Below are 57,671 nucleotides of genomic sequence, written 5' to 3'. Positions count from 1 at the left end.
CGGACTACGCCACGGCCCGGATGTATCTGACGAAGAACGCGAAACGGACGTGGAAGCCGTCCGAGGTGACGACGGTGCTGTCCGAGCCGCCGAAGGTGGACGTGTCGCGCACGGGCGAGCGGAAGCAGGACTTCGCGGTCGCCCTGAACGGCAAGCAGGTCGCCACGGTCGACGACAAGCACGCGTACAAGCCGGACGAGCAGGACTACGGCAAGCAGATCCGGGTCGCCCTGGAGGACGGCGAGTGGCGGATCGACGCGCTGCCGCCCGGACTGGTGCTCGGGCTCGCCGACTTCCAGCGCATCTACCGCTCGGTCAACAAGTACTACTTCGCCGAGCTGGGGGTGAGCGGGGTGGGAGAGGGCCGCAATGTGCTCGTCGCCGACCCCGTCTATCTGCGCAAGCGCATAGATCCGGTGACGTCCTCGGTGAACGCGCTGCTGGACGGGCCGACGACCTGGCTCGACCCGGTCGCGACCACGGCCTTTCGCGAGGGCACGCGCGTGGTCGACCAGCGGCTGTCGCTGGACGACTCCAACGCCTTGAAGGTGCGGTTCAACGGCCGGGCGAACGGCACCAGCGAGGAGCAGTGCCTGCGGATGGCCGCGCAGGTCCTCTACACCGTGCAGGACCAGTCGGCCAAGGTCAGTCAGGTCACGCTGCAGCGCGAGAACGGCTCCCAGATGTGCGTGTTGCCGCGGGGTCAGGCGCGGCAGTACGCGCCGGACCAGACGGCGGGTCATCCGGACCGGCAGTACTTCGTCGACGCGCAGCACCGGATGGTGAGCATCGCCGACGGTGAGGACGATCCGCAGCGGGTCGCGGGTCCGTTCGGCGCGGAGGGACCGGTCCAGCTGCGTTCGGTCGCGGTCGCCCGGAACGAGAAGCGGGCGGCGGGGGTGACGGCCAACGGGCAGTCGCTGTACGTCGCCGGGCTGGAGGGCGGACCGGCCCTGGGTGACCCCCGGCTGACGGTGCGGGGCGGGACCAAGGCGGGGCTGACGGCGCCGAGTTGGGACGGGCTGGGCGACCTGTGGGTCGCGGACCAGGACCCGGACCGGCCGCGTCTGCTGCGTCTGCCCGGCGGCATGGGTGCGCCGGAGGAGGTCCAGGTGCCCCGGCTCGACGGCGGGCGGATCACCGGGCTGCGGGTGGCTGCGGACGGGGTGCGCATCGCGCTGCTGGTGACGAAGGGCGACCGGACGACGCTGAAGCTGGGCCGCGTGGAGCGGCACGGTGGCGTGGGCCGGATGACGCTGTCGGTGCAGGAACTGCGTTCCGTGGCGCCGAGGTTGGAGCAGGTCGACGCGGTGTCGTGGGCGGGCGGAAGCCGGTTGCTGGTCGCGGGCAGCGAGCAGAACGGCCTTCAGCAGCTGCTGTACATCGAGACCGACGGCTCGCTGTCGAACGCCTCGGCGCTGCCGGGCATTACCGGGGTGCGCGGGATCGCCGCCGCGGAGAACGCGGCCAAGGCGCCGACGCTGGTCGCGGAGCGCGACGGCGGGATCGTGCGGCTGCTCCAGGACACCAACTGGAAGCTGGTGACCAAGGAAGGGTCGGCTCCGGTCTATCCGGGGTAGCGGGCCTTCCCCGTACGGGCACGGGGGCGCTCGGCCTTCTCGCGCGCGCTCCTCCGCGCGCTCCTCGGGCGTGCTGTTGGCGGGGTGCTCCGCGGGTGTTTCCGGAGTGCGCCACCCTCTGATGTCGTTGTGACCCGTGTGGTCAGTGGTTTCCCTGAGGCTGTGACCAGGAGTTATCCACAGGGGTGGCAGGGGTTGCCGCGCAGCGGGACAGTAGGTCCATGCGCAGGTGGTGGCAGGAGATCACCGGTCTGGTGCTGCCGGTCGACTGCGCGGGGTGCGGCCGGTGGCGGACCGTGTTGTGCGAGGAGTGCCGCGTGGCGCTCAGCGGGCGCCCACCGCACCGGGTATGGCCGGACCCGGTGCCTGTGGGGCTGCCGCCCGTGTACGCCGCGGCGCGGTACGGCGACAGGGTGCGATCGGTGCTGCTCGCGCACAAGGAACGGGGTGCGCTGACACTGGCGGGACCCCTGGGCGCCGCGCTGGCGGGGGCGGTGCGGTCGGTGGTGGATGGGGCGGGGAGGGGCGAGGGGGAGGTGGGGAGGGGCGGGGGAGGCCCCCTGTTGCTCGTTCCCGTGCCCTCGGCGCGGCATGCCGTCGCGGCGCGGGGGCACGATCCGGGGCGGCGGATCGCGATGGCCGCCGCGGGAGTGCTGCGGCGGGCCGGTCTGTCCGTCCGGACGGCGGCGGTGCTGCGGCAGCGCAGGGTCGTCGCGGATCAGGCAGGTCTGGATGCGCGGCAGCGGTTGACGAATGTGTCCGAGGCCTTGGGGGTAGTCAAGGGGGCAGAGGGGCTGTTGTGCCGGAAGGGTCCGGTGGTGCTGGTGGATGACCTGATGACGACGGGAGCGTCGCTGACCGAGGCGGCGCGGGCCGTCTCCCTGGCAGGCGGGCGGTTGCTCGGCGCCGCCGTGGTCGCCACTGTCGAGCGTACGTCCGCCGGGCGCGCCCCGCAGATAAACGGAACCGACGGAGAACGCCACTCGTTGGTGAGGGAAACGGCAGGAAAACACCTGAATGGGGGTACGCCCCGGTAGGGGCTACCGACAGGCGTCCGGGCGAGATATGTTCGGTTGTGAGGAATGGCAAGAGCTATGCCTCATATCTCCGAATGGCGCGTTTCGTGCGCTTTCGCAGAAGCTTGAAGTCGATGGGGTGTAGATCTTGTCGATGGGGGAGGAGGAGGTGAAACCGCCAAGTCGGTGGCTCCGGGGCATCCCCGGGGCTTGTTGCAAGAGGGATGCGCTCCGCACCTTCGGCGGGGCGATCCGGGAACGGAGTTCTGCGTGGACATCGTCGTCAAAGGCCGCAAGACCGAAGTGCCCGAGCGCTTTCGCAAGCACGTGGCCGAGAAGCTGAAGCTGGACAAGATCCAGAAGCTCGACGGCAAGGTGATCAGCCTCGACGTCGAGGTGTCCAAGGAGCCCAACCCCAGGCAGGCCGACCGCTCCGACCGGGTGGAGATCACAGTGCGTTCGCGTGGACCGGTGATCCGGGCGGAGGCGGCAGCAGCCGATCCGTACGCCGCGCTGGACCTGGCCACCAGCAAGCTCGAAGCGCGGCTGCGCAAGCAGAACGACAAGCGTCACACCCGTAGGGGCAACGGACGCATTCCCGCGAGCGATGTCGCGTCGACCGTCATCGGCGCCGCGGAGCTCAACGACAGCGGTGAACTCACTGCGGAGCAGGCGATGGACGGAGTCCCGGTCACCCGGATGGGATCGCTGGAAGTCAGGGGCGAAGGCCCCCTGGTGGTCCGCGAGAAGACCCACACAGCGGCTCCGATGACGCTCGACCAGGCGCTCTACGAAATGGAGTTGGTCGGCCACGACTTCTATCTGTTCGTCGACTCCGAGACCAAGCTGCCCAGTGTCGTCTACCGGCGGCACGCCTACGACTACGGCGTCATCCGTCTCAACGCCGATCCGCTGTTCGAAGCGGAACCCGGCGGGGCGGGCGGAGCGCTCGGCGGCTGAGCCGGGAGGCCCGGCAGGCGGCGGAAGCCTCTCGCGGCCCGCGTCGTAGACACCCATCCGACGGTGCCCTCGGAGCGCTCAGGCGCTCCCTGGGCACCCTGTGCGACGGCGGGAGCACCGCCCGGTTGCCCGGCATGAAATCATGACGGTCGGCCAACCACCGGCCCGCCGAAACAGGTTGGGGCGGCGCAGCACTGTGCAACCGCGAGGGACTCTGGGCCTTCAGGGGTCTTCAGGGGGAGGAACGATGGCGGACAGGTTCGGGCCGGTGCTCGTGCCCGGCGAGGACGACGACGAGAGTGCCTGCGCGGACCGGGGCGGTGCACGCGAGGAGCCCATCAGGGTCCTGGTGGTGGACGACCACGCGCTCTTCCGCCGGGGGCTGGAGATCGTCCTCGCCCAGGAGGAGGACATCCAGGTCGTCGGGGAGGCCGGGGACGGCGCGGAGGCCGTGGACAAGGCGGCCGACCTGCTGCCGGACATCGTGCTGATGGATGTGCGGATGCCGAAGCGCGGGGGCATCGAGGCCTGCACCTCCATCAAGGAGGTGGCCCCCAGCGCCAAGATCATCATGCTGACGATCAGCGATGAGGAAGCCGATCTCTACGACGCCATCAAGGCGGGGGCAACCGGCTATCTCCTCAAGGAGATCTCCACCGACGAGGTGGCCACCGCGATCCGGGCGGTCGCCGACGGGCAGTCGCAGATCAGCCCGTCGATGGCCTCCAAGCTGCTCACCGAGTTCAAGTCGATGATCCAGCGCACGGACGAGCGCCGGCTGGTGCCCGCGCCCCGGCTCACCGACCGTGAGCTGGAGGTGCTGAAGCTCGTCGCCACGGGGATGAACAACCGCGACATCGCGAAGGAGTTGTTCATCAGCGAGAACACGGTGAAGAACCACGTCCGCAACATCCTGGAGAAGCTGCAGTTGCACTCCAGGATGGAGGCGGTGGTGTACGCGATGCGGGAGAAGATCCTGGAGATCCGCTGAGGGCGGGCCGGCAGCGGCTGCTTCCGGCCGGGGGCCCGGGGTTGTCCCCCGGGAATGCGCAGTCCGGAGATCCGCTAGGCCAGGGCGCTGACCAGGGCCGCGCCCAGCTTCGTGTCGTCGCAGCGCTCCACGCGTACGGAGTCGCAGCCCACCCACTCGGCCGCCTCCCGCAGGGCCTGCGCCATGGGGGCCACCGCCTTGGGGCCGTCGAGGGAGACCTGGCGGGCCACCAGTGTGCTGCCCTCGCGGGCCGGGTCCACCCGGCCCGCGAGCCGTCCGCCGGTCAGCAGGGGCATCGCGAAATAGCCGTGCACCCGCTTCTGCCGGGGCACATACGCCTCCAGCCGGTGGGTGAAGCCGAAGATCCGCTCCGTGCGCGGCCGGTCCCAGATCAGCGAGTCGAACGGCGAGAGCAGCGTCGTGCGGTGCCGGCCCCGCGCCTCGTCGGCCAGCGCCCGGGGGTCCGCCCACGCGGGCTTGGACCACCCGGCGACCTCGACCGGCACCAGGCCCGTGGCCCCGATGACGGCGTCGACCTGACCGCCCTTGAGGCGGTGGTAGTCCGCGAGGTCGGCCCGGGTCGCGACGCCCATCGCCGCCCCCGCCTGCGCGACCAGGCGGCGCATGCACTCCTGGTCGTCGAGGTCGTCGTGGAAGAGCGCCTGGGGCACGGCGCGCTCCGCCAGGTCGTACACCCGCTTCCAGCCGCGCCGTTCCGTGCAGACGACCTCGCCCGTGTCGAGCAGCCACTCCACGGCGATCTTCGTCTCGGACCAGTCCCACCAGGGGCCGCCGTTCTTGGCGCCGCCCAACTCCGTGGCCGTCAGCGGGCCGTCCGCCTTGAGCCGGTCGCGGACCGCGGCGCAGGAGCGCTCCGGCTCCTTCATCACGTGCCAGCGGTACCCGCGCGCCTGGATGGCCCGCCGCCGGAACGCGAACAGCGGCCACTCCTCGATGGGCAGGATGCACGCGGCGTGCGACCAGTACTCGAAGCTGTGCGGGGGCTCCGGGGCCCGGTCCGCCGGACGCGGCGTCCAGTAGGCCGACTCGACCGTGGCCCGGCCGACCCCGCCCAGCCGTGCGTACGGCACCAGTTCGTGGGAGCGGGCCAGCACCGAGATCGTGTCCAGCTGCACCGCGCCCAGCCGCCGCAGCACCCCGCGCACCCCGGCCCGCCGGTCCGGGGCGCCCAGCAGCCCCTGCGCACGGAGCGCCATGCGGCGCGCCTCGTCCGCGGACAGGTGGTGTTCGGGCCGTGGGCCCTTGGCAGCGGCGGCAGTTGTCATGCTGGAGACCATGACGTCAGCGTAGATCCCGGCACTGACAATGCCCCTCGATCCATCAAGCCCGTTCGGGAAACGGCAGGTAGGGGGCCTCGGACGGCAGCCCCAGGTCCGACGGGAGCAGCGAGCCGATCCAGGCGTCGCGGCGCGTGCCGGAGTACGGGATCTTCGCGCGCAGGGTGCCCTCCATCCGGAAGCCCACCTTCAGGGCGACCGCGCGGGAGCCGGTGTTCCCGGCCTCCGCGTACCACTCAAGCCGCTCCACGGCCAGCTCCTCGAACCCCCAGCGGGCCACCTCGCGGGCGGCCTCCGCGGTGTATCCCCGGCCGCGCCGCTCCTTGGCGGTCCAGTAGCCGAGCTCGGCCTGCCGCTCGGGGGAGCGCAGCTGCGCGAGCCGCACCAGGCACATCGATCCCACCAGGTGGCCGTCGTCGCGGGTGAACACGCCCCAGGTGTACATGGAGTCCTCGCGCCAGCCGGCCGGGCAGGTGTCCTCGACGAACGTCCGGGCGTCCTCGCGGGTGTAGGGGGAGGGGACGCTGGTGTAGCGCGGGATGTCCGGGTCCTGGCAGGCCGCGTGCACGGCGTCCGCATCGGACGGGGCGAAGGGGCGCAGCGCCAGGCGCCCGGTGGCGAGGGAGACGGGTTCCATGCGGGGAGTCTGGCCGTCGGCCGCCGTCCCGGGCGAGTGATTTTCCCCGTTGACGTCCATCGCGGAGAAATGTCACAGCCCCGGCACCTTCGGGCGGCGCCGTTCGTTCACCGTGCGGGTGACACCTGGCTCAGGCCCCGACGGACCTCCCGGCGCGGTGGGGTCCTCGCTTACGATGGCCGTTGCGGCGGGGACTGTCCCGTCGTGCCCGCGCACCCTCCCCCTGCCTGCGGCGGGGGCAGCCCCAGTGCCAGGCCCGACCGGCAAGGAGTCAGCCTACGTGTCCGTCTTCGGCAAGATCATGCGTGCAGGAGAAGGCAAGATCCTGCGCAAGCTGCACCGCATCGCGGACCAGGTCAATTCCATCGAAGAGGACTTCCTCACCCTCTCCGACGCCGAGCTGCGCGCGCTGACCGACGAGTACAAGCAGCGGTTCACCGACGGGGAGTCCCTCGACGACCTGCTCCCCGAGGCGTTCGCGACCGTCCGCGAGGCCGCCAAGCGCGTGCTCGGCCAGCGGCACTACGACGTCCAGCTGATGGGCGGCGCCGCCCTGCACCTGGGCTATGTCGCCGAGATGAAGACCGGTGAGGGCAAGACCCTCGTCGGCACCCTCCCGGCGTATCTGAACGCCCTGTCGGGCAAGGGTGTCCACCTGATCACGGTCAACGACTATCTGGCGGAGCGCGACTCCGAGATGATGGGCCGGGTGCACAAGTTCCTCGGCCTGTCGGTCGGCTGCATCCTCGCCAACATGACGCCCGCGCAGCGTCGCGAGATGTACAACTGCGACATCACGTACGGCACGAACAACGAGTTCGGCTTCGACTACCTGCGCGACAACATGGCCTGGTCGCAGGACGAGCTGGTGCAGCGCGGGCACAACTTCGCGGTGGTCGACGAGGTCGACTCCATCCTCGTCGACGAGGCCCGTACGCCGCTGATCATCTCCGGCCCGGCCGACCAGGCCACCAAGTGGTACGGCGACTTCGCCAAGCTGGTCACCCGGCTGAAGAAGGGCGAGCCGGCCAACCCCCAGAAGGGCATCGAGGAGACCGGCGACTACGAGGTCGACGAGAAGAAGCGCACCGTCGCCATCCACGAGTCCGGCGTCGGCCGCGTCGAGGACTGGCTGGGCATCGACAATCTCTACGAGTCGGTCAACACCCCGCTCGTCGGCTATCTGAACAACGCCATCAAGGCGAAGGAACTGTTCAAGAAGGACAAGGACTACGTCGTCATGGACGGCGAAGTCATGATCGTCGACGAGCACACCGGCCGTATCCTCGCCGGCCGCCGCTACAACGAGGGCATGCACCAGGCGATCGAGGCGAAGGAAGGGGTGGACATCAAGGACGAGAACCAGACCCTCGCCACGATCACCCTGCAGAACTTCTTCCGCCTCTACGGCAAGCTCTCCGGCATGACCGGTACGGCGATGACCGAGGCCGCCGAGTTCCACCAGATCTACAAGCTCGGCGTGGTGCCGATCCCGACCAACCGGCCGATGGTCCGCAAGGACCAGTCCGACCTCATCTACCGCACCGAGGTCGCCAAGTTCGACGCCGTTGTCGAGGACATCGCGGAGAAGCACGAGAAGGGCCAGCCGATCCTGGTCGGCACCACCTCCGTCGAGAAGTCGGAGTACCTCTCGCAGCAGCTCGCCAAGCGCGGCATCCAGCACGAGGTCCTCAACGCCAAGCAGCACGACCGTGAGGCGACGATCGTCGCCCAGGCCGGCCGCAGGGGCGCGGTCACCGTCGCGACGAACATGGCCGGCCGCGGCACCGACATCAAGCTCGGCGGCAACCCCGACGACCTCGCCGAGGCGGAGCTGCGCCAGCGCGGCATGGACCCGGTGGAGCACGTCGAGGAGTGGGCGGCCGCGCTGCCGGACGCGCTGGAGCGCGCCGAGGCAGCGGTGAAGGCGGAGTTCGAGGAGGTCAAGTCGCTCGGCGGCCTGTATGTCCTCGGCACCGAGCGCCACGAGTCCCGCCGCATCGACAACCAGCTGCGCGGCCGTTCCGGCCGTCAGGGCGACCCGGGTGAGTCCCGCTTCTACCTGTCGCTGGGCGACGACCTGATGCGCCTGTTCAAGGCCCAGATGGTCGAGCGCGTGATGGCCATGGCCAACGTCCCCGACGACGTGCCGATCGAGAACAAGATGGTCACCCGTGCCATCGCCTCCGCGCAGTCGCAGGTCGAGCAGCAGAACTTCGAGACGCGTAAGAACGTCCTGAAGTACGACGAGGTGCTCAACCGCCAGCGCGAGGTCATCTACGGCGAGCGCCGCCGCGTCCTGGAGGGCGAGGACCTGCAGGACCAGGTCACGCACTTCATGGACGACACCATCGACGACTACATCCGCCAGGAGACCGTCGAGGGCTTCGCCGAGGAGTGGGACCTGGAGCGGCTGTGGAGCGCCTTCAAGCAGCTCTACCCGGTGAAGGTCACCATCGAGGAGCTGGAGGACGCCGCGGGCGACCGCGCGGGCATCACGGCCGAGTTCATCGCGGAGTCCATCAAGGACGACATCCACGAGCAGTACGCCGCCCGCGAGGAGCAGCTGGGCTCCGACATCATGCGTGAGCTGGAGCGGCGCGTGGTGCTGTCCGTGCTGGACCGCAAGTGGCGTGAGCACCTCTACGAGATGGACTACCTCCAGGAGGGCATCGGCCTGCGCGCCATGGCCCAGAAGGACCCCCTGGTGGAGTACCAGCGCGAGGGCTTCGACATGTTCCAGGCCATGATGGAGGGCATCAAGGAGGAGTCCGTCGGCTATCTGTTCAACCTGGAGGTCCAGGTCGACCAGCAGCTGGAGGAGGTCCCGGTCCAGGACCGCGGCGAGCGCCCGTCCCTGGAGAAGGAGCCCCAGGAGGCCGTGCCCGCCGGTGCCCGCCCGGAGATCCGCGCCAAGGGCCTCGACGCCCCGCAGCGCCCGGACCGGCTGCACTTCTCGGCCCCCACGGTCGACGGTGAGGGCGGTGTCGTCGAGGGCGACTTCGTCGGCGACGAGGGCCCGACCCGCTCCCCGGCGGACGGCATGACCCGCGCCGAGCGGCGCAAGGCCCAGAAGAACAGCGGCGGCCGCCGCCGCAAGAAGTAACGCCGCACAGCGGCGGATCGCGAGGCGGGGGCGGGGCACACGGGTGCCCCGCCCCCGCCTCGCGCGTACTCCCGCACGGACCGCCCCCGTCACATGCGCGCCCCGCCGAGCTCGACGGCCGAGCACCGCCACCGCCGGTCCGCGCCGTGCTCCAGGCGGAAGGCGAGTGCCTGGAGCCGGTCGCCGGAGACGATCCGGGCGAACGCCTCGATCACCCCGGGCCCGGGCCGGAACTCGTCGCAGCGCCGCACGAACGGGGTCCGGCCCGGCGGCGGGGGCCGCAGCGGCGCCTGCGGGGCCAGCGCGGCGAGCTGGTCGTACGCCGTCCCCACGGTGTGCCCGAGCATCCAGTGCACCGGGCGCTGGCCGCTGAGCGTGAGCAGCAGCCGGTTGGCGAACCAGTAGCGCGGCAGGCCCTCGCGCTCCCGGCGCCGGGCCGCCGGGTCGGGGTGCGGGCGTCTGCTGTCGGCGCGCCGCGGCGGGCCGGTCCTGGCCGCGCGGGCGGTCCTGGCCGGTCCGGTGGAGCCGGTGGTGGTGCGCTGCATGTCGATCGCCCCCGTGTTGCCGGGCCCGGTGCCGAATACACCGGGCGGTGGCCCCTCGTCGGTGATCTTCTACCGGCGGGCCGCGGAGGGCGGCAAGGACGGGTGGCCGCGGGCCGGGCGGCCGGCCGGTTTCCCCTATCAGGGGCGCGGAGCGTGCGACGAGGGGGTACGGGGGCCGTTCCCGTGCCTGGTGGGGGTCCTGACGCAGCCGGGGAGGCGGGCGGGGGAGAAGCGCCTCCACGGGGCCTCCCGGCACTCCGAAGGGGGACTCCCGCCGTATGCTGGCAGCGCGTTCGTTCAGGCTTCAGGATCTTTCAGGAAAGCAGCGGTCATGCGCGTCTACGTCCCCCTGACCCTCCCCGGTCTCGCCGAGGCGCACCGGAGCGGCCAGCTGGGGCCCGCCCCGATGCTCGCCTACGCCGTCACCCCCGCGCTGCGCGAGTGGTACCTCTCCGACGACGTCGAGGAGCTGGAGTACGCGGCGCTCGGCCGGGCCGCCGAGGCCTCGCTGCGGATGCTCGCCGGTGCCCCTGACGCCGCCCGCCGGCGCGTCGTCGTCGCGCTCGACGTGGCCGACGGCGCCGCGACCACCGACCCCGACCAGGGCCTGGAGCAGTCCACGCTGGGCCAGGTGCGGCTCGCCGCGGCCGTGCCGCTGGCGAAGGCGGCGGCCGTGCACCTCGACTCCGGCGACGCCGAGGCGGACGTCGCGGCCGCCGCGGCCGCGCTGGGGGCCGCGGACCAGGGCGACGACGACGCGCAGTTCGTCGTGGACGGCGCGGAGGACCACGACCTGATGTGGTTCGGCGTCCAGGAGATCCCCGGCCTCATCTGAGAAACGCCCTGGTCACCACGGGTGCCAGGGGCCTCGGGGCGGCGTTGTCGGTGCTGATCGGTACCGTCGTGTCATGGGGAAGCACGGGGCACACATCGTCTGGGACTGGAACGGCACGCTGTTCCACGACACCGAAGCGGTGATGGCGGCGACGAACGCCGCCTTCGCCGAGATCGGCCTGGAGCCGATCACGCTGGAGCGGTACCGCGAGCTGTACTGCGTCCCGATCCCGCGGTTCTACGAGCGGCTGATGGGCCGCCTCCCCACCCCGGCCGAGTGGGATCACATGGACCTGGTCTTCCAGCGGCACTACCGCGACCACGCCCCGCGCTGCGGCCTCGCCGACGGCGCCGAGGGCCTGCTGGAGGGCTGGCAGGGCGCGGGCGGCACCCAGTCGATCCTGTCGATGTACGGGCACGACGAGCTCGTGCCCCTCGTCCGCGGCTTCGGCATCGAGCCCAGATTCGTCCGCGTCGACGGGCGTACGGGCCCCTCGGGCGGCAGCAAGGCCGAGCACATGGCCCGCCACGTCGCCGGGCTGGAGGGCATACCGGCGCTGCGTACCGTCGTCATCGGCGACGCCGTCGACGACGCGGTCGCGGCGGCCCACGTGGGCGCCCACGCCGTGCTCTACACCGGCGGTTCGCACAGCCGGAGCAGTCTCGCGGAAGCGGGCGTGACGGTGGTCGACAGCCTGGCGGAGGCCGTAGCCGAGGCCGGGCGGCTCGTCGGCGCCGGGCGCTGAAGCAGCAGGTGGGCAGGGCGGGAGCGGGCCCTGCCGGGGGACAGAAGGGGACAGAGCGCCGGTGGAGCGGGGAGAGCGGTCACGTCGCTGTCCAGACCGTCAAAGTTCGGGCCCGGGTTTTGTACACAAACGGCTCATGACGGTTTCCGGGGGAAGAGCGATAGCCTTACCAGGTGATCAGCGCGATATCCAGCAGGGGCGATGACGCCCCTGTCCTGCGCCCGGAGTGCCACGGCACCCGGGCAGCCGCTGATTCCCGCACCTGGGCACCTCTGACGAATCTCGTCAAGAAACGCCCGGTCACCTCTCATTCCGGCATAACGTCGAAGACGACCGGATACTCCGCGTCGCGGCGTGATGCCTTCACCGTCTATGTCACGCAACGGCGCGCGACAGGAGCCAGAGGACATGCAGACCAAGCTGGACGAAGCCAAGGCCGAGCTGCTCGAACGGGCGGCCCGAGTCGCCGAGACCAGCCCGGCCGGGGGGCAACAACCGACTGGGCCGAAGGGTGAGGGCAGTCTCGACCCGGAGACGTTGACCGCCTTTCTCCAGCGCTACTACCTGCACACCGCGCCCGAGGACCTCAGCGGACGGGACCCCGTCGACGTCTTCGGCGCCGCGCTCTCGCACTACCGGCTCGCCGAGAACCGGCCGCAGGGCACCGCGAACGTCCGCGTGCACACCCCGACGGTCGAGGAGAACGGCTGGACGTGCAGCCACTCCGTCGTCGAGGTCGTCACCGACGACATGCCCTTCCTGGTCGACTCCGTCACCAACGAGCTCTCCCGCCAGGGCCGCGGCATCCACGTCGTGATCCACCCCCAGGTCGTCGTGCGCCGTGACCTCACCGGCCGCCTCCTGGAGGTCCTCGGCTCCAACTGCGACGCCCACGGCGACGGCAAGGACGCCGTCCTGCCGCACGACGCACTCACCGAGTCGTGGATCCACGTCGAGATCGACCGCGAGACCGACCGCGGCGACCTCAAGCAGATCACCTCCGACCTGCTGCGGGTCCTCTCCGACGTCCGCGAGGCCGTCGAGGACTGGGAGAAGATGCGCGACGCCGCGCTGCGCATCGCGGAGGGCCTGCCCGCCGAGCCCACCGCCGCCGACGTGCCCGAGTCCGAGGTCGGCGAGGCCCGCGAGCTGCTGCGCTGGCTGGCCTCCGACCACTTCACCTTCCTCGGCTACCGCGAGTACGAGCTGGCGAAGGTCGCCACGGACGGCGGCGAGGAGGACGTGCTCAGCGCCGTCCCCGGCACCGGCCTCGGCATCCTGCGCTCGGACCCCACGCACCACGACGAGGGCCACCACGCGGGCCCCCTCGGGGCGTCCCCGTCCTTCAACCGGCTGCCCGCCGACGCCCGCGCCAAGGCCCGCGAGCACAAGCTGCTCGTCCTGACCAAGGCCAACAGCCGCGCCACCGTGCACCGCCCCTCCTACCTCGACTACGTCGGGGTGAAGAAGTTCGACGCCGACGGCAACGTCATCGGCGAGCGCCGCTTCCTCGGCCTGTTCTCCTCCGCCGCGTACACCGAGTCGGTGCGCCGCGTCCCCGTCGTCCGCCGCAAGGTCTCCCAGGTGCTGGCCGACGCCGGGTTCACGCCCGACAGCCACGACGGCCGCGACCTGCTCCAGATCCTGGAGACCTACCCGCGCGACGAGCTCTTCCAGACGCCGGCCGACCAGCTGCGCACCGTCGCCACCAGCGTGCTCTACCTCCAGGAGCGCCGCCGCCTGCGGCTCTACCTCCGCCAGGAGACCTACGGGCGCTACTACTCCGCCCTGGTCTACCTGCCGCGCGACCGCTACACCACGGGCGTCCGGCTGCGGCTGATCGACATCCTCAAGGAGGAGCTCGGCGGCACCAGCGTCGACTTCACCGCGTGGAACACCGAATCGGTCCTCTCCCGGCTGCACTTCGTCGTCCGCGTCGAGCCGGGCGCCACCCTGCCCGACCTTACCGACGCCGACGTCGAGCGCATCGAGGCCCGCCTGGTCGAGGCCGCCCGCTCCTGGGCGGACGGCTTCGCCGAGACGCTCACGTCCGAGGTGGGCGAGGAGCGCGCCGCCGAGCTGCTGCGCCGCTACGGCCAGGCCTTCCCCGAGGGCTACAAGGCCGACCACAGCCCGCGCGGCGCCGTCTCCGACCTCGGTCACCTGGAGAAGCTGACCACGGCCGGCGGCGACCGCGACTTCGAGCTCAGCCTCTACGAGCCGGTCGGCGCGGGCCCCGGCGAGCGCCGCTTCAAGATCTACCGCACCGGTGAGCCGGTCTCCCTCTCCGCCGTCCTGCCGGTCCTCCACCGGCTCGGCGTCGAGGTCGTCGACGAGCGCCCGTACGAGCTGCGCTGCTCGGACCGGACGACCGCCTGGATCTACGACTTCGGGCTGCGCATGCCCGAGCGGATCGAGGGCGACGACGCGCGCACCCGCTTCCAGGAGGCCTTCGCGGCCGTGTGGACGGGCGCCGCGGAGAACGACAACTTCAACAAGCTGGTGCTGGAGGCCGGTGTCGACTGGCGCCAGGCGATGGTGCTGCGGGCGTACGCGAAGTACCTGCGGCAGGCCGGTTCGCCGTTCAGCCAGTCGTACATGGAAGACACCCTCAGCAACAACGTCCACACCACGCGCCTCCTGGTCAACCTCTTCGAGGCCCGGATGTCGCCGGCGCTCCAGCGCGCCGGCCGCGAGCTGATCGACGGGCTGCTGGAGGAGCTGGACGGCGCCCTCGACCAGGTCGCGAGCCTGGACGAGGACCGCATCCTGCGGGCCTTCCTCACGGTCATCAAGGCCACGCTGCGTACCAACCACTTCCAGCGCACGAGCGCGGGTCTGCCGCACGCGTACCTGTCCATCAAGCTCGACCCGCAGGCCATCCCCGACCTGCCCGCGCCCCGCCCGGCGTACGAGATCTGGGTCTACAGCCCGCGCGTCGAGGGTGTGCACCTGCGCTTCGGCAAGGTCGCGCGAGGCGGTCTGCGCTGGTCCGACCGGCGTGAGGACTTCCGCACCGAGGTGCTCGGCCTGGTCAAGGCGCAGATGGTGAAGAACACCGTCATCGTGCCGGTGGGCGCCAAGGGCGGCTTCGTCGGCAAGCGGCTGCCGGACCCGTCCCTGGACCGCGACGCGTGGCTGGCCGAGGGCATCGCCTCGTACAAGACCTTCATCTCGGGTCTGCTCGACATCACCGACAACATGGTCGGCGGCGAGGTCGTGCCCCCGAAGGACGTCGTGCGGCACGACGGCGACGACACCTATCTGGTCGTCGCCGCCGACAAGGGCACCGCGACCTTCTCCGACATCGCCAACGAGGTCGCCGAGTCCTACGGCTTCTGGCTCGGTGACGCGTTCGCGTCCGGCGGCTCCGCGGGCTACGACCACAAGGGCATGGGCATCACCGCCCGCGGCGCCTGGGAGTCCGTCAAGCGGCACTTCCGGGAGCTGGGGCACAACACCCAGACCGAGGACTTCACGGTCGTCGGCGTCGGCGACATGTCCGGTGACGTCTTCGGCAACGGCATGCTGCTGTCGGAGCACATCCGGCTGGTGGCCGCCTTCGACCACCGCCACATCTTCCTCGACCCGACCCCGGACGCGGCCGTCTCCTACGCCGAGCGCCGCCGCCTGTTCGAGCTGCCCCGCTCCTCCTGGGCGGACTACGACACCGGCCTGCTCTCGCAGGGCGGTGGCATCCACCCGCGCACGGCCAAGTCGATCCCGGTCAACGCGCACGTCCGGGCCGCCCTCGGCATCGAGGCGGGCGTCACCAAGATGACCCCCGCCGAGCTGATGAAGGCCATCCTGCGCTCGCCGGTCGACCTGCTGTGGAACGGCGGCATCGGCACGTACGTGAAGGCGTCCACCGAGTCGCACGCCGACGTCGGCGACAAGGCCAACGACGCGATCCGCGTCGACGGCCAGGATCTGCGGGTGAAGGTCGTCGGCGAGGGCGGCAACCTCGGTCTGACGCAGCTCGGCCGCATCGAGTTCGCGCGCGCCGGCGGCCCCGACGAGACCGGCGGCCGGATGAACACCGACGCGATCGACAACAGCGCCGGTGTGGACACCTCGGACCACGAGGTCAACATCAAGATCCTGCTGAACGCACTGGTCACGGACGGCGACATGACCGTCAAGCAGCGCAACAAGCTGCTCGCGGAGATGACCGACGAGGTCGGCGAGCTCGTCCTGCGCAACAACTACGCGCAGAACGTGGCGCTGGCCAACGCCGTCGCCCAGGCGCCCAGCCTGCTCCACGCCCACCAGCGGATCATGCGCCGGCTGACCCGCGACGGTCACCTGGACCGCGCCCTGGAGTTCCTGCCCACCGACCGGCAGATCCGCGAGCGCCTCTCCGCGGGCCGCGGGCTGACCCAGCCGGAGCTGGCGGTCCTGCTCGCCTACATCAAGATCACGACGTCCGAGGAGCTGCTGGCCACCGACCTGCCGGACGACCCGTATCTGGAGCGGCTGCTGTACGCCTACTTCCCGCAGGCGCTGCGCTCCTCCTTCGGCGAGCAGATCGACGGGCACGCGCTGCGCCGGGAGATCGTCACGACCGTCCTGGTCAACGACACGGTCAACAGCGGCGGTTCGACCTTCCTGCACCGTCTGCGGGAGGAGACCGGGGCGTCTCTGGAGGAGATCGTCCGGGCGCAGACCGCGGCCCGGGAGATCTTCGGCCTGGGCAGGGTCTGGGACGCCGTCGAGGCGCTCGACAACCTCGTCCCGGCCGATGTGCAGACCCGGATCCGGCTGCACTCGCGCCGCCTGGTCGAGCGCGGCACCCGCTGGCTGCTCAACAACCGGCCGCAGCCGCTCCAGCTCGCCGACACCATCGAGTTCTTCCGGGACGGCGTGGCGGCGGTCTGGTTCCAGCTGCCGAAGCTGCTCAAGGGCGCCGACAGCGACTGGTGGCAGTCCATCCACGACGAGCTGGTCGAGGCCGGCGTGCCGGACGACCTGGCCGTCCGGGTGGCCGGTTTCTCCTCCGCCTTCCCGGCGCTGGACATCGTCGCCGTCGCGGACCGTACGGGCAAGGAGCCGCTCGACGTGGCCGAGGTCTACTACGACCTCGGGGACCGGCTGCACATCACCCAGCTGATGGACCGGATCATCGAGCTGCCGCGCTCCGACCGCTGGCAGTCCATGGCCCGCGCCTCCATCCGCGAGGACCTCTACGCGGCTCACGCGGCGCTCACCGCGGACATCCTGTCCGTCGGCAACGGCGCCTCCACCCCGGAGCAGCGCTTCCGGTCGTGGGAGGAGAAGAACGCGGCGATCCTCAGCCGGGCGCGCACCACGCTCGACGAGATCCGCGGCTCGGACGCCTTCGACCTGGCCAACCTCTCGGTGGCGATGCGGACGATGCGGACGCTGCTGCGGACGCACAGCTGACGCCTGAGTGAACAAGGGGCGGCCCCGGGGAGAAATCCCCGGGGCCGCCCCTTTTGCCGGGTTGAGTCGTGTTAAGAGAGTCCAATGAAGGTCGTCACACGACTTGCCCCCGCCCCGGCGCCCTTGAAGGCGGCCCCGCCCGACCACTCGGCGCGCCGGGAGGCGGCCCTGGCAGTCGTTCTCTATCTCGCGGTCGCGGCGGCCGGCTTCGCCGTCCTGCTGCTGATCAACCATCACCTCGGGCGCGGCGTGGAGCAGCTGCTGCGCCGCTGGGACAGCGGACACTATCTGCACATCGCCAAGCGCGGCTATCCGGGCGAGATCCCCTACGGCCCCGACGGGGAGCCCAAGTTCAGCACGATCGCCTTCTTCCCGCTGGTCCCCGGGCTGATCCGGGTGGTGCACGTGGCCACCGGGATCCCGTTCCCGTACGCGGGGGTGCTGGTCTCCTGGTGTGCGGCGGCGGTGGCCGCGGCGGGGGTGTACCGGCTGGTGCGCACCGTCGGGGGCCGGCCGGGCGCGGGCTACGCGTGCGTGGCGCTGTGGGCCTGTTCGCCGTACGCGTTCGCGCTGTGGGTGCCGTATTCGGAGGCGGTCTTCAGCGCCGCCCTCCTGTGGTCGCTGGTGGCCCTGCTGGAGCGCCGCTGGCTGACCGCCGCCGCGCTGTGCGTGCTGGCCGGTGCCGTGCGGCCGACGGCCTCGGTGCTGATCGGCACGGTGGTGCTGACCGCCGGGTGGGCGGTGATCAAACGGCGGGACGGCTGGCGGCCGTGGGTGGCGCTGTCGACGGCGCCGCTGGGGCTGCTGGGCAGCTGGCTGTTCCTGGGCGGCAAGGTGGGCCGGGTGGACGGGTGGTTCGAGGCGGAGCGCGCCTGGGACCAGCAGTTCGACTTCGGCCGGGCCACCGCGCACCTGCTCAAGGGGATGCTGCTCTACCACCACGCGGGCCGGACCGGTGATCTGCGCGGTGCCGTCGTGCTGGGTCTGGTGGTGCTGACGGCGATCGGGGTGCTGGCCCTGGCGCTGGACCGGCAGGTGCCGTGGCCGCTGGTCGTGCTGGTGGCGGGGGCGTGGCTGCTGATGGTGGGGACGCCGGGTTCGCCGCTGTCCAAACCACGCTTCATGCTGCCGTTCCTGCCGGTTCTGCTGCTGTTGGCGGCCCGGCCGCTCGCGCGTGCTCCGCTTGGGGTGCGGGTGTGTCTCTACGGTGGAGGAGCGGTGGTCTCGGGGTGGTACGCGGCAGGGTTGCTCGTGCTGTTCGAGGGATCGCCGTGAGGGGAGGGCTCGTCGGTACGGGAGGGACGGGCCCGGCGCGGCAGCGCGCGGAACACCCAGGCGCGGTAGGACCAGAAGCGGAAGAGGGTGGCCGCGCCGATGCCGAGGAACTTGAACAGGTTGTTCTGGAACGGCGTGTCCCAGCCGAAGCTGTAGGTGGCGACGTAGAGCACGCCGTTCTCGATCACCAGGCCCACGGCGCTGAAGACGGCGAAGAGGGCGATCTCCCGGCTGCGGTGGCTCTTGTCGCGGTCGCGGTAGGCGAAGTGCCGCAGCCCCACGTAGTTGAAGGCGATGGCGACCACGGTCGCGATCACGCTGCACCGCACGACGGGCAGGCCCGTGGTGGTGCGGCAGAGGTTGAAGACCGCGAGGTTGACGAAGATCCCCAGGCCGCCGACCGTGCCGAACTTCGCGAACTCCCGGCCGAGGGCGAGCAGCCGTGCCGGGCCGGAGGCGGGCGCCCCGCCCGGTGTGCCGGGTGCCCCGGGTCCCGGTGTGCCGGGCGTCCTCGGTCGCAAGGGTCGCAAGGGCCTCTCCCAATACGCTCGCCACGCAAAGCAGACATTTGCCGCAGAGAACCGATTGTAGTGTAAATTGCCGCGAAAAATGACACAGTGCGACGATGACGGCGAGGACAGTGGCATGACAGAGGCGGTACTGCTCGTCGGCGGCAAGGGGACCCGGCTCCAGCCGCTGACCCTCAACACGCCGAAGCCGATGGTCCCTGCCGCCGGGGTGCCCTTCATCGCCCACCAGCTGGCCCGCGCCAGAGCCGCCGGGGTCGACCACGTCGTCCTCGCCACGTCCTACCTCGCCGAGGTCTTCGAGCCCTACTTCGGCGACGGCTCCGCCCACGGCCTGCGGCTCACCTACGTCACCGAGAAGGAACCGCTGGGCACGGGCGGTGCGATCCGCAGCGCCGCGAGCGCCCTGACTGGCGGCCCCGCCGCACCCGTGCTCGTCTTCAACGGCGACATCCTCACCGCCCTCGACATCCAGGGCCTGCTGCGCCGCCACGAGCGGGCCCGGGCCGAGGTCACCCTGCACCTCACCCGCGTCGGCGACCCCCGGGCCTTCGGCCTGGTGCCCACCGGCCCCGACGGGCGCGTCCTGGCCTTCACCGAGAAGCCGCGGCACCCCGAGGAGATCGTCACCGACCAGATCAACGCCGGCTGCTACGTCTTCCGGCGCGACGTCATCGACACCATCCCCACCGGCCGCCCCGTCTCCGTGGAGCGTGAGACCTTCCCCGGGCTGCTGGCCGCGGGCGCGCTGCTGCACGGCGTCGTCGACGCCTCCTACTGGCTGGACCTCGGCCGCCCCGCCTCCTTCGTCCAGGCCTCGGCCGACCTCGTACGGGGCGTCGTCCGCTCCCCGGCCGTCCCCGGTGAGCCGGGGGAGTTCCTGCTGCTGCCCGGCGCCCACGTCGAGGCCGGGGCCGGGCTCGGCGGCGGCACGGTCGTCGGTGCGGGGGCGTACGTCGCGGCGGGCGCCGACGTCGAGGGCTCCGTCGTCCTGGACGGCGCGCGCGTCGAGGCGGGCGCCCGGGTGCGCGCCAGCATGGTCGGCCAGGGCGCCCGGGTGGGCCCGCGCACCGTGCTCGACGGAGTGGTGATCGGCGACCACGCCGTGATCGGCGCGGACAACGAACTCCGTGACGGCGCCCGCGTCTGGTGCGGCATGACCATCCCCGACGCCGCCATCCGCTTCTCCGCCGTCTGAACCGGACCCCACAGGCCACGCCGACCCACACCGACAAGGACAGGCCATGAGTGCAACCCGCACACCCGCCGTGACCCCGCTTCCCGCGGAGTGGGGGCGCACCGCGACGACCGTGGTGATGCCCACGTACAACGAGGCGGACAACCTCCCCGCCATGGCCGAGGCGCTCATGGCGCTGCCGCTGGAGGGGCTGCGGCTGCTCGTCGTCGACGACAACAGCCCCGACGGCACCGGCAAGATCGCCGAGGACCTCGCGGAGCGCCACAACCGGCCGGACCGCACCCGGATGTCCGTCCTGCACCGCACCGCCAAGGACGGCCTCGGCCGTGCCTACGCCGCCGGCATGGCCCGCGCCGTCGACGAAGGGGCCGCGTACGTCGTCCAGATGGACGCCGACGGCAGCCATCCGGCCGACAAGGTGCCCGAGTTGCTCGGCGTCGCCCTCGCCACCGGCGCGGACGTCGTCGTCGGCAGCCGCTATGTGCCGGGCGGCACCCTCTCCGACGCCTGGAAGATCCACCGCAAACTGCTCTCCCGCTGGGCCAACGCCTACGCCAGCACGATCCTGGGCACCCGCGTCCGCGACATCACCGGCGGCTTCAACCTCTGGAGCGCGGACGCCCTGCACGCCATCGACCTCGCCACCGTCGACAGCGCCGGATACAGCTTCCAGGTCGAGATGAAGTACCGGGCCCTGCGCGCCGGGCACACCGTCATGGAAGTGCCGATCCACTTCGAGGACCGCACGGTCGGCGAGTCGAAGATGAACCTGGCCGTGCAGCTCGAATCCGTGGCCATGCCGTGGCGACTGCGCGCGAGGGCCGCCCGTGCCACCGGCGACCGCGCCCGCTGAGCGCATGACCCCGCGCGCCGCCGGGGTCCTCCGGCCGGGCCCGCACGCCCCGCACCGGGCGGTCGCGGCCTGCGCCCTGCTGCTCGCCGCCCTGCTGCTGCTCATGGTCGTACGGCTGCCGTGGGCCGGTGACCTGGGGATGCACGCGGCCGTCCTGGAACGGCTGCGCGCCGACCCGCTCCACCCCGGCAACCCCCTGGTGCACGCGGACACCTCCAGCCCCTACTACTCGCCGTGGACGGTCCTGCTGGCGCTGTCCGCCTCCGCGGCCGGCTGGGGCACCTTCACCGTGCTGCGCCTGGGCGGCCTCGCCGGGCTCGTCCTGCTGGGCACCGGCGTCGGGGCGTTCGTCCGCACCTTCACGCGCGCGTGGGCGGCGGTTCCGCTGGCGCTGCTGTGCGTCCTCTTCCTCGACGGCGTGCGGCTGTTCGCCTGGAGCGGCTTCCCCGGACTGGTCTCGCTGTCGCTGACCCTCGCCTACCCCAGCACCCTCGCACTCGGCCTCGCCTTCCACCTGTGGGCGCTGCTGCGCAAGGCACTGACCGGAGGCGGTCGCGGGCTGTCCCGCCTCCTCGCGCTCGGGCTGCTGCTGGCGTGCGTCCTGCTCATCCACCAGTTCACGGGCGCGGTCGCCGTGCTCGGCGCCGCCGCGATCCTGCTCGGCGCCCGGCCCCGGCCTTCCGCCGCGGTGTGGGTACGGGTGGGCGCGGCGGCCGCCCTGGCCGCCGTGGTGCTCGCCTGCTGGCCGTACTACTCCTTCTTCGCGCTGCCCGGCGCGGGCGCCCTGGACGACATCCACCGGCCGCTCTACGACCACCTCGCGACGAAGTTCGGCCTGGCGGCCCTCGGCGTGCCGGCCCTCGCGGCCCGCTGGCGGCGCGACCGCCGCGACCCCCTGGTGATCTTCTTCGGGCTCGGCCTCCTGGTCTTCGCCGCGGGCGGCGCCCTCGGTCACCAGGCGTGGGGCCGGATCCTGCCCGCCGCCCTCCTGCCCGCCCAACTGGCCCTCGCCGTCGAGGTGGCCGACGGCGCCCACCGGCGGCTCCGCGCCGCTCTCCTCCCGCTGACGGCGGCCGCCCTGCTCGCCGGCGCGTGGACCCAGGCCGGCGCGCTCACGTACGTGCTGCGGCCCGCTGCCCTCCCGCCCCCGCTGCGCACGGTGCACGCGATCGCGCTGTGGCCGCAGTTCCGCTGGGCGGCCCGCGCGATGCCCAAGGGCGCCACGGTGATGACCGACAACTACTACGCGCTGCGGACCATCCCCGCCTACGGCCCGTACACCGTCGCCCCCGCCTACCCCGACGTCTTCCTCCGCGACGAACGCCACCGCCGGGACGCGACCCGCCGCTACTTCTCCCCGGCCGCCTCCCGGGCCGAACGGCTCGGCATCCTCAAGGAGTTCGGCGCGCGCTGGGTGCTGCAGAGGAACGGCGGACCGGGGCTGCCACCGGACGACCCCGCGCTCAGGAAGGCCGCGCGCGGGCCCGGCGGCTTCGTCCTGTCGGAGGTGGTCGACCGGTGAGCGGCTCCCGCGGCGCGCCGGACGTCGTCCACTCCCGGTGGCCGGGCTCCGCCGACGCCCTCGGCCGGTGGCTGCGCGGCCGCGCGCCCCGCCCGCTGCTCGGCGCGGCCCTGCTGGTCTTCGCGCTGGACGTGGCGCGGGTGCTGGCCGGTACGCGCACGGGCATCGACAACGCCGTCGTCGTGCGCGCGGCGCGGACCCTGCTCGACGGCGGCTCGCCGTACACGGACAAGCGCTTCCTCTACCTCCCGGGCGCGGTCTTCGCGGCGCTGCCGCAGACCCTGGCCGGTGACCGCGTGCTGTTCTACGCGGTGCCCGTCGCGACCGCCCTGCTCGGCCTGGTGGGCGTGCTCGCCTCCTTGCGGATCTTCGACGTACGGGCCGACAGCCGGCTCGCGGCCGCCCTGGTCGCGGGACTCGGGCTGTTCGAGCCGTTCCACGGCCTGGTCAGCCTCGGCAACTGGACGGTCCTGTCCGCCATTGCCTTTCCCGTCACCCTGCTGCTCGCCCGGCGCGGCCACTGGTGCGCGGCCGCCGTGGTGACCGGCGCGGCCATCGCCCTGAAGCCGATGCTCGTGCCGCTGCTGCTCCTGTTCGTGCTGGCCCGGCGGTGGCGGGCGCTGGCGTGGGCCGTCGGCGTCCCCGCGGCGGTGTCGCTGGCGGCGGCGTCGGCCATGCCGCGGCCGGGGCGGTTCTTCACCCGGACGCTGCCGTTCCTGCTGCACGGCCAGGACTCCTACGCCCGGCCGTTCGACGCCTCCTGGACGACCGTGCTGCCCCGGCTCGGGGTGCCGTCGCCCCTGGCCTTCGCGCTCGCGGGCGCCGCGGCGCTGACCGTGCTCGCCCTGGCCCGGGTGCGCTGGCGGGCCGGGGGAGACGAGGGGGCGCGGCTCGTGGAGTGCGCGTCCCTGCTGATGCTCGCGGCGTTCCTGGTGTCCCGGCCGTCGTTCCAGCACTACATGCTGGTCGTCCTGCCCTCGCTCGTGGCCTCGGTGGTGGTGCGCGGGGCCGCGGCCCGCTCGGTGTGGTTCTGGCTCCCGCTGCTCCCGGAGCTCGCCGCGGTGCGCTGGCCCTATCTGGACAGCGCGCGGAGGCATGCCTTCCGGGACATCGTCATGATCACGGGCGTGGCGGCCGTGCTGGCCGTACGGGCCTGGCGCGGGCGGGCACGACCCGGACGCGATGTCACTGTCAGTGGTCGCGTCTACTCTTTCCGTGGTGATCCCGAAGGCGGGGATCACGTGGACCGCTCGGAAACGGGGTGAGTGATGAGCGCTGTGCGACGGCCCGGTCGCGAGGGCCCGGATGTCAGTGTCGTGGTGATCGCCTACAACGACGCCGAACGGCTGCCGCGCGCCGTGCGGTCCGTGCTCGGACAGTCGCTGCACGCCCTCGAAGTGATCATCGTCGACGACTGCTCGACCGACGACACGTCCGCCGCCGCCCGCGAACTCGCCGCAGCCGACCGGCGGGTGCGCGCCCTGCGGCTGCCCGCCAACAGCGGCGGCTGCGGAGCCCCGCGCAACGCGGGCATCGACGCGGCCCGCGCGCCCCATGTGATGTTCCTCGACAGCGACGACGAACTCCCCTACCACGCCTGCAAATCGCTGCTCCTGACCGCCGAGGAAACCGGCGCCGACCTCGTCACCGGCGAGGTCACCCGCCTCTTCGAGGAGACCGGCACCACCGGCCTGTGGTATCCCGAACTCTTCGACGACGTCCACGTCTTCGACGGCATCCGCGCCGCCCCCCGGTACTTCCTGGACGCCCTGTCCACCAACAAGCTCTACCGCGCCGACTTCCTCGCCCGGCACGGCCTGCGCTTCCCCGAAGGCGTGCACTACGAGGACTCCCTGTTCAGCGCCCAGGCCCTCACCCTCGCGCGCCGCTTCGCCGTCGTCCCCTGGCCCGTCTACACCTGGTGGCTGGCCGCCGACCCCGCCACCCCGTCCATCACCGCCGGCCGCCACCGCATCGAGAGCGTGCGGGACCGCGTCACCGTCGCCCGGCTCGTCGACACCTTCCTGGAGGAGACGGGCAACACCGACCTGCGCACGGCCAAGGACGAGAAGTTCCTCCGCCACGACCTCCGCCTCTACCTCGGCGACCTGCCCTTCCGCGACCACCGCTGGACCGCGGAGTTCGCCGCCGCCGTCACGCCCTACCTGCGCACCCTCACCCCCGAGGCCCACGCCGCGATGCCCCGCGAACAGCAGATCTGCCACTACCTGCTGGGCGCCGGCCGGTTCGCCGAGGCCGCCGAGTGCGCCCGCACCCTCGACCGCCCCCACCTCGCCCCCCGCCACGTCGTGCACCAGGGCGGCCGGACGTACTGGGGGCCGCTCCCCCCGGCGGGCCCCGAGGCGGCCGAAGGGCTCGACATCACCACATGGCACCTGGACCGGCAGCCGTTCACCGGCGGACCCCTGCGCCACGAAGTCGCGCACATCGCCCCCGAAGGGCCCCTGCTGAGGATCCTCCTGCACACCTACGACCCCGCGCGGCTGCTCCCCGACGCCGGGCCCCTCACCGCCGAGCTGCGCGTCGCCACCACCGCGGACCCCCTCGCCGTGCCCTTCCGCTACGACCCGGCCCCCACCGGCACGGACGGCCCGTCCGCCCCCCGCACCGCGACCATCGACCTCGACCCCCGGCGGATCCCCCTCGGCGTCAAGGGATTCCGCGGCCGCCGCCACCCCGTGATCGTCCTCGACCGGATGGGCCTCACCCGCACCGACCCCCTGCTGGTCCCCGGCGACCTCACCACCCTGACCCTGCACCCGGCACGGCACCGGCTGCGCATCGGCCGCGAGGGCCAGGGGGCCGGCCGGCTCGAACTCACCTGGGAACGCACCGGAGTCCTCGGCCACGCCGAGGCCGCCGCCCCCCGCCTGGCGGCCGTCCACCGCGGGATCCACCGGCTCACCCGCCGCGTCACCGGCCCCCGCGCCAAGGCGCTCACCTACCGCGAGCTGCAGAGGCTGCCCATCGACGACGAACTGGTCGTCTTCGAGGCCATGGAAGGCCGCGGCTACACCGACAGCCCCCGCTACCTCCACGAGGAACTCCAGCGCCGCGGGCTCCCGCTGCGCGCCGTCTGGTCGTACGCGGGCAGCCGCTCCTCCTACCCCGAGGGCACCCCCCTGATCCGGCGCGGCAGCTGGGAGTACGTCCGCACCGTCGCCCGCGCCCGCTACTGGGTCGACTCGCACGGCTTCCCCCTGCTCTACGGCAAACGCCCCGGCGCCCGCTATCTCCAGACCTGGCACGGACAGGCCTTCAAGCACATGGGCTTCGACGTGCCCGAACTGCGCCTCGCGGGCGCCGAACGCAGGCGGCAGCACCGCGAGACGGTGGCCCGCTGGGACGCCCTCATCGCCCCCAGCGAGGAGTTCGAGAAGACCTTCGTCCGCGCCAACGGCTACACCGGCGAGCTGCTGCGCACCGGCCTGCCCCGCAACGACCCGCTCGTGCGCGCCCACGAACCCGAACAGCGCGAGCGCGCCGCCACCACCCGGGAGCGGCTCCAGATCCCGCCCGGCCGCAAGGTGCTGCTCTACGCCCCCACCTTCCGCGACGGGGCGCGCGGGGCCGGCGAGTCGATCCGGGTGGACCTGGCCGAGCTGGTGCGGCACACGGGCGAGGAGTGGACGATCGTCGTCCGCCCGCACTACTACGAACGCTTCACCGTCCCCCGCGAGCTGGGCCACGCGGTGCGCGACGGAAGGGAGTTCATCGACGTGAACGACCTGCTGCTCGCCTCCGACGCGCTGCTCACGGACTACTCCTCGGTGATGTTCGACTACGCGAACCTCGGGCGGCCCATCCTCTTCTACACCGACGACTACGCCGCGTACCGCTCCCTGTCCCGCGGCACCTACTACGACCTGGCCGAGATCGCCCCCGGGCCGCAGCTCGGCACGGTGGCCGGGCTGGCGGGGGCGCTGAGGGACCTGGACGCGGTGCGGGAGGAGTGGGCGCAGCCGTACGAGCGCTTCCGCAGGCGCTTCAACCCCTACGCGGACGGGCGCGCGAGCGAGGGCGTGGTGAAGCTGTTCTTCGAGGGCGGCGGCCCGCCGGAGCCCGGCCCGGGCGCCAACGGGCCGGGAAGGGAGGGGCGATGACGTCGCGCAATCTGTTCCTCGTCGGCATCGATGTCGACTCCATGGGCGGCTCCCAGCGTGTGCTGCACACCCTCGCCCAGGGCTTCGCCGAGCGCGGCCACCGTGTGGAGCTCATCGGGATCCGGCCGAGCCCCGAACCCCACGCCTACACCGCCGACCCCGCCTACGCGCACACCGTCCTGCACCGCTCGCCCGCGGTCCCGCCCCGGCCTGCCACCTCCTTCGCCGAGCGGCTGAGCCCCGCCAGGACCCGCGCCGCCCACGCCGGACGGCGGGAGCGCGACCTGGCCCGCGCGCGGCTGGCCGCGCGCTTCGCGCAGGTGCCGGACGGGCTGGTGATCATCGGCTCGCCCTGGGCGGCGGACTGGCTGGAAGCGGTGGAGTGGCCGCACCTCAAGGGCATCGGGCAGTACCACGAGTCCTTCCTCCAGGCGTGCGCCTCCGAGAACCTCCGGCTGATCCTGCGGCACTACCCGGCGCTGGAGAAGTCGGTGTTCCTGAGCGAGCCGGACGCCGCGGAGTTCCGTCGCAGGCGGCTGCCCAACGCGACCGTCCTGCCCAACCCCCTGCCCTTCGAACCCGGCCCGCCCGCGCCCCTGGACACCCGCCGGATCGGCGCCGTCGGGCGGCTGGAGGAGGTCAAGCGGCTGGACCGGCTGCTCGACGCCTTCGCCGCCGCGGACACGGCCGAGCCGGGCTGGGAGCTGCACTGCTTCGGCGACGGCCCGCTGGAGCCCGAACTGCGGTCCCGCGCCGAGCGGCTGGGCATCGGGGACCGGGTGCGGTTCCGCGGGAGCGTACGGGACATGGCCGCCGCATACCGCGAACTGTCGGTCCTGGCCCTCACCAGCGAGCGCGAAGGCCGCCCCATGGCGCTGGCGGAGGCATCGGCCGTGGGCGTCCCGTGCGTCAGCTTCGACCTGTCCGGCGGCGTACGCGAGTTGATCGCCCACGGCCGCACCGGCACCCTCGTCCCGCCCGGGGACGTCCCGGCCTTCGCCGAGGCCCTCCGCCGGCTGATGACCGACGCACCACTGCGTTCGCGCTACGGGCGGGCGGCCCGGTCGCACGTCGCGCCGCTGCGGCTGGGGGAGGTGCTGGGGCGATGGGAGGCACTGTTCGCGGAGACCGACCGGTAGGCGGTGGCCGGGCGGTATTGGGTGCGGGTGCTTTGCCGGGTGCGGCTTGTCGGCGCCTGCGGCGGGCGGCCTCAAACGCCGGCCGGGCTGATTCTTTGGGCTCGTCGCCGTTTCCACGGTGCGGGGCCGTGCCGCTCCGGAGGAGTACGGGACTGCTTCGCTTTACGTCCCGCACTCCTCCTGCGCGTCCCGCCCCCTCACGCCGGTGGGTGGACCTCCAGCCCGGGTGCGCAAATTCAGCCCGTCCGGCGTTTGAGGACAGCGCGCGGAGCGTGCTTCGGGGTCCGGGGCGGAGCCCCAGTTGTGGGAAGGGGCGGGTCTGGGGAACAAGCCCGCCGGGCCGCACCCGAGCGGGGACCCGGGGCGGAGCCCAGGCCGCGGAGCCGCCAGAGCCGCCGCCAGGCGAAGACCGCCACCGCGAGCGGCCCCGCGGCCACGCGGAGGGCAAGGGAGCCGGCCGCCGTCGCATACGGCCGGGCCAGCAGGAGGCCGAAGCGCCGGCTCGGCAGGGCGAGCCGCCGCAGCGCCCGCCCCGTCGCGCGGACGGACGTGCGGAAGGAGCCGCCCGACGCGAGGTGCGGCCGCACGCGGATGTCCCAGGACTGGGGCGAGGCGCCCGCGCCGTCGCGGATCCCCAGCCGGGCGAGGCGGGCGAGGCGCAGCGGCAGCCGTACGGTCCAGGGCGGGCCCCCGTCGGTCAGGGGGACGCCGCAGCGCAGGGCCGCCGTGCCGTTGCGATGGCGCAGTTCGACGTCGATGGTGCGGGGCGGGTCGGCGGCGAGCCGCCCGTGGAGGTCGTGGACACTCAGGCGCAGTTCGGCGCGCAGGGGCCGCAGTTCGGCGTCGACGGTCACCGGGAGCTGGGCGAGGGGGACGACGGCCGGGTCGGTGAGCCCGTCCAAGGGGGCGGCCGGGAGGTCGGGCGCCCAGACCGGGTCGCCGTCGTGCCGCGCGTAGGGCGGTGGCAGGCGGGCCGGGCGGGCGGCGAGCTGGGAGAGGCGGGCGAGGTCGCGCGGCGCGTCGGAGGCCAGGATCACGCGGGCGATCCAGCGGGCCGGGGCCCGGGCCGCGCAGAGCTCCGCCTCCTCGTACGCGGCCAGATAGCCGCGGGTGATCCGCCACCACGCGTGCTGGTATCCGGGGCTGCGGGTGGGCAGTTCGCGGACGTACATCCGCAGGTCGTGGTCGAGGAACTTCACCCGCGCCGCGCGGGCCAGCGGCTTGCTGCCCGCGTCGCGGAAGACGTCCACGCTGCGCCGGTGGGCGCCGACACGGGCCTGCCAGTTGGCGATGCGCTCGCGGTCCAGGGAGATCGAGGGCGCGGCGGCGTCGCGCCGCACGTGCCAGACGTAGACCGTGTCGGGCACGGTCGCGATGCGGGGCGCCGCCGCCAGCACCTGCGCGGTGAAGACGAAGTCCTCGTAGATGAACGGCCCTTCGGGGAAGGCGATGGCGTGCTCGGCGAGGAAGGCGCGCGAATAGAGCTTGTTGACGCACAGGGTGTCGTGGAGGAGCGCCGGGCGGTCCTCGGGCGCGCGGGCGCCGGCCCGCCGGTAGAGGCCGGGCTGCCAGCGGGTCTCGCGGCCCTGCGGCAGTTCACGGCGTACGCACAGGCCCGCGGCCACCGGCGCCCGGTGCCGCAGTGCGGCCCGCAGCAGGGCCTGCGCGGCGCCGTCGGGCAGCGTGTCGTCGCTGTCGAGGAACATCACGTACGGCGCGGTGGCGGCCCGTACGCCGTCGTTGCGCGGGGCGCCGCAGCCGCCACTGTTGACGGCGCGGTGGATGACCCGCAGGCGCGGTTCGCGTGCGGCGAGCGCGTCGAGCACCCGGCCGGTGCCGTCGGTGGAGGCGTCGTCCACGGCGATGACCTCGGCCACGGCGGGCCCCTGGGCGAGGGCCGAGCGCACGGCGTCGCCGATGTGGGCCGCGTCGTCGAAGCCGATGACGATCACGCCGACCTGCGGGGCGGTGGGCGGTTTCCTGGACTCGCTGGCGTCTGCCTCCACGAAAGCCATTTTTACCTACAAATCATCACCATCGGGGATATTCGCCACCCGGGCGTGGCCGGGCGGGACACGGAGGGACCGGGATGCGGACAGTGCTGGTGAGGCGGGCCGGTGCGGCCGGCGAGGAGGCCACGGCTCCCGGGGCGGTGCCGGAGCCCGCGCGGCGCGGCGCCCGGCGGGCGGCCGTGCTCGTCCCCGCGGCCGCGATGCTCGGCGCCGGGCTGTGGGGGCTCGACCGGGGCACGATGTGGCGGGACGAGAGCGCCACCTTCCAAGTGGCGCGCCGCTCGGTGCCGCAGATATGGGACCTGCTCGGCACGGTCGACGCCGTCCACGGCCTCTACTACCTGCTGATGCACGTCGTCCTCGCCGTCCGCGCCGACGAGATCGCGCTGCGGCTGCCCTCCGTCGTCGCCTCCGCGGCCACCGCCGCGCTCGTCGGCGCGCTCGGCTGCCGCCTCGCCCGCCCCCGCGTGGGCCTGTGGGCCGGGCTGCTCTACGCCGCCACCCCGTTCGTCGGCCACTACGCCCAGGAAGGCCGCTCCTACGCCCTGGTCGCCGCCGGTGCCGCGCTGGCGACCTGGCTGCTGGTCCGCGCCGTGGAGGACGGCGGCCGCGGGCGGTGGGCCGGGTACGGCGCGGTGGTCGCGGTCACCGCGCTGCTGCACGAGTTCGCGGTCCTGCTCCTCGTCGCGCACGCGCTGACCCTGCTCGTCTCCCGGATACCCGGGCGGACCTGGCGCGCCTGGGCCTGCGCGGCCGCCGCCGCGTGCGCGGCACTGGCCCCGCTGGCGGTGCTCTCGCGCGGCCAGAGCGCCCAGGTCTCCTGGATCAGGACCCCCGGGCCCGCGGAGGCGGAAGCGCTCCTGCGCGCCTTCGCCGGGCCCCGGGACCTGGTCCTGGCCGGCACCCTGCTGCTGGTCGCCGTGGCCCTCGCCGCCCCGGCGCCCCGCACGGGCCGCCTCCACCTGAACGCCGTCGCCCTGCCGCTCGCGCTCGCACCCCCCGTCCTGCTCTACGCGGCCGCGCAGGTCCAGCCGCTCTTCCTCGACCGCTATCTGCTGTTCTGCCTCGCGGGAGTGCCGCTGCTCGCCGCGGCCGGTGCCGACCGCGTCCTCGGGCAGCTGCCGTGGCGGCGCGCCGTGGCGGTGGCGGGGGCCGCCGCCGTCCTGGCCGCCTTCCTGTGGCAGCTGCCGCAGCAGGAGCGCGAGCGGCTGCCCGTCAGCCGCGGCGACGAACTGGCGCCCGTGGCCCACCTGGTCGGCCGCCAGGCCCGGCCGGGCGACGCGGTGCTCTTCCTCCCGCTCTACGAGCGCCGCGTCGCACTCGCCTATCCGAAGGACTTCACGGGCCTCGGCGACCTCACGCTGAAGCGGTCCGCGGCCGCGTCCGGCACCCTCTTCGGCGAGGAGGTCACGGCGCGGGAGCTGCGCGCCCGGCTGGCCCGGCTGCGCCCGGGGGCGCGGGTGTGGGTGGTGGCGGACACCAACACGGTGGGCACGCGGTGGTTCCGGGCCCGACCCGCGGAGTCCGCCAAGTGGGACGAACTCCGCGAGTTCTGCCGGGAGGAGTCCTCGGCGTACGTGCGCGGGGGAGTGGTGACCCGCTACGTACGCCGCGACTGAGGTCCGGGGGTCCCGCTACTTCACCGCCCCCGCCATCACCCCGCTCACGAACTGCCGCTGGAACGCGAAGAAGACCGCCAGCGGCACCACCATCGACAGGAACGCGCCCGACGCGAGGATGTCGATGTTGTCGCCGAACTGGCGCACCTGCTGCTGGAGCGCCACCGTGATCGGCGGGTGCCCGCTGTCCGCGAAGATCAGGGCGATCAGCATGTCGTTCCACACCCACAGGAACTGGAAGATGCCCAGGGAGGCGATCGCGGGCCCGCCCAGCGGCAGCACGACCCTGGTGAACAGCCGCAGCTCGCCCGCCCCGTCCAGCCGCGCCGCCTCCAGCAGTTCGCGGGGGATCTCCGCGAAGAAGTTGCGCAGCAGGAAGACCGCGAACGGCAGCCCGAAGGCCGTGTGGAAGAGCACCACGCCCGGGGTGCTCTCGAAGATGCCCAGCTTGTCGAAGAGCTTGGCCACCGGGATCAGCGCCACCTGCACCGGCACCACCAGCAGTCCCACCACGGCCATGAACCACCAGTCGCGGCCCGGGAAGTCGAGCCAGGCGAAGGCGTATCCGGCGAGCGCCCCGATCAGGATGACCAGCACCGTCGCGGGCACGGTGATCAGCGCGGTGGTCAGCAGGGACCGCATCACCGTGTCGTTGTGGAAGAGGTTGCTGTAGCTGTCGGTGGTGAGCTGCGCCGGGTGGGCGAAGACCTTCCACCAACCCGAGCCCGCGATGTCGGTCTTGTCGCGGAAGGACGACAGCAGCAGCCCCACCGTGGGCGTCAGCCAGAACAGCCCGACGACGATCAGGAAGAGGCGCATGGCGCCCCCGCCCAGCCGGGCGGCGATCCGCGCGGGCACCGACTGCTTGGCCCGTACGGCCGTGTCCACCGTGGTCATCGCTGCCGCTCCTTCCGCATCCGGCGGATATTCACCAGCATCACCGGCAGCACGAGCACCAGCAGGAAGACCGCGATGGCGCTGCCCACCCCCTGGTTGACGTCCGTGCCGAACGACGACTGATACAGCTGGAGGGCCAGGACGTTCGCCTTGTCGAGGCTCGCGCCCGGCGCGATGATGTAGACGAGGTCGAAGATCTTCAGCACATTGATCATGAGGGTGATGAGGACGACCACCAGGACCGGCGCCAGCAGCGGCACGGTCACCCGGCGGAAGACCTGCCACTCGTTCGCGCCGTCCACCCGCGCCGCCTCCAGCAGTTCGCGCGGCACGCTCGCGAGCCCCGCCGCGATGAGCACCATCGCGAAGCCCGCCCACATCCACACGTACGCCCCGATGATCGACGGGGTGACGAGCGAGGGGCCGAGCCAGTCGATGCCGTTGTAGTGCGAGGCGAAGTTGGCGGCGGGCAGCCGCAGGCGCGCACCGTCCGCCGACGCGGGCAGCGTGAAGGTGCCGTCGGCCTCCGTCGTGGCCGAGGCGACGGTCGTGCCGTCCTTGACGGCCTCGACCTTCACCCCGCCGAGCGCCTTCTCGCCCGCGTCGATCATCCCGGGGGTCCCGCCGCCGCCCCGGGTGAAGTCCATCCACACCGTGCCGGTGACCTTCCCGGCCACGCCCCGCGCCGGGATGGCGTCCTTGGCGCCGCCCAGGTCCTCCGGCTTCACGCCCACCAGCGGCAGCGCGGCCGGGGTGCCAGCCTTGACCACCGACCGGGTGGTGAAGGCCCCGCCGCTCGCCGTCAGGAGCTTGTCGTTCACGGGGTGCGCGCCCGGGAAGGGCGCGGGCGCGGTGAAGGTGTCGTGGATGCCCACCCATACGGCGTTCGCCACGCCGCGGTCGGGGTTCTGCTCGTAGACCAGCCGGAAGATGATGCCCGCGGCGAGCATGGAGATCGCCATCGGCATGAAGACGACCAGCTTGAACGCCGTTCCCCAGCGCACCCGTTCGGTGAGCACCGCGAAGATCAGGCCGAGGGCGGTGGCCACCGACGGCGCGACGATCACCCAGATGACGTTGTTCTTCAGCGCCGTGCGGATCCGCTCGTCGGTGAACACCTCGTGGTAATTGTCCACCCCCACGAAGCCGTTGCCGGAGGCGTCGAAGAAGCTGCGGTAGACGGAATAGCCGATGGGATAGACGACGAGCGCGCCGAGCAGGGCCAGCGCGGGCAGCAGGAAGCAGGCCGCCACCCACGGCCGGGTGCCCAGCACGCTGCGGGACTTCTTCGGGGGCGGCGCGGGCGCCGGGGCCGCGGCACCGCCCGCTGTCGCGGTCGACATGGGGCTCCCGTCAGTTCTTGAACGCCTTGGCCGCGTCGGACTCCAGCCGCGCCTGGGTGCCCGCCACGTCACCCGGGTTCTTCAGGAAGTCCTGGAGGTCCTTCCACTCGCCCTGGCCCGGCTTGGCGCCGAAGGAGGCGGGCGCCTGGTCGGACATGTCGAAGCGGAAGTCGTCGCCCGCGGCGACGAGGGACTTGGCGATGGTCCGGAGCACGTCGTCGGGGTAGGCGGCGAGGTCGAGGTTCTTGTTGGCGGACAGGAAGCCGCCCTGGTGCGCCAAGATCGCGGCCGCGTCCGGCGAGGCGAGGAAGGTCAGCAGCGCCTGGGCGGCCTGGCCGTCCTTCAGGGCCACACCCACGTCGCCGCCGGTCACCACCGGCGCCTGGGGGCCCACGGCGGGGAACGGGAAGACCTTGGCGTCCTTGCCCAGCTGCGCCTTGGCCCCGGCGATGTTGACGGCCGCGAAGTCGCCCTCGAAGACCATGGCGGCTTTCGCCTTGTCACCGCCGATGAAGGTCTGGGTGACGGAGTCGGGGAACTGGGTGTTGATCGCGCCGCTGTTGCCGCCCGCCAGCAGCTCCTTCTTGCCGAAGAGCTGTCCGAGGGTGGTCAGCGCGTCCTTCACGGACGGATCCGTCCACTTCAGGGCGTGCTTGGTGAGCTGGTCGTACTTCTCCTTGCCCGCTTGGGAGAGGTAGATGTTCTCGAACCAGTCGGTGAGCGTCCAGCCGTCCGCGCCGGCGACCGACACCGGGGAGACGCCGAAGTCGGCGATCACCTGGGCCGTGCGCAGGAAGTCCGGCCACGTCCTGGGCTCCTTGGCGCCCGCCGCGTCGAAGATCTTGGTGTTGTACCAGACCAGGGACTTGTTGGTGGCCTTGAAATAGACGCCGTACTGCTTGCCGCCGTGCGAGCCGAGGTCCTGCCAGCCCTTGGCGAAGTTCTTGTTCAGCTGCGCGGTGACCTCACCGGAGAGCGGTTTCAGCCAGCCCTTCTGTGCGAACTCGTTGAGCACGCCAGGCTGCTGGAGCATCGCCACGTCCGGCGGGTCGCCGCCCGCGACCTTCGAGCCGATGAACGACGCCATGTCGTCACCGCTGGGCACGAACGCCACCTCGGCGCCCGTGCGCCTGCTGAACTCGTCCAGCACCTTGGTGAAATTCTTCTGCTCGTCACCCGTCCAGACGGCCGTGACCTTGAGCTTCTGGCCGTTGAGCTTGGGGAGTTGGACGGTCTGCGGGATCGCTCCGGAGCTCCCGCTTCTGCTCGCTGAAGGCTTGTCGTCGGCCTTCCCGCCGCCCCCGCCGCCACCGCAGGCGGCCGCCGTCAGGGCCAGCGACCCCGCCGCGACCAGTGCCAGTGCCCCGCGCGCCCCGCGCGCCGTACGAAGCGATGTGCGCATTGCCGCCCCTCCCGTACGCAGACGGCCGCGCCGCGTACCGGCCTGTCTCCCGTGCGACAGGTCTACGCCGGGTCGGGGGCTGCCGCAATACCGTGTTCTGCGTCAACAGGCTGATCGTGACAGGGCTGTGATGAGCCGTCAGGCAACGACGAGGCTTTGTTCCCCACCCCGCCCCTTCCCGAAACCGGGGCTCCGCCCCGGACCCCGAAGCACGCTTCGCGCGCTGTCCTCAAACGCCGGACGGGCTGTCTCAAAGCAGCGGCGGCGCCGCCTCCGCCCCAGCCGATTGCGCGGCGCGCTGAAGCGCACTCGCCAGCAGCGCCAGATCCGTGGGCCCGTTCCCCAGCTCGCGCAGGGGGCGGCGCGTCGGGGGGTCGCCCATGCGCGCCCAGTCGAGCGGCACGACCGTCGGCCGGAGCGTCGCCGTGCGGGGGATGCGGCCCGTGACCCGGCCCGCCTGGAAGGGGGTCGTGGCGTCGTCGTCCGGGCGCATCAGCCGGCCGCGGCCCGGCGCGGGCTCGCCCGCGGCGCTGCCGTCGCCCGGCGTGCCGTCGGCCGACGGCGGGGCGATCTCCAGGGTCGCGCGCAGCCCGGCGCGCTCGACGGCCGCCGTGTCGGCCGTACGGTCCGGGCGGCCGGACGCGGCCACGAGGTGCACCCCGAGCCGCTCGCCGTCCCTGGCGACGGCCTCCAGGGCCCGCACGACCGAGCCCGCCGCGGGGCGGCCCGTGCTGCCCAGCGCCGGGGCGACCAGGGCGTCGAAGTCGTCGACCAGGACGACGAGCCGGGGCAGCGCCGTCTCGGCCGTGCGCGACGGACCGTCCTTCTGCGTACGGAGCTTGAGGGTGCCGCTCGGGGCCGGGTCCAGGTCGCCGGAGGACGCGTCCGCCGGGCGCCGGGGCGCGACGACCTGCGGGGCGGCGGGCGCGGACGCCTGCGCGTGCCACGCGGCGAAGTCGAGCCGCCCCAGCAGCTCGGCCCGGCGCTTGAGCTCCGAGCTGAGCGCCTGCGCGAACTCCCGCATCCGCATGGGGTCGGCGGCCGCGAGATACGTCGAGACGTGCGGCAGGTCCGTGCACAGCCGCAGGCCCTCGCCGCGCTCGGCGCCCGCACCGTCGACCAGCACCAGCGAGAGCCGGTCGGGGCGGTCGGCGGCCGCGAGCGAGGCGGCCAGCGAGCGCAGCAGCTCGGTCTTGCCGCTGCCCGGCCCGCCCTCCACGAGCAGGTGCGGCCCGTCGGCCGCCAGGTCCACCGCGAGCGGGCCGTGCGGCCCGGCGCCGAGGACGGCGACGGCGCGGCCGCCCGGCCGGGCGCCGCGGTCCGTGGCCGCGGCCCAACGGGCCGTCAGGGAGGCGGGGGTGGCCCGGGCGAGCCCCAGCTCGTCCAGCAGCCGGGCCGTCCGCGGCAGCGCCGCCACGACCCGGGACGCCTGCCCGTCCGTACCGCCGGTGTCCGCCATCCGCAGCGGCGCGAGCGACCGCGCGAACCGCTCGGCCCACGCGCCCGACACGGCGTCGACGGCCGCGACCACGGCGGCGCCGACGGGCTGTTCGCCCTGGCCGTCGTGGGCCGCCACGGCGCCTCCGAGCACGGTGGCGTCCGCGCGCGCCTCCTGGTGCAGGCCGTAGGGGTCGGGGCGGCCGTGCAGCGGTTCCACGGCGGTGCCGGGGACGGCCCCCGCCCCGTACGGCCCCTCCGCGTCGTACGCGCCGCCCGCCGCCGGGGCCGGCGCCCGGTGGATGACCTGCACCACCGTGGCCACGTCGCCGCTCAGCAGCGCGACCACCCCGCAGTACGGGAACGCCGGTGACGCCGCCCGCGCCGTGGCCAGCGTGGCCGAGACGGGGGAGGCGGGTGTGGTGGCCGGGGCGTCGGCCAGACAGATGAGGTGGATGCCCGCGGCGCGGCCGCCCGTGGCCAGCCGCGAGACCGTCTCGCGGAGGTCCGCCGAGCCGGGGTCGCCGTCCACGATCAGGACCGTGTGCGCGCCGGTGTGCCGCTCCGCGGCCGCGGCGACGGCCGCCGGGGGCGCCGCCGCCCAGTGCGGGCCCAACGGGCCCTCGTCCAGGCGGCGCACGAGCTCGGCGACGCGGGCCACGGCCTGCTCGCGGTCGTACGCCACCAGCAGCCGGCAGTCCTGGCCGCGCACCGGGCGCAGCTGCGGCAGCCAGCTCAGCCAGGACCACTCGGCCAGCCGCTCCTCCGGCGTGCGCGAGCGGTCCGCGCTGATGAGGACGAACTCCAGGGCCGCGGGCGAGTGCAGCGCGGCGAGCTGCGCGAGGACGGACCGGGTCAGCCCCGACAGCCGTCCCCGGGGCCCGGCCAGGCCGAGCGAACCGGCCTGTCGCAGCCCGACCGTGACCGGCACCGAGGTGAGCGGCGCACTGCCGTCGGCGGTGTGGCGGTCGGCGGTGCCCAGCCGGACGGTCAGCAGGTCGGGGTGGTCGGGGCCGCGCTCCCACAGGCGCGGGCCCGGCCCGAGGACGGTCAGCAGCACGCTCGCCGGGTCGGGCCAGCGCTCCCGCAGGACGGCCGACTCCGCGCGGGCGCGCTCGGCCGCGTCGTCGGCGTCCCACTCGTCCGTGGTCAGGGGGCGGGCGACCGCGCTCCGCCCGCCGGCCAGCCGCCGGGCCCATGCGCCTATGCCGCGATTGCGGGCGCCGCGCCTGCGCGCGTCGTCCTGGGCCTCCTGGCCGCCCTCCGCGTCCGCGGCGTCCACGGCGGCGCCCAGGGGGACGCCGCGCCCGCCGTGGGTGACGGGGCTGTCGAGCGGGTGGGCCGTCGCGCCGTCCGTGCCGAGGACCGCCGTGCCGACGGAGGTGGCGCCCGCGCGCGCGTCCGCCTGCGCGGGCCCGCCGGGGCCGCCCAGCCACGACCCCGCCACGGGCGCCTGCACGGGCCCGTGGGGCGCCTCCATGACGCCCACCCGCAGATGGCCCTCGCCGTCGGGGGCGGCCGGGAGCACGCTCGGGGAGGCGTCCCGCGCGCCGTGCAGGCTCAGCACGGACTCGCCGACCCGCAGCAGCGCGCCGGACGGGTACGGAAGCGGCTGTTCCCCCACGGCCTCGCCGTCCAGGGTGGTGCCGTTGGTCGACCCCAGGTCCCGCAGCGTCACCGTGCCGTCGTCGGAAAGAGTGACCGCGCAGTGCAGCCGGGAGACGTCCGGGTCGTCGAGCGGCACGTCGGCGGCGGTGGAGCGGCCGACGCTGACCTCGCCGCCGTGCAGCAGGTGCACACCGCCCGCGTCCGGGCCCGAGACGACGTGCAGCCGAGCGGCGGCCTCGGGGGCGCCGGAGAGCGGCACGCCCGCGTGCCGCTCGGGGTCGGCCGGGGCGCACAGGGAGAGGACGGCGCCGTCGATCAGGGGCGGTTCGCCGAGCGCGCAGCGCTGGGCGTCGAGCCGCTCCGCCCCCGCGTAGACGACGACGGCACCGCTGCCGAGGTCGGAGCCGGCCGCGGCGACGGCCGCCGCGAGCCCGCTGGTCACACTGGCGAGAGCGGTGCCCGTGGGGGCGGTCACCAGGACGTCACAGGCGCGTGTGGCGTGCGTGGTGTGGCCGCTGAGCGGCCCGAGGACGGTCAGCCTGATCTGCATCGCCGTCAACGGTCCCTTCCTGCCCCTGACGCGGCGGGGGCAGCGGGCTCGCGCGCGCCCTCCCCCACCGTGCACGGGCGCGTCGGCACGTACAGGTCACCACGTCGCGCGGGGCCCTGCGCTCCCTCCCCACCGCATCCGTGCTGCGAGCATCCTCGCACCTGCCACCGACAACTCGCCCGGCGAGAGCCAATTCGTGATCTTGAAAGACGATCGGGGGGTGCGAAAAACCCGGACGGTGACCAAGTGAGGGCGAGGCCGACCGGGGAACCGCTCACCGGAAGGTCATTTATTGCCGCTTGATGACGCTCATTGGCAAGTTTTTCCGCGGTCGTTGCCACACCGTTCCCGGCACCTCTTTCGGGTCACCCCACACCACTCCGCCGCCCCACGGCAACCAACTGTCCGGAACGCGCGTCTTTACCCCAAGCCCCCGGATTTCGGCAGGCCGGTGGTCCGTACGACGGCACTACAGTGGGCGAAGGGCCGCGGCGACACAGAGGCGTCACCACGACGCCGGCGGCCGTCACCAGCGTGGATCACGACAGCAGATCACGGCAGAACACGACCAGGGAGCGCATGACGTGCGGCCGGTAGGCAGCAAGTACCTCCTCGAGGAGGTGCTCGGACGCGGGGCGACGGGCACCGTTTGGCGGGCCCGCCAGCGCGAGACGGCCGGTTCCGAGGCCGCCGTGGCCGGGCAGCCCGGCGAGACCGTCGCGATCAAGGTGCTCAAGGAGGAGCTGGCGAACGACGCGGACGTCGTCATGCGCTTCCTGCGCGAGCGCTCCGTCCTGCTGCGGCTCACGCACCCCAACATCGTCCGCACCCGCGACCTCGTCGTCGAGGGCGATCTGCTCGCCCTCGTGATGGACCTGGTCGACGGCCCGGACCTGCACCGCTACCTCCGGGACAACGGCCCCTTCACCCCGGTCGCGGCCTCCCTCCTCACCGCCCAGATCGCGGACGCCCTCGCCGCCAGCCACGCCGACGGCGTCGTGCACCGCGACCTCAAGCCCGCGAACGTCCTGCTCTCGGGCGCCGACGGCCAGTTGATGCACCCGATGCTCACCGACTTCGGCATCGCGCGCCTCGCGGACTCCCCGAGCCTCACCCGCACCCACGAGTTCGTCGGCACGCCCGCCTATGTGGCGCCCGAGTCCGCCGAGGGCCGCCCGCAGACCTCCGCCGTCGACATCTACGGCGCGGGCATCCTGCTGTACGAACTGGTCACCGGGCGGCCCCCGTTCGCCGGTGCCACCGCGCTCGAAGTCCTCCACCAGCACCTCAGCGCCGAGCCGCGCCGCCCCACGACCGTGCCCGAGCCCCTGTGGACGGTCATCGAGCACTGCCTGCGCAAGCGGCCCGAGGAGCGGCCGAGCGCCGAGAACCTCGCCCGCGCCCTGCGCGTCGTCGCCGCGGGTGTCGGGGTGCACGCCTCCCCGGCGCAGGCCGAGGCCGCGCTCGGCGTCGCCGCCCTGCTCGCCCCCGACCCCGAGCCCGCGCGGGTGCCCGGCAGCGGCGACGGCTCGCCGTCCCCCTCCGGTGACGCCGACCCCACGCAGGTGCTGCCGTCGAACGCGGGCTCCTACGACCCGAACGCCGCGACCAGCCTGCTGCCCGGCACCTCCGGCGGCGCCCCCGGCGCCGACCCCACGCAGGTCCTGCCCGCCGGTTCCGGCCCGGGCCGCGGCGCCGACCCGACCCGCGCCATGCCGCCCGTACCGCCGCTGCCCCCCGAGGGCGACAGCCCGCACCCGTGGCAGAGCCAGATGCGCGCGGCGCGGGACCGCAACGACCAGACGCAGGTGCGCTACCTCGACCCGAGCGAGGACCCGCTGCGCCGCCGCCCGCACCGGCAGCCGGCGCAGCCGCAGCAGTACCAGCAGCCCCCGCAGCCTCCCCAGCAGCAGTACGGGCAGCAGTACGCGCCCCCTCAGCAGCCGTACGCCCCGCAGCCGCAGCAGTACGCCCCACAGCCCCCGCCGCGGCGGGGGCAGCAGCGCCCCCAGGCGCGTCCCCAGCCGCAGCAGGCCCCGCAGCACTACCAGGAGCCGCAGCCGCAGCGGTACGCCCCGGAGCCGCCGCCCGCGCGCCGCGAGCCCCGCCCGCCCCGGCAGCGCAGCGCGAATCCGATGCGCATCCCCGGTCTCGGCTGCCTCAAGGGCTGCCTTTTCATGATCGTGGTGCTGATCATCGGCTCCTGGCTGGTCTGGGAGTTCACCCCGCTCAAGGACTGGGTCGCCGACGGCAAGAGCTTCTGGGACGCGGCCTGGGGCTGGATCGTCGACATCAAGGACTGGGTCTCGAACCTGGGCTCGTCCTCCAACGGCAACGGCTGACCGGTGTGGCCGGCCGGTGCGGAGCCGGTCCCGGCGCCGCACCGGCCGCACGGCTGAATCGATATGTCGACACCCCACGGGTGTTTTACGCCGCAGAAGTGACAGTTGGTGCGGGATCGGCGCCCCCAACCCCCGCGCGGCCGCGTAGCTTGGTCGCCAGCGCCCCCTTGTCGGACGTCGGAGGACCCGGAAAGGAACCCGAACAGCCTTGGCACGGAAGATCGGCAGCCGGTACACCGCCCACCAGGTCCTGGGGCGCGGCAGTGCGGGCACGGTGTGGCTTGGCGAGGGCCCCGAGGGTCCGGTCGCCATCAAGCTCCTGCGCGAGGACCTCGCCTCCGACCAGGAGCTCGTCGGCCGGTTCGTGCAGGAGCGCGCGGCCCTCCTCGGGCTCGACCACCCGAACGTGGTGGGGGTCCGCGACCTCGTCGTCGACGGCGCCGACCTCGCGCTCGTCATGGACCTCATCCGCGGCACGGACCTGCGCACCCGCCTCGACCGCGAGCGCCGGCTCGCCCCCGAGGCGGCCGTCGCCATCGTCGCGGACGTCGCCGACGGCCTCGCCGCCGCGCACGCGGCGGGCATCGTGCACCGCGACGTGAAGCCCGAGAACGTCCTCCTGGACATGCAGGGCCCCCTCGGCCCCGGCGGCGCCCACCCGGCGCTCCTCACCGACTTCGGCATCGCCCGGCTCGTGGACTCCCCGCGCCCGGCCGAACCCACCATCCCGCGCCCCGCCGGTCCCGGCGGGCGCGCCCCGAGCCCCCGCAGCGTCATCGGCACGCCCGACTACCTCGCCCCCGAGATCATCGAGGGCCTGCCGCCGCGCGCCTCCGTCGACGTCTACGCCCTGGCGACCGTGCTCTACGAGCTGCTCGCCGGCTTCACGCCCTTCGGCGGCGGCCACCCCGGCGCGGTGCTGCGACGGCACGTGACCGAGACCGTGGCGCCGCTGCCCGGCATCCCCGACGAGCTGTGGCAGCTCGTCGTCCAATGCCTGGCCAAGGGGCCCGCGTCCCGGCTGCGCGCGTCCGAGCTCGCAGCCCGGCTGCGCGAACTGCTGCCCGGCCTCGCCGGGATCCCGCCGCTCGACATCGACGAGCCCGAGGACGAGGCGGAGGCGGTCGCGGCCGGGGTCGCCGAGCGGGAGGCCGCGTACGGCGACGGGTCCGCGCCCTCCGGCGTGGCCACCGCGCCCCGGCGGCGCGGCGCCGTGCCGCTGGTGCCGGGGGCCGTCGCGGACTCCAGCCGCGAGACCCACACGAGCATGCGCGTGCCGACCCCCGCCGAGCTCGCGGGCGGCGCGCACGGCACGGCACGCGCTCCCCGGGCGGCCGGTCAGCGCCGGGCGGGCTCGGCGCGCCACCGCTCCCCGGAGGAGACCCGGCGCCGCCGCATCAAGCTGGGCGCGGCGGCGGTCGCGCTGGCCGCGGCGGCGGGGGTGGGCGGCTGGTTCGCGGTCACGTCCCACGAGGCGAAGTCCCCCACGCCGAGCGTCCACCACGAGGATCACCCCCCGACGGATCCGGATCCGCTGCCGTAGCGGCTCCGCCGCGGCCGGGGCTCCGACCTGGACCCGTTCGCGGGTGCGGCCCGGCGGGCTTGTTCCCCAGCCCCGCCCCTTCCCGAAACCGGGGAGACCCCGGACCCCCTTGAAGCGGCTGCGCCGCTTGTCCTCAAACGCCGGACGGGCTGAATTCAGCCCGTCCGGCGTTTGAGGACGCTCCCGAAGGGAGCTCCCGCCGCAGGCGGCAACGGACCTGCTGCCGGGAACGGGCGCACCCATCGGACACCCGCAGCCCGGCGCAGCCGTTAGGCTGGGTGCGTGGCAGTCGTTGATGTATCCGAAGAGCTGAAGTCCCTCTCCTCGACCATGGGGTCGATCGAGGCCGTCCTGGACCTCGACAGGATGAGGGCTGACATCGCCGTGCTCGAGGAGCAGGCGGCCGCCCCCTCCCTCTGGGACGACCCGGAGGCGGCGCAGAAGATCACCAGCAAGCTGTCGCACCTCCAGGCGGAGCTCCGCAAGACGGAGACCCTGCGCGGCCGCATCGACGACCTCGCGGTCCTCTTCGAGCTCGCCGAGGCCGAGGGCGACGCCGACGCGCTCGCCGAGGCGGAGACCGAGCTGGGCGACGTCCGCAAGGCGCTGGCCGAGATGGAGGTCCGTACGCTCCTCTCCGGCGAGTACGACTCCCGTGAGGCGCTGGTCAACATCCGCGCCGAGGCCGGCGGCGTCGACGCCTCCGACTTCGCCGAGCGCCTCCAGCGCATGTACCTCCGCTGGGCCGAGCGCCACGGCTACAAGACGGAGGTCTACGAGACCTCGTACGCGGAAGAGGCCGGCATCAAGTCGACCACCTTCGCCGTCCAGGTGCCGTACGCCTACGGCACGCTCTCCGTCGAGCAGGGCACCCACCGCCTCGTGCGCATCTCGCCCTTCGACAACCAGGGCCGTCGCCAGACGTCCTTCGCGGGCGTCGAGGTGCTGCCGGTCGTCGAGACGACCGACCACGTCGAGATCGACGAGTCCGAGCTGCGGGTCGACGTCTACCGCTCCTCCGGCCCCGGCGGCCAGGGCGTCAACACCACCGACTCCGCGGTGCGCCTGACGCACATCCCGACCGGCATCGTCGTCTCCTGCCAGAACGAGCGCTCGCAGATCCAGAACAAGGCGACCGCGATGAACGTCCTCCAGGCCAAGCTCCTCGAGCGGCGCCGCCAGGAGGAGCAGGCCAAGATGGACGCGCTCAAGGGCGACAGTGGCGGCTCCTGGGGCAACCAGATGCGTTCGTACGTCCTGCACCCGTACCAGATGGTCAAGGACCTCCGTACGGAGTTCGAGGTCGGCAACCCCACCGCCGTCCTCGACGGCGACATCGACGGCTTCCTGGAGGCCGGCATCCGCTGGCGCAAGCAGCGGGAGAAGTAGCCTCAACCAGCCGTATAGGCGGACATACCTGCTCGTAACTTCCTTGACGCTGCCTCAAAAACTGGACAGGCTGGCGCGCGGCATGCGTATCACTGGGGTGCGTGTGGCGAGGGGGCGAGCGGGTCCGGCCGATCCGGCCGGTGCGGCCGCTCTCGACCCCCAGAGGCGCCACCGCCCCGTGCATAGCTGCTCCAATGACGATCAGCTACTGGGGGTAGCAGGTATATGACCAAGAAGACGCGGCTGCGCGTCGCGCGCATAGCCGCCGGCGCGGTTGTCGCCGCGGGTGCTTCGCTGACCGCGGCCGGTGCGGCCTCGGCCGCGGGCGTCCATGTCGCCGGAGTCGGCGCGCAGACGAGCGGTGTGCACAGCGCCGCCCATGTCGCCGTCGACGGCGACCCCAACGAGATCCCGCAGCCGCCGGTGGGCGGTGACACGAGCGGCACGACGACCGGCACCACGACGGGCGGCCCGTCCTCGGGCGGTCAGACGACGGGTACCACGACCGGTGGCCCGTCCTCGGGTGGTCAGACCGATGGCGGTCAGACGACCGGTACCACGACCGGTGGCCCGTCCTCGGGCGGTCAGACCGACGGTGGTCAGACGACGGGCACCACCACGGGTGGTCCGTCCTCGGGCGGCCAGACCGACGGTGGCCAGACGACCGGTACCACGACCGGCGGCCCCTCCACGGGTGGTCAGACCGACGGCGGTACGACGGACGGCGGCAAGACCACGGGCGGCCAGACCGACGGCGGCACCACCGACGGCGGGAAGACGACCGGCGGCCAGACGACCGGTGGGCAGACCACGGGCGGTCAGACCGACGGCGGGAAGACGACCGGTGGCCAGACCTCGGGCGGCCAGACCGACGGTGGCAAGACGACCGGCGGGCAGACCACCGGTGGCCAGACCACGGGCGGTCAGACGGACGGCGGCAAGTCGACCGGTGGCACGACCGACGGCGGCACCACCACCGGCGGTGACCACAGCGGTTCCACCGGCGGCGACGGCTCCACGGGCGGCGGCGACCACAACGGCGCCACCGTCGGCGGCTCCGCCACGGGCGGTGACCAGGGTGACAAGCCCGGCGACGGCCGGACCTGCCCCGTGGACACCAACAGCAACTGCGGCACCAACACGGACACCGACAGCGCGGGCGCCAAGCCCGTGCAGCAGGCCAAGCCCAAGGAGCAGCTCGCCGAGACCGGCGCGGGCCAGACGACCTTCCTGGTCGTCGGCGCCGCGACGATGATCGCGGGCGGCATCGGCTTCCGGCTGCTGCCGCGCCTGATGACCCGCGCCACCGCGGCCTGACGGCCGGGGCACCGGCAAGGACACGGCAGAGGGCCCGGAGCGCGCTTCAGCGCTCCGGGCCCTCGTGCGTACGCGGTGAGGCGCGGCTGTGTGACCGGGTGACTACCCGGCGAAGCCGTGCGCCAGGACGGCCACCGCTATCAGCGCCACCAGCAGCGCGAGCAGCGTGGCCGGGGTCAGCCCGGCGAAGACGCCTTCCTGGTGCTGCAACCGCTCCCTGCTGGCCCGGCACACCGGACAGCGGCCCTCACTGACGGGGGCCGCGCAGTTGGCGCACACCAGTCGGTCGCATGTCATGCGATCTCCTCCTCCGGTACGTCCAACGCGCGGGAGAGCCGAGCGGTTCCCCTTACCACTGTGCCAGCTTCCGCGCCGTTCGGCGCGGCCGGTCGGCCGAACCCGGGATCGTGGACCCGATTGCCCCAGTTTTGTCCCCCGCCGAGCCGGTAACAAACGCGCCAAGACCGGACGCCGACTGCGCGTACACCGGTGGTTCGCGTATGGTCACGCACACCGACGGGAGCCGCGCGCGCGGTGTTCCGTGCCCCCTATCCAGGTCGACGCGTGGTGCACTCGTGATCCGATTCGACAACGTCTCCAAGTCCTACCCCAAGCAGAACCGGCCGGCGCTCCGCGATGTCTCGCTGGAGATCGAGAAGGGCGAGTTCGTCTTCCTCGTCGGCTCCTCCGGTTCCGGCAAATCCACCTTCCTGAGACTGCTGCTGCGCGAGGAGCGCGCCAGCACCGGCCAGGTCCATGTGCTGGGCAAGGACCTCGCCAGGCTGTCCAACTGGAAGGTGCCGCAGATGCGCCGCCAGCTGGGGACGGTCTTCCAGGACTTCCGCCTGCTGCCCAACAAGACGGTCAACGAGAACGTCGCCTTCGCCCTGGAGGTCATCGGCAAGCCGCGGGGCGAGATCCGCAAGGCCGTGCCCCAGGTCCTGGAGCTCGTCGGCCTCGGCGGCAAGGAGGACCGGATGCCCGGTGAGCTCTCCGGCGGTGAGCAGCAGCGCGTCGCGATCGCCCGCGCGTTCGTCAACCGCCCGATGCTGCTGATCGCGGACGAGCCCACCGGCAACCTCGACCCGCAGACCTCCGTCGGCATCATGAAGCTGCTGGACCGGATCAACCGGACCGGGACCACCGTCATCATGGCCACCCACGACCAGCAGATCGTGGACCAGATGCGCAAGCGCGTCATCGAATTGGAACAGGGCCGTCTCGTGCGCGACCAGTCGCGCGGCGTCTACGGCTACCAGCACTGAAAGGACGCCATGCGCGCCCAGTTCGTCCTGTCGGAGATCGGCGTCGGTCTCCGCCGTAATCTCACGATGACCTTCGCGGTGATCGTCTCCGTCGCTCTGTCGCTCGCGCTCTTCGGCGGGTCTCTGCTCATGCGCGAGCAGGTCAGCACGATGAAGGGCTACTGGTACGACAAGGTCAACGTCTCGATCTTCCTCTGCAACAAGACCGACGCGGAGTCCTTCCCCTCCTGTGCCAAGGGGGCGGCGACGGAGGACCAGAAGAAGGAGATCCGCACCGACCTGGGGAAGATGACGGACCTCGTCCAGAGCGTCCAGTTCGAGACGGCCGACGAGGCGTACAAGCACTACAAGGAGCAGTTCGGCAAGAGCTCCCCGATCGCGGGATCCCTGACGCCGGACCAGATGCAGGAGTCCTTCCGCGTCAAGCTCAAGGACCCCGCGAAGTTCGAGGTCATCTCCAGCGCCTTCTCCAAGCGCCCCGGCGTCCAGACGGTGCAGGACCAGAAGACGCTGCTGTCCAACCTCTTCAACCTCCTCAACGGCATGAACTTCGCGGCGCTGGGCGTGATGTTCCTGATGCTGATCGTGGCGCTGATGCTGATCGTGAACACCGTCCGGGTGTCCGCGTTCAGCCGCCGCAGGGAGACCGGCATCATGCGGCTGGTCGGTGCGTCCAGCTTCTACATCCAGATCCCGTTCATCATGGAGGCGGCCTTCGCGGGGCTGCTCGGCGCGGGCTTCGCCTGCGTGCTGCTGGTCTGCGGCCAGTACTTCCTGGTGAACAACTGGCTGGTGCACCACATCGACGTCATCCAGTTCATCGGCTGGGACGCGGTGCTGGCCAAGCTGCCGCTGGTGCTGGCCATCGGGCTGCTGATGCCCGCGCTGGCCGCTTTCGCCGCGCTGCGGAAGTACCTCAAGGTCTGAGCGGCGACAAAGGCGCCGTGCGGGCAACTCCCCGTACGGCGCCTTCCGGTGTCCTAGACTCACGCGCATGCCCGGCCCGTCGATGTTCTTTCCGCAGCGCCGCGCCCGGCGCGGTGCCGCACTGACGTTGGTCTTCGCGGGCGTGCTGGCGACGGGCGCCGCGGCCGGTTCCTGGAGCGCGGACGCACGGGGTGGCCAAAAGCCCACGGAGGCCCGTCCGCCGTCGCGCACGGCCGCACGGCCCGCAGGCGAGGCCGTCGACGAAGCCGCGGCCGAGGGCGAGCGCCTCGTCGACCGCCGTGCCGTCGAGGAGGCCGCCGAACAGGCGGAGCAGGACGGCAAGTCCGGCGCCGAGGCCGCGGCCGAAGTGGTCGGCCGCACCGGCGACCGCTGGAGCTCGGTCTACAGCTCCCACGAGTACGAGGGTTTCGAGCGCGCCCTGGACGGCGCGTACATCGGCGTCGGCCTCTCCGCCCGGCGCGCGGGCGACGGGCGGACCGAGGTCGACGGTGTCCGGCCCGGCGGTCCCGCGGAGCGCGCGGGCATCCGGGCCGGGGACCAGCTGCGCACGGTCGACGGCATGGAGACGGCGGGCCGTCCGGTCACCGAGGTCGTCGCCCGGCTGCGCGGCGACGAGGCGGCCGACGAGGGTTCCGGCGCCCCGGCCGGTGCGGGCACGCCCGTACGGGTCGGCCTCCGGCGGGCCGGGCGGTCGTGGGAGCGGACCCTCCTCCGTGAGCGGCTGGTCACCGAGAGCGTCGTGGTGGAGCGGCTGCCGGACGGGCAGGCCGAGGGGCCCGCGGCCACCCGGATCAAGGTCGACTCCTTCACCCGGGGAACGGGCGAGCGGATCCGCCGGGCGGCCCGCGCGGCCGCGCGCGGCGAGGGCATCCTGCTCGACCTCCGCGGCAACTCCGGCGGCCTGGTCGACGAGGCCGTCACCGCGGCCTCCGTCTTCCTCGACGGCGGCCTGGTCGCCACCTACGACGTACGGGGCGGGCAGCGCGCCCTCCAGGCCAGGCCCGGTGGCGACACCGTCCCGCCGCTCGTCGTGCTCGTCGACGGCGGCACCATGAGCGCCGGCGAGCTGCTGGCCGGGGCCCTCCAGGACCGCGGCCGGGCGGTCGTCGTCGGCACCCCCACCTTCGGCAAGGGCTCGGTGCAGGTGCCAAGCAGACTCCCGGACGGCTCCGTCGCGGAGCTCACCGTCGGTCACTACCGCACCCCTTCCGGCCGGTCCGTCGACGGCCGCGGCATTGCTCCCGACCTGGTCGTACGCGGCGATGCGGAGCGGCGGGCCCGCACAGTATTGAGTGGCCTCAGGGGTGGGTCGTAGTGCGAGAATGACCGCGCTATGGCTAAAGAGAAGAAGGCTAAAGAGAAGCCGGACCGCAAGATGGTCGCGCAGAACAAGAAGGCGCGCCACGACTACCACATTCTGGACACCTACGAGTGCGGCATGGTGCTGACCGGCACCGAGGTCAAGTCGCTGCGCCAGGGCCGGGCCTCGCTCGTGGACGGCTTCGTCCAGATCGACGGCGGCGAGGCGTGGCTGCACAACGTCCACGTCCCCGAGTACGCCCAGGGCACGTGGACGAACCACAGCGCGCGCCGCAAGCGCAAGCTGCTGATGCACCGCGACGAGATCGACAAGCTCGACTCCAAGTCGCAGGAGTCGGGCCACACGATCGTGCCGCTCGCGCTGTACTTCAGGGCCGGCCGGGCCAAGGTCGAGATCGCCCTCGCCAAGGGCAAGAAGGAGTACGACAAGCGGCAGACGCTGCGCGAGAAGCAGGACACCCGGGAGTCGAACCGCGCGATCGCGGCGGCGCGCAGGCGCCAGCGGGCGCAGCAGCGGCCGTAGTCCCGCGGAGGCCGGTCCCTCACGGGAGGGAATTGGCTGGCCCCGGCGCACGCCGGTCACGTACGATGGACAACGCAGCACCCCGAGGGGTGCGCACCTTGAAAAAACAACATGGGGATGATCGGTTTCGACAGCGGATGTCGAAGCAGGGGAAGCGAGCCGAGGAAGCGGCAATGATCTCGTTAACCATATGTCGCAACCAATAATCGCCAACACCAAGCGCGATTCCTTCGCCCTCGCTGCCTAAGTAGCGACTTAGCGAAGTGTCAGCCCGGGGCTGTTCCCGACCCGGATCCTGGCATCATTGAGGGAACTAAACTGCCGGTCCCGGCCACGGGGTCCGGCAGGAAATCAAACAGTGGCTGGGCCCGACGGAGACTTGTCCGTGTGATCTCCGGGGCCGAGAAAATCGCAGCGGACTGCGCTCGGAGAAGCCCTGATTCTGCACCGTTGGACGCGGGTTCGATTCCCGCCATCTCCACTCATCCCATGTGAGGCGAAGGCCCCACCGCCCCGGCGGTGGGGCCTTCGCCGTGTGCGCCGTGCCCGCCGGGTGCAACCTGGGGGCCGTAACGCCCCTCTTCTTCGGTGGCGGACAAGGGGGTGCGCGGTGAAGTGGACTCGTGCGGTGCTGGCCGTGGTGGGAGCCGCGGCGCTGTGGCCGGCCGTGGGCCCGGCCGGGGCCGCGGTGGCCGACGACGGGCGCGGCGGGGTGCACCTGCTGCTCAACGGCGCCTTCGACAACCGTCCCGGCGAGCTCGTCGACATAGACGTGCAGGGCGTGCGCGGCCGGGGCGACGTCACCGTCTCCTCGCCCGTCTTCCCGCACCGCGTGAAGCTCGTCCCCTACGCGCACCGCGCACCGGCCGCCGAGCGCGGCCACCACGCCCGGCCCGCCATCGCGATGACCGTCAGGCCCGGCAGCTATCCGCTCACCGTGCGCGCGGGCGGCCACGTCGTCGCCGAGGAGCGGGTGGAGGTCGGGCCCGCCCGCAGGCCGCAGTTCACGGTGACCGCGCCGGACGAGGTCATGCGGCCGGGGGAGCGGCTGTGGATGGCGTACGACGACCTGTTTCCCGGCGAGACCGGGACCTCCTTCGAGGCCCGCTCGCCCGCCTTCCCCGAGCCCGTGCGGCTCGCCCACGACCCGGCGGGCACCGACTGGAACAACCCCCGGCTGTTCTCCGGCGGCCTCGACCTGCCGGCCTCGGTGAAGGACGGCACCTACAAGGTGACGCTCACCGGCCCCGGCGGCCGCACCGTCGAGGAGAAGCCGCTGGTGATCCGCGCGGCCCGGCCCGGCGACCGCGACTACGTGGGCAGGGCGCGCGGGCCCGCGTTCTTCGACACCTCGGCCAGGTCGGGTCCCGAGCGGGCCCGCACCCACGGCCACACCGTCCCGCCCGGCGGGACCGTCAACGTCCTGTGGCGCGACGGCGCCCCCGACCCGGGCGAGGAGGACCGGCTGACCGCCACGTCACCGGCCTTCGAGCACCCGGTGCCGCTCAGGCGCGACGAGAGCAAGGCGGGGGACGGTGATTCGCCCCGCTACTACGGCCCCGCGCACATCCGCCGCGGCCTGGGGGAGGGCCGCTACCCGGTGACGGTGGTCAGCCACCACGGGCGCGTACGCAAGATCGGACAGTTGGTGGTGACGGGGGCGGCGGCATCGGCCAAGGCGTCCGGGTCGGCCCTGGTGACGACGGTGGTCGGGGTGGGTCTCGCGGGTCTGGCGACGCTGACGGGCGTCGCGCTGGTCAAGTCGCGGACGGGGCGCCGGACGGGCGCGCTGTAGCCCGCAGTCTGAGAGCGAGGGCGCGCAGCCTCCCGCCCTTCCGGTGCTCGACGGCTGCGGGGGCGGCGGCCACCAGCATGCCGCCGCTGACCGTGAACAGGGGCCTTCGGCAAGGGGAATTCGGCATGCGCCCACTCTCGCCGCACTGCGGGCCGGCCGTCCAACACCTGATCAGTGGCCATTCACGCGCCCGTGTTGTTAACTGCCCTACGTGCCGCACGACATAGAGCCGCGCCTGCTGCGCGCCTTCACCGCCGTCGCCGAAGAACTCCACTTCACCCGCGCCGCCACCCGCCTCCACCTCGCCCAGCAGGCCCTCAGCCGGGACATCCGCAGACTCGAACAGCGCCTGGGCACCGAGCTGTTCACCCGTACGACCCGGCAGGTCGCGCTCACCGCAGAGGGCGCGCGGCTGCTGCTGTACGCCCGGCGGATCCTCGCCGCGCACGACGAACTCGCCGCGGCCTGGGACCGGGAGGACCGGCCGCTGCTCGTCGACATCAGCGCCACCACCGGGACCGCGCACCGCGTGCTGGAGGCCGCCCGGGAGGCGGCCGCGGACCGCGAGTTCGTGGCCCGCTTCCACAGCGGGCTCACCGGCGCCGCCGCGGAGATCCTCGCCGGGCGGCTCGACGTCTCCTTCGGGCGCCTCGCCGGCCTGGACCCGGCGGTCCGGGAGCGCCTCGCCCACCGGCCCGTACGGTACGAGCCGATGGCCGTCCTGCTGCCGGACGACCACCGGCTCGCCGACCGGCCCGCCGTCGCGCTCGCCGAACTGTCCGGCGAGACCCTCTACGCCGCTGCCGGCAACCCGGCCACCGCGGAGTGGACCGACCTCGCGGAGCGGCTCTTCGCGGGCCGGGGCATCGGCATCGCCGCGCCCTTCCCGGAGATCGACGGCGACGAGGAGTTCGTCCGCGTCGTCCGCAAGCGCGGCTGGTCGGTGCTGGCGAGCGCCGACTTCCTCGACGTGCCCGGCATGGTGCTGCGCCCGCTCGTCGACCCGGTGCCGCTGTCGCCCGTGTCGATGGTGTGGCGCCGCGGGCTGCGCCACCCGGGGCTGGACACGCTGCGGGCCGCGGCCGGTCAACTGGCCGCGCGGCACGGCTGGCTCGAACGCCCCGCCGGAACCTGGCTGCCCGCCGCCGACGAGGCCCTGATGCGTGGCCGACCGCGCCGCCACCCGGACCAGCCGGGGGTTACAGGGACATGCCCGACGGGGCACCCTGGAGGTGGCGGCACCGCGCACGGGCGGTCCCGGCGGACGCGGTAGGACGCGAACACGGAAAAGGTGACAGGCGCATGGCGGCGACAGCCTCCTATGACCTGCGATTCGATGCCGGGCGGCTCTGCCTGGACCTGGTGGCCACGGTCGGCGGACGGTTCAGCGAGGAGCCGGTCGAGCGGCTAGACACCCCGGAACGGCTGCGGGACTGGCTGCTCGCCGCCGGTGTCGTACCTCCCGGCACGGCGCTCGGAGCGGTCGACACCGGCTGGCTCGGGCGCTTCCACGCGGCCCGCGACCTGCTGCACCGCGTCGTCCACGCCGAGGTCGACGGCCGCGCCGCCGACCCCGACCTTGAGCGCGTCAACGCCCTCGCCGCCACCGCGCCACCCGCGCTGCGTGCCGTACGGGCCGACGACGGCACGCTGATCCGCACGGTCGCCACCGCCCCCGACTGCGGCGCGCTCGTCGGCCAGATCTGCCGTGACGCCGTCGAACTGCTCACCGACCCGGCGACCCGGGGGCAGCTGCGACAGTGCGAGGGCGACACCTGCTCACTGGTCTACCTCGACACCTCGCGCGGCCGCCGCCGTCGCTGGTGCTCCAGCGAAGTGTGCGGCAACCGGGTGCGGGTGGCCCGACATCGCCGCCGCTTGCTGGGGGCGCCCTGACGCTGCGCGGCTGCGTTGCCGGGTGCGGGTGCGTTGCCGCCTGCGGCGGGGGCGCCCTGCGGGCGCGGCCTCAAACGCCGGCCGGGCTGGTTTTTGCCGGCCTTCGTTGTCGGGTGCGGGGCCGTGCCGCTCCGGGGGAGTACGGGACTGCTTCGCTTTACGTCCCGCACTCCCCCTGCGCGTCCCGCCCCCTCCCGTCACCTCCAGCCCGTCGGGGGCTGAGCTTCGGGGGTCTGGGGGCGGAGCCCCCCACGCGGCGGAGCCGCAAATTGACACAGCCGGGAAGGGGCGGGGCTGGGGAAAGAAACCCGCCGGAGGGTGAGTGCCACGGCCGCCCCAGCCGTATTCAGGGTCAACGATCCGCGCTATCGACCGGGAGAAGGCCGTGCGCAAGGATGCCGTCGTGGCCGACAGGACCAGTCCCGACGAGGAGCTGATGCGCGCGCTCTACGACGAGCACGCCGGCCCGCTCCTCACGTTCGTGCTGCGCCTGGTCGCCGGGGACCGCCAGCGGGCGGAGGACGTCGTGCAGGAGACGTTGCTGCGCGCCTGGCGCAACGCCGACCGGCTGCGCGGCGCCCCCGGATCCGTACGGCCGTGGCTGGTGACCGTCGCCCGGCGCATCGTCATCGACAACCACCGCAGCCGCCGGGCCCGCCCCCGGGAGGTCGACCCGGCGCCCCTGGAGCTGATTCCCGCGGCCGACGAGATAGACCGGGCGCTGCGCCTGATGACCATCTCCGACGCGCTCGGCGATCTGACCGAGGCCCACCGAGAGGCGCTGATCGAGACCTATTTCAAGGGACGTACGGTGAGCGAGGCGGCCGAGGCGCTGGGCGTACCGGCCGGGACCGTGCGGTCCCGGGTCTTCTACGCGCTGCGCTCCATGCGGCTCTCGCTCGAAGAACGGGGAGTGACGGCATGACCCGGCCGGCACAGCACATGGACGTGGGCGCGTACGCCCTCGGAGTCCTGGACGAGGCGGAGGCCGCGCGCTTCGAGGAGCACCTCGCCGACTGCCCTTGGTGCGCCGCCGAGCTCGACGGCATGCTCGGGCTGACCCCGCTCCTCGCCGGCCTCAAGGAGTCCGCGCCGGATCCCGGGGCGCTCACGGCCCGCCCGCGCCCCGCGCTCCTCGACGGCCTCCTCGCCAGGGTCGCGGCCGTCCGCCACGCCCAGCGCACCCGCAGGCTGTGCCTGGCCGCCGCGGCCGCCGTCCTGATCGTCGCGGGCCCGCTGGCGGGCTCCGCCCTCACCTCGCGGAACGCGCCGAGCCACAGCAGCGCGAGCGCGGCCCAGGAGATGTACGAGGAGGGCGAGAAGATCGGCGCGGTCGACCCCGCGACCAAGGTCGACGCCACCGTCTCGCTCCAGGAGAAGCCCTGGGGCACCCACGTCGCCCTGCGGCTCGCCAACGTCAAGGGGCCGCTGACCTGTGACCTCGTCGCGGTCGGCAAGAACGGCGAGCGGCAGACCGTCACCACGTGGGCCGTGCCGGCCGGGGGCTACGGCCTGGCGGGCACCGGCTCGAACAACGCGGGCAAAGCGAACAAGTGGAACAAGGAGCCGCTGTACACCCACGGCGGCGCCGGGCTGAACCGGAACGACATCGCCCGCTTCGAGGTCCGCACGCTGGACGGGAAGCTCCTTGACGCCATCGAGGTGTGACCGGAACCCGACCCGGAAACCGATCAAACACCGATGAAAACCGTCATGTCATGACAGGTGCGCTCAGCACCTCTGTTCGCGTACGGTTGACGGCTGCCCTAGGCACAGCAGAAGGGGGCTTGGGTGGCCGCGCAGAACGCCACGCACGCGCAGGTGGCGACAGGACCGGCGACGGAACCCGACGGGGTCCGCGACCGTGAGATCGGTACCGAACAACAGCATCTGGACCGGGTGTACCGGCGCCTGGAGGAGAAGATCCACGAGGCCGAGTTCCTCATGGACGACGCCGCCAAACGGGGCCAGGTCGGCACACCGGGGGCGCTCGCCGAGCGGGACGCCCAGGTGTTCCGCGCCGGGGTGCACCTCAACCGGCTCAACAGCGAGTTCGAGGACTTTCTCTTCGGCCGCATCGACCTGCTCCTCGGCAAGGACGGGAAGAAGGGCCCCGACGGCGCCTACACCTCCGTCGAGCCCGCGGACGACGCCGTGCGGGGCGACCGCGCGGAGATCGCGGAGACGCTCCACATCGGCCGCATCGGCGTCCTCGACGCCGACTACTCCCCGCTGGTCATCGACTGGCGGGCGCCCGCGGCCGCGCCGTTCTACCGCGCCACCCCGGTGGCGCCAGGACGCGTCGTGCGCCGCCGGGTCATCCGCTCCAAGGGCCGCAAGGTCCTCGGCGTCGAGGACGACCTGCTGCGCCCCGAGCTGACGGCCACCCTCGACGGCGCCGCGCTGCCCGTCGTCGGCGACGGCGCCCTGATGGCCGCGCTCGGCCAGGCCCGCAGCCACACGATGCGCGACATCGTCGCCTCCATCCAGGCCGAGCAGGACATGGTCATCCGCGCGCCCGCCGCCTCGGTCACCGAGGTCGAGGGCGGCCCCGGCACCGGCAAGACGGCCGTCGCCCTGCACCGCGCCGCCTACCTCCTCTACCAGGACCGCAGGCGCTACGCGGGCGGCATCCTCGTCGTCTCGCCGACGCCGCTGCTCGTCGCCTACACCGAGGGCGTGCTGCCCTCGCTCGGCGAGGAGGGCCAGGTCGCGATCCGCGCCGTGGGCTCCCTGGTGGACGGCGCCGAGGCCGACACGTACGACGAGCCCGCGGTCGCCCGCGTCAAGGGCTCGTCCCGCATGCTGAAGGTGCTGCGCAAGGCGGTGCGCGGCGCGCTGGAACCGGCGTCCGCGCCGGCCTCGGGGCGGCGCAAGGGCCCGGCGGACGACGGTCAACTGTCCTTCGGGGAACCGGCGGAGGCCGCCGCCCCCGCCACCCCGGACCGGCTGCGCGTCGTGGTCTTCGGCGCCCGGCTGGAGCTGGGGGCCGACGAGCTCAAGCGCATCCGCAACACCGCCCTCGGCGGCACCGCGCCCATCAACCTGCTGCGCCCGCGCGCCCGCAGGCTGATCCTCGACGCCCTGTGGTCCAAGGCGGGCGGGCCCAAGCGCTACACCGACCCCGAACTCGCGGCGGAGGCACGGCAGGCGTTCGACGAGGACGTCTCCACCGAGGACGTCTTCCTCGACTTCCTCGCCGCCTGGTGGCCCGAGCTCACCCCGCGCGGGGTGCTCGCCGCGATGGCGGACGAGCGGCGGCTCTCCCGCTGGGCGCGCCGCGAGCTCAACCCGCGCGAGGTCCGGCTGCTGGCCCGCTCGCTCAAGCGGCTGGACGACCGGGGGCGGGGCCCGCTCTCGGTCCACGACGTGGCCCTGCTGGACGAGTTGGAGACGCTGCTCGGCGTGCCCGCCCGGCCGCAGAAGCCGCGCGAGCTCGACCCGCTCGCCCACCTCACCGGTCTCGAGGAGCTGATGCCGACGCGCTCCGAGAGCCGCCGCGAGCGCGCGGAGCGGCTGGCGGAGGAGCGCCGGGACTACGCCCACGTGATCGTCGACGAGGCCCAGGACCTCACGCCCATGCAGTGGCGGATGGTGGGCCGCAGGGGCCGCACCGCCACCTGGACGGTCGTCGGCGACCCCGCGCAGTCCTCCTGGTCCGACCCGGACGAGGCCGCCGCCGCCCGGGACGAGGCGCTCGGCAGCCGCCCCCGCCGCCGCTTCGAACTCACCGTCAACTACCGCAACCCCGCGGAGATCGCCGAGCTGGCCGCCAGGATCCTGGCGCTGGCCATGCCGGGCATGCGCTCCCCGGCGGCCGTCCGGTCGACGGGCGTCGTCCCCCGCTTCGCGGTCGCGGACGGCGACCTGGCCTCTGCCGTACGCGCCGAGGCCCGCCACCTCCTCGACGACGTGGACGGCACGGTCGGCGTCGTCGTGCCGATGGCGCGCCGCGCGGAGGCCCGGGGCTGGCTGGCCGGGTACGGCGACCGCGTGGTCGTCCTGGGCAGCCTGGAGGCGAAGGGCCTGGAGTACGACGCGACGGTCGTCGTCAGCCCCGCCGAGATCGCCGACGAGTCCCCGGCGGGCCTGCGCGTGCTGTACGTGGCCCTGACCCGCGCCACACAGCGCCTGACGGTGCTCTCCGGAGACCGCGACGACCCGGACGTGAACGGGGTGCCGGACCTGCTGAGGGACTGAGCGTTTTCGATCGCCGGACGGTCAGGGGAATCAGCCCGTCCGGCGATTGAGGACAGCGCGCGAAGCGTGCTTCGGGGGCTGGGGCGGAGCCCCGGTTACGAGCCCCGCGGCGAAGCCCCGGAGTTCGGCCATGACTTCCGGGGAGCATTTGTTAGCCTGGAACACGGCACCGGCTCGATCCAAGCCCCCGGGCCCAACCTTAGTCGCTTCGAGCGACCACTTGCCGCGAGGCGAGCATGGCGGGTCGGTGCCACCAGAGCGTCCCCGACGGGCGCCCCTCACCACGAGGGGCGCCCGTCGGCATTTGGTGCGCTTCTCGTATGTTGGAAGCAAGATTCCAGGATCCGGGGCCGGTTACCGCGTACTGACCAGTAGGTGGGACGATCGATGCCCGCGCCCCGCGGCGCGTACCAAGCGAAAACAGGGAAAGCAGAGGAAAGCGGCCATGGCAACGGCGCCAAGCGTCTCGTACTCGATGACGGTCCGGCTGGAGGTCCCCGCGAGCGGGACC

At 73.0% G+C, this 57,671-nt stretch carries 40 protein-coding genes and 1 other RNA gene (1 of these 41 running past the window's edge); 31 read left to right on the top strand and 10 right to left on the bottom strand.

Annotated elements, in window-relative coordinates; genetic code table 11:
• From ABD269_RS12640 to ABD269_RS12625, 4 genes are all read left to right on the top strand, one after another.
• Positions 1–1,580 carry the 3' portion of an LpqB family beta-propeller domain-containing protein gene (locus ABD269_RS12640; RefSeq protein WP_344117923.1) on the top strand. It extends 238 nt beyond the left edge of the window, so the window shows 1,580 of its 1,818 coding nt (coding positions 239–1,818); its start codon lies off the left edge, out of view; its stop codon occupies positions 1,578–1,580.
• A gap of 221 nt (positions 1,581–1,801) precedes the next feature.
• Positions 1,802–2,617: a ComF family protein gene (locus tag ABD269_RS12635; RefSeq protein WP_344117922.1), complete on the top strand. Its 816-nt coding sequence runs from the start codon at positions 1,802–1,804 to the stop codon at positions 2,615–2,617.
• A 249-nt stretch (positions 2,618–2,866) separates the two neighbouring features.
• The gene (gene hpf / locus ABD269_RS12630) at positions 2,867–3,556 is read left to right on the top strand and encodes a ribosome hibernation-promoting factor, HPF/YfiA family (protein ID WP_301887083.1); all 690 of its coding nucleotides are present in this window, start codon (positions 2,867–2,869) and stop codon (positions 3,554–3,556) included.
• Between the two features lie 247 nt (positions 3,557–3,803).
• Positions 3,804–4,547 carry a response regulator gene (locus ABD269_RS12625; protein WP_301887085.1) on the top strand — a complete coding sequence of 248 codons (744 nt, stop codon included), beginning with the start codon at positions 3,804–3,806 and terminating at the stop codon, positions 4,545–4,547.
• Between the two features lie 74 nt (positions 4,548–4,621).
• On the opposite strand, the gene ABD269_RS12620 is transcribed toward ABD269_RS12625, so the two are convergent.
• Together ABD269_RS12620 and ABD269_RS12615 are read right to left on the bottom strand one after the other, a co-directional pair.
• Entirely contained in the window at positions 4,622–5,845 is a 1,224-nt protein-coding gene (locus ABD269_RS12620; RefSeq protein ID WP_425572883.1) for a winged helix-turn-helix domain-containing protein, read from the bottom strand.
• A gap of 43 nt (positions 5,846–5,888) precedes the next feature.
• Positions 5,889–6,482 (bottom strand): GNAT family N-acetyltransferase, encoded by a 594-nt coding sequence (locus tag ABD269_RS12615; RefSeq protein WP_344117921.1) that lies wholly within the window; start codon positions 6,480–6,482, stop codon positions 5,889–5,891.
• Between the two features lie 280 nt (positions 6,483–6,762).
• Between ABD269_RS12615 and secA the strand changes: the two genes are divergently transcribed.
• Positions 6,763–9,588: a preprotein translocase subunit SecA gene (gene secA, locus ABD269_RS12610; RefSeq protein WP_301887090.1), complete on the top strand. Its 2,826-nt coding sequence runs from the start codon at positions 6,763–6,765 to the stop codon at positions 9,586–9,588.
• An 89-nt stretch (positions 9,589–9,677) separates the two neighbouring features.
• Here secA and ABD269_RS12605 read toward each other — a convergent pair whose 3' ends face one another.
• Positions 9,678–10,133, bottom strand: a complete 456-nt coding sequence (locus tag ABD269_RS12605) for an Rv3235 family protein (RefSeq protein ID WP_344117920.1) — start codon at positions 10,131–10,133, stop codon at positions 9,678–9,680.
• 331 nt (positions 10,134–10,464) lie between these two features.
• Here ABD269_RS12605 and ABD269_RS12600 point away from each other — a divergent pair, with 331 nt between their 5' ends.
• The 4 genes from ABD269_RS12600 (at position 10,465) to ABD269_RS12585 (ending at position 18,391) form a co-directional block, all read left to right on the top strand.
• Positions 10,465–10,968, top strand: coding sequence for a DUF6912 family protein (locus tag ABD269_RS12600; protein ID WP_301887092.1), 504 nt, complete (start codon positions 10,465–10,467; stop codon positions 10,966–10,968).
• A 73-nt stretch (positions 10,969–11,041) separates the two neighbouring features.
• Complete coding sequence (locus ABD269_RS12595) at positions 11,042–11,713, top strand: HAD family hydrolase (protein WP_301887093.1); 672 nt, start codon at positions 11,042–11,044, stop codon at positions 11,711–11,713.
• 408 nt (positions 11,714–12,121) lie between these two features.
• Positions 12,122–17,116 (top strand): NAD-glutamate dehydrogenase, encoded by a 4,995-nt coding sequence (locus tag ABD269_RS12590; RefSeq protein ID WP_344117919.1) that lies wholly within the window; start codon positions 12,122–12,124, stop codon positions 17,114–17,116.
• An 84-nt stretch (positions 17,117–17,200) separates the two neighbouring features.
• Positions 17,201–18,391 (top strand): hypothetical protein, encoded by a 1,191-nt coding sequence (locus tag ABD269_RS12585; RefSeq protein ID WP_301887095.1) that lies wholly within the window; start codon positions 17,201–17,203, stop codon positions 18,389–18,391.
• Here ABD269_RS12585 and ABD269_RS12580 read toward each other — a convergent pair.
• The gene (locus ABD269_RS12580) at positions 18,319–18,831 is read right to left on the bottom strand and encodes a GtrA family protein (RefSeq protein ID WP_301894458.1); all 513 of its coding nucleotides are present in this window, start codon (positions 18,829–18,831) and stop codon (positions 18,319–18,321) included. The two genes, ABD269_RS12585 and ABD269_RS12580, sit on opposite strands and share 73 nt — an antisense overlap.
• 205 nt (positions 18,832–19,036) lie before the next feature.
• On the opposite strand from ABD269_RS12580, the gene manB reads away from it, so the two are divergent.
• From manB to ABD269_RS12550, 6 genes are read left to right on the top strand one after another with little or no spacing between them, the layout of a single operon-like run.
• Complete coding sequence (gene manB / locus ABD269_RS12575; protein WP_301887097.1) at positions 19,037–20,116, top strand: mannose-1-phosphate guanylyltransferase; 1,080 nt, start codon at positions 19,037–19,039, stop codon at positions 20,114–20,116.
• A gap of 46 nt (positions 20,117–20,162) precedes the next feature.
• On the top strand, positions 20,163–20,969 hold the full coding sequence (locus tag ABD269_RS12570) for a polyprenol monophosphomannose synthase (protein WP_344117918.1): 807 nt from the start codon (positions 20,163–20,165) through the stop codon (positions 20,967–20,969).
• A 4-nt stretch (positions 20,970–20,973) separates the two neighbouring features.
• Complete coding sequence (locus tag ABD269_RS12565; RefSeq protein WP_344117917.1) at positions 20,974–22,491, top strand: hypothetical protein; 1,518 nt, start codon at positions 20,974–20,976, stop codon at positions 22,489–22,491.
• Complete coding sequence (locus ABD269_RS12560; RefSeq protein ID WP_344117916.1) at positions 22,488–23,756, top strand: glycosyltransferase family 87 protein; 1,269 nt, start codon at positions 22,488–22,490, stop codon at positions 23,754–23,756. The genes ABD269_RS12565 and ABD269_RS12560 overlap by 4 nt, the downstream gene beginning before the upstream one ends.
• 3 nt (positions 23,757–23,759) lie before the next feature.
• The gene (locus tag ABD269_RS12555; RefSeq protein ID WP_344117915.1) at positions 23,760–26,615 is read left to right on the top strand and encodes a bifunctional glycosyltransferase/CDP-glycerol:glycerophosphate glycerophosphotransferase; all 2,856 of its coding nucleotides are present in this window, start codon (positions 23,760–23,762) and stop codon (positions 26,613–26,615) included.
• Positions 26,612–27,754, top strand: coding sequence for a glycosyltransferase (locus tag ABD269_RS12550; protein ID WP_344117914.1), 1,143 nt, complete (start codon positions 26,612–26,614; stop codon positions 27,752–27,754). The genes ABD269_RS12555 and ABD269_RS12550 overlap by 4 nt, the downstream gene beginning before the upstream one ends.
• A gap of 236 nt (positions 27,755–27,990) precedes the next feature.
• Here the strand turns inward: ABD269_RS12550 and ABD269_RS12545 are convergent, their stop codons facing one another.
• The gene (locus ABD269_RS12545; RefSeq protein ID WP_425572882.1) at positions 27,991–29,769 is read right to left on the bottom strand and encodes a glycosyltransferase; all 1,779 of its coding nucleotides are present in this window, start codon (positions 29,767–29,769) and stop codon (positions 27,991–27,993) included.
• A 74-nt stretch (positions 29,770–29,843) separates the two neighbouring features.
• Here ABD269_RS12545 and ABD269_RS12540 point away from each other — a divergent pair, with 74 nt between their 5' ends.
• Positions 29,844–31,385, top strand: a complete 1,542-nt coding sequence (locus ABD269_RS12540; protein ID WP_344117911.1) for a glycosyltransferase family 39 protein — start codon at positions 29,844–29,846, stop codon at positions 31,383–31,385.
• A gap of 15 nt (positions 31,386–31,400) precedes the next feature.
• Here ABD269_RS12540 and ABD269_RS12535 read toward each other — a convergent pair whose 3' ends face one another.
• From ABD269_RS12535 to ABD269_RS12520, 4 genes are all read right to left on the bottom strand, one after another.
• Positions 31,401–32,282, bottom strand: a complete 882-nt coding sequence (locus ABD269_RS12535) for a carbohydrate ABC transporter permease (protein WP_344117910.1) — start codon at positions 32,280–32,282, stop codon at positions 31,401–31,403.
• Positions 32,279–33,625 carry a carbohydrate ABC transporter permease gene (locus ABD269_RS12530; RefSeq protein ID WP_301887110.1) on the bottom strand — a complete coding sequence of 449 codons (1,347 nt, stop codon included), beginning with the start codon at positions 33,623–33,625 and terminating at the stop codon, positions 32,279–32,281. The genes ABD269_RS12535 and ABD269_RS12530 overlap by 4 nt, the downstream gene beginning before the upstream one ends.
• 10 nt (positions 33,626–33,635) lie before the next feature.
• A complete protein-coding gene (locus tag ABD269_RS12525) occupies positions 33,636–35,027 on the bottom strand; it encodes an ABC transporter substrate-binding protein (RefSeq protein ID WP_344117909.1) in 1,392 nt (463 codons plus the stop codon).
• A gap of 250 nt (positions 35,028–35,277) precedes the next feature.
• Entirely contained in the window at positions 35,278–38,622 is a 3,345-nt protein-coding gene (locus ABD269_RS12520) for an FtsK/SpoIIIE domain-containing protein (RefSeq protein ID WP_344117908.1), read from the bottom strand.
• A 584-nt stretch (positions 38,623–39,206) separates the two neighbouring features.
• Between ABD269_RS12520 and ABD269_RS12515 the strand changes: the two genes are divergently transcribed.
• From ABD269_RS12515 to ABD269_RS12500, 4 genes are all read left to right on the top strand, one after another.
• The gene (locus tag ABD269_RS12515) at positions 39,207–40,964 is read left to right on the top strand and encodes a serine/threonine-protein kinase (RefSeq protein WP_344117907.1); all 1,758 of its coding nucleotides are present in this window, start codon (positions 39,207–39,209) and stop codon (positions 40,962–40,964) included.
• Positions 40,965–41,172: 208 nt separating this feature from the next.
• A complete protein-coding gene (locus ABD269_RS12510) occupies positions 41,173–42,507 on the top strand; it encodes a serine/threonine-protein kinase (protein ID WP_301887115.1) in 1,335 nt (444 codons plus the stop codon).
• Positions 42,508–42,789: 282 nt separating this feature from the next.
• A complete protein-coding gene (prfB, locus tag ABD269_RS12505; protein WP_116212063.1) occupies positions 42,790–43,896 on the top strand; it encodes a peptide chain release factor 2 in 1,107 nt (368 codons plus the stop codon).
• A 225-nt stretch (positions 43,897–44,121) separates the two neighbouring features.
• Positions 44,122–45,213: a hypothetical protein gene (locus ABD269_RS12500; protein WP_344117906.1), complete on the top strand. Its 1,092-nt coding sequence runs from the start codon at positions 44,122–44,124 to the stop codon at positions 45,211–45,213.
• A gap of 102 nt (positions 45,214–45,315) precedes the next feature.
• On the opposite strand, the gene ABD269_RS12495 is transcribed toward ABD269_RS12500, so the two are convergent.
• Positions 45,316–45,510 (bottom strand): hypothetical protein, encoded by a 195-nt coding sequence (locus ABD269_RS12495; RefSeq protein WP_301887119.1) that lies wholly within the window; start codon positions 45,508–45,510, stop codon positions 45,316–45,318.
• A 278-nt stretch (positions 45,511–45,788) separates the two neighbouring features.
• Here ABD269_RS12495 and ftsE point away from each other — a divergent pair, with 278 nt between their 5' ends.
• From ftsE to ABD269_RS12440, 11 genes are all read left to right on the top strand, one after another.
• Positions 45,789–46,478 (top strand): cell division ATP-binding protein FtsE, encoded by a 690-nt coding sequence (ftsE, locus tag ABD269_RS12490; protein ID WP_116212060.1) that lies wholly within the window; start codon positions 45,789–45,791, stop codon positions 46,476–46,478.
• A 9-nt stretch (positions 46,479–46,487) separates the two neighbouring features.
• The gene (ftsX, locus tag ABD269_RS12485) at positions 46,488–47,405 is read left to right on the top strand and encodes a permease-like cell division protein FtsX (protein ID WP_301887121.1); all 918 of its coding nucleotides are present in this window, start codon (positions 46,488–46,490) and stop codon (positions 47,403–47,405) included.
• Positions 47,406–47,472: 67 nt separating this feature from the next.
• Positions 47,473–48,741 carry a S41 family peptidase gene (locus tag ABD269_RS12480; protein ID WP_344117904.1) on the top strand — a complete coding sequence of 423 codons (1,269 nt, stop codon included), beginning with the start codon at positions 47,473–47,475 and terminating at the stop codon, positions 48,739–48,741.
• Positions 48,742–48,759: 18 nt separating this feature from the next.
• Positions 48,760–49,269 carry an SsrA-binding protein SmpB gene (gene smpB, locus ABD269_RS12475; protein ID WP_344117903.1) on the top strand — a complete coding sequence of 170 codons (510 nt, stop codon included), beginning with the start codon at positions 48,760–48,762 and terminating at the stop codon, positions 49,267–49,269.
• 113 nt (positions 49,270–49,382) lie between these two features.
• Positions 49,383–49,753, top strand: a transfer-messenger RNA (tmRNA) gene (gene ssrA / locus ABD269_RS12470).
• A 126-nt stretch (positions 49,754–49,879) separates the two neighbouring features.
• Positions 49,880–51,064: a hypothetical protein gene (locus tag ABD269_RS12465; RefSeq protein WP_344117902.1), complete on the top strand. Its 1,185-nt coding sequence runs from the start codon at positions 49,880–49,882 to the stop codon at positions 51,062–51,064.
• Positions 51,065–51,275: 211 nt separating this feature from the next.
• On the top strand, positions 51,276–52,337 hold the full coding sequence (locus ABD269_RS12460; protein WP_344117900.1) for a LysR family transcriptional regulator: 1,062 nt from the start codon (positions 51,276–51,278) through the stop codon (positions 52,335–52,337).
• A 29-nt stretch (positions 52,338–52,366) separates the two neighbouring features.
• The gene (locus ABD269_RS12455) at positions 52,367–52,960 is read left to right on the top strand and encodes a CGNR zinc finger domain-containing protein (RefSeq protein WP_301887127.1); all 594 of its coding nucleotides are present in this window, start codon (positions 52,367–52,369) and stop codon (positions 52,958–52,960) included.
• Positions 52,961–53,345: 385 nt separating this feature from the next.
• Complete coding sequence (locus ABD269_RS12450) at positions 53,346–53,885, top strand: sigma-70 family RNA polymerase sigma factor (protein ID WP_425572881.1); 540 nt, start codon at positions 53,346–53,348, stop codon at positions 53,883–53,885.
• Positions 53,882–54,628, top strand: coding sequence for a zf-HC2 domain-containing protein (locus ABD269_RS12445; protein WP_344117899.1), 747 nt, complete (start codon positions 53,882–53,884; stop codon positions 54,626–54,628). The genes ABD269_RS12450 and ABD269_RS12445 overlap by 4 nt, the downstream gene beginning before the upstream one ends.
• A 123-nt stretch (positions 54,629–54,751) precedes the next feature.
• Positions 54,752–57,160 carry a HelD family protein gene (locus ABD269_RS12440; protein WP_425572880.1) on the top strand — a complete coding sequence of 803 codons (2,409 nt, stop codon included), beginning with the start codon at positions 54,752–54,754 and terminating at the stop codon, positions 57,158–57,160.
• Positions 57,161–57,671: the final 511 nt, after the last annotated feature.

The organism is Streptomyces blastmyceticus (genome assembly GCF_039521185.1).
In the GTDB taxonomy this organism is placed as follows: Bacteria; Actinomycetota; Actinomycetes; order Streptomycetales; family Streptomycetaceae; genus Streptomyces; species Streptomyces blastmyceticus.
This window is presented reverse-complemented; position numbering and strand designations above follow the sequence as displayed.

Coding starts and splice junctions, on each gene's coding strand:
- ABD269_RS12565 (WP_344117917.1), top strand. CDS start 20,974: ATGACCCCGCGCGCCGCCGGGGTCCTCCGGCCGGGCCCGCACGCCCCG.
- ABD269_RS12445 (WP_344117899.1), top strand. CDS start 53,882: ATGACCCGGCCGGCACAGCACATGGACGTGGGCGCGTACGCCCTCGGA.
- ABD269_RS12570 (WP_344117918.1), top strand. CDS start 20,163: ATGAGTGCAACCCGCACACCCGCCGTGACCCCGCTTCCCGCGGAGTGG.
- manB (WP_301887097.1), top strand. CDS start 19,037: ATGACAGAGGCGGTACTGCTCGTCGGCGGCAAGGGGACCCGGCTCCAG.
- ABD269_RS12480 (WP_344117904.1), top strand. CDS start 47,473: ATGCCCGGCCCGTCGATGTTCTTTCCGCAGCGCCGCGCCCGGCGCGGT.
- ABD269_RS12620 (WP_425572883.1), bottom strand. CDS start 5,845: ATGGTCTCCAGCATGACAACTGCCGCCGCTGCCAAGGGCCCACGGCCC.
- ABD269_RS12495 (WP_301887119.1), bottom strand. CDS start 45,510: ATGACATGCGACCGACTGGTGTGCGCCAACTGCGCGGCCCCCGTCAGT.
- ABD269_RS12545 (WP_425572882.1), bottom strand. CDS start 29,769: ATGGCTTTCGTGGAGGCAGACGCCAGCGAGTCCAGGAAACCGCCCACC.
- ABD269_RS12535 (WP_344117910.1), bottom strand. CDS start 32,282: ATGACCACGGTGGACACGGCCGTACGGGCCAAGCAGTCGGTGCCCGCG.
- ABD269_RS12590 (WP_344117919.1), top strand. CDS start 12,122: ATGCAGACCAAGCTGGACGAAGCCAAGGCCGAGCTGCTCGAACGGGCG.
- ABD269_RS12555 (WP_344117915.1), top strand. CDS start 23,760: ATGAGCGCTGTGCGACGGCCCGGTCGCGAGGGCCCGGATGTCAGTGTC.
- ABD269_RS12595 (WP_301887093.1), top strand. CDS start 11,042: ATGGGGAAGCACGGGGCACACATCGTCTGGGACTGGAACGGCACGCTG.
- ABD269_RS12605 (WP_344117920.1), bottom strand. CDS start 10,133: ATGCAGCGCACCACCACCGGCTCCACCGGACCGGCCAGGACCGCCCGC.
- ABD269_RS12625 (WP_301887085.1), top strand. CDS start 3,804: ATGGCGGACAGGTTCGGGCCGGTGCTCGTGCCCGGCGAGGACGACGAC.
- ABD269_RS12500 (WP_344117906.1), top strand. CDS start 44,122: ATGACCAAGAAGACGCGGCTGCGCGTCGCGCGCATAGCCGCCGGCGCG.
- ftsX (WP_301887121.1), top strand. CDS start 46,488: ATGCGCGCCCAGTTCGTCCTGTCGGAGATCGGCGTCGGTCTCCGCCGT.
- ABD269_RS12585 (WP_301887095.1), top strand. CDS start 17,201: ATGAAGGTCGTCACACGACTTGCCCCCGCCCCGGCGCCCTTGAAGGCG.
- ABD269_RS12520 (WP_344117908.1), bottom strand. CDS start 38,622: ATGCAGATCAGGCTGACCGTCCTCGGGCCGCTCAGCGGCCACACCACG.
- ABD269_RS12540 (WP_344117911.1), top strand. CDS start 29,844: ATGCGGACAGTGCTGGTGAGGCGGGCCGGTGCGGCCGGCGAGGAGGCC.
- ABD269_RS12635 (WP_344117922.1), top strand. CDS start 1,802: ATGCGCAGGTGGTGGCAGGAGATCACCGGTCTGGTGCTGCCGGTCGAC.
- ABD269_RS12525 (WP_344117909.1), bottom strand. CDS start 35,027: ATGCGCACATCGCTTCGTACGGCGCGCGGGGCGCGCGGGGCACTGGCA.
- smpB (WP_344117903.1), top strand. CDS start 48,760: ATGGCTAAAGAGAAGAAGGCTAAAGAGAAGCCGGACCGCAAGATGGTC.
- ABD269_RS12600 (WP_301887092.1), top strand. CDS start 10,465: ATGCGCGTCTACGTCCCCCTGACCCTCCCCGGTCTCGCCGAGGCGCAC.
- ABD269_RS12530 (WP_301887110.1), bottom strand. CDS start 33,625: ATGTCGACCGCGACAGCGGGCGGTGCCGCGGCCCCGGCGCCCGCGCCG.
- ABD269_RS12615 (WP_344117921.1), bottom strand. CDS start 6,482: ATGGAACCCGTCTCCCTCGCCACCGGGCGCCTGGCGCTGCGCCCCTTC.
- ABD269_RS12455 (WP_301887127.1), top strand. CDS start 52,367: ATGGCGGCGACAGCCTCCTATGACCTGCGATTCGATGCCGGGCGGCTC.
- ABD269_RS12550 (WP_344117914.1), top strand. CDS start 26,612: ATGACGTCGCGCAATCTGTTCCTCGTCGGCATCGATGTCGACTCCATG.